Source organism: Streptomyces chilikensis (assembly GCF_001642695.1).
GTDB classification, from domain to species: domain Bacteria; phylum Actinomycetota; class Actinomycetes; order Streptomycetales; family Streptomycetaceae; genus Streptomyces; species Streptomyces chilikensis.
The window spans coordinates 1-48,321 of record NZ_LWCC02000152.1 but is presented as its reverse complement, the minus strand read 5'-3'; the positions used below and the strand labels follow the sequence as shown (position 1 = coordinate 48,321).

General features: G+C 72.0%; 47 protein-coding genes and 2 pseudogenes. 27 read left to right on the top strand and 22 right to left on the bottom strand.

The window, feature by feature from the left end; genetic code table 11:
* A partial coding sequence (locus tag A2U95_RS29560; RefSeq protein WP_166028651.1) for a dihydrolipoamide acetyltransferase family protein occupies positions 1-1,024 on the top strand: 1,024 nt, incomplete at its 5' end.
* 104 nt (positions 1,025-1,128) lie between these two features.
* Here A2U95_RS29560 and A2U95_RS29555 read toward each other — a convergent pair.
* The 3 genes from A2U95_RS29555 to A2U95_RS29545 form a co-directional block, all read right to left on the bottom strand.
* A complete protein-coding gene (locus tag A2U95_RS29555; protein ID WP_166028649.1) occupies positions 1,129-2,091 on the bottom strand; it encodes a D-alanyl-D-alanine carboxypeptidase family protein in 963 nt (320 codons plus the stop codon).
* A gap of 175 nt (positions 2,092-2,266) precedes the next feature.
* A complete protein-coding gene (locus tag A2U95_RS29550; RefSeq protein WP_166028647.1) occupies positions 2,267-3,598 on the bottom strand; it encodes an MFS transporter in 1,332 nt (443 codons plus the stop codon).
* Positions 3,595-4,245, bottom strand: a complete 651-nt coding sequence (locus A2U95_RS29545) for a GntR family transcriptional regulator (RefSeq protein ID WP_166028645.1) — start codon at positions 4,243-4,245, stop codon at positions 3,595-3,597. The genes A2U95_RS29550 and A2U95_RS29545 overlap by 4 nt, the downstream gene beginning before the upstream one ends.
* Positions 4,246-4,380: 135 nt before the next feature.
* Here A2U95_RS29545 and A2U95_RS29540 point away from each other — a divergent pair, with 135 nt between their 5' ends.
* Positions 4,381-5,322 carry a D-alanyl-D-alanine carboxypeptidase family protein gene (locus tag A2U95_RS29540; RefSeq protein WP_166028643.1) on the top strand — a complete coding sequence of 314 codons (942 nt, stop codon included), beginning with the start codon at positions 4,381-4,383 and terminating at the stop codon, positions 5,320-5,322.
* Here A2U95_RS29540 and A2U95_RS29535 read toward each other — a convergent pair.
* Complete coding sequence (locus A2U95_RS29535) at positions 5,312-6,136, bottom strand: maleylpyruvate isomerase family mycothiol-dependent enzyme (protein WP_166028642.1); 825 nt, start codon at positions 6,134-6,136, stop codon at positions 5,312-5,314. The two genes, A2U95_RS29540 and A2U95_RS29535, sit on opposite strands and share 11 nt — an antisense overlap.
* A 146-nt stretch (positions 6,137-6,282) precedes the next feature.
* Here A2U95_RS29535 and A2U95_RS29530 point away from each other — a divergent pair, with 146 nt between their 5' ends.
* Positions 6,283-7,089, top strand: a complete 807-nt coding sequence (locus A2U95_RS29530; RefSeq protein WP_166028640.1) for a carbon-nitrogen family hydrolase — start codon at positions 6,283-6,285, stop codon at positions 7,087-7,089.
* A gap of 93 nt (positions 7,090-7,182) precedes the next feature.
* On the opposite strand, the gene A2U95_RS29525 is transcribed toward A2U95_RS29530, so the two are convergent.
* The 3 genes from A2U95_RS29525 to A2U95_RS29515 form a co-directional block, all read right to left on the bottom strand.
* A complete protein-coding gene (locus A2U95_RS29525) occupies positions 7,183-9,327 on the bottom strand; it encodes a YncE family protein (RefSeq protein WP_166028577.1) in 2,145 nt (714 codons plus the stop codon).
* Between the two features lie 230 nt (positions 9,328-9,557).
* A complete protein-coding gene (locus A2U95_RS29520; protein WP_166028638.1) occupies positions 9,558-10,061 on the bottom strand; it encodes an LURP-one-related/scramblase family protein in 504 nt (167 codons plus the stop codon).
* Between the two features lie 56 nt (positions 10,062-10,117).
* The gene (locus tag A2U95_RS29515) at positions 10,118-10,396 is read right to left on the bottom strand and encodes a hypothetical protein (RefSeq protein WP_166028636.1); all 279 of its coding nucleotides are present in this window, start codon (positions 10,394-10,396) and stop codon (positions 10,118-10,120) included.
* Positions 10,397-10,520: 124 nt separating this feature from the next.
* Between A2U95_RS29515 and A2U95_RS29510 the strand changes: the two genes are divergently transcribed.
* The 10 genes and pseudogenes from A2U95_RS29510 (at position 10,521) to A2U95_RS29465 (ending at position 17,418) form a co-directional block, all read left to right on the top strand.
* A complete protein-coding gene (locus tag A2U95_RS29510) occupies positions 10,521-10,781 on the top strand; it encodes a GntR family transcriptional regulator (RefSeq protein WP_240958347.1) in 261 nt (86 codons plus the stop codon).
* A 71-nt stretch (positions 10,782-10,852) separates the two neighbouring features.
* Positions 10,853-10,990: pseudogene (locus tag A2U95_RS29505) on the top strand (thioredoxin-like domain-containing protein); the annotation flags it as partial.
* 32 nt (positions 10,991-11,022) lie between these two features.
* On the top strand, positions 11,023-12,546 hold the full coding sequence (locus A2U95_RS29500) for a recombinase family protein (RefSeq protein WP_166028634.1): 1,524 nt from the start codon (positions 11,023-11,025) through the stop codon (positions 12,544-12,546).
* A gap of 727 nt (positions 12,547-13,273) precedes the next feature.
* Positions 13,274-13,492 carry a hypothetical protein gene (locus A2U95_RS29495; RefSeq protein WP_166028632.1) on the top strand — a complete coding sequence of 73 codons (219 nt, stop codon included), beginning with the start codon at positions 13,274-13,276 and terminating at the stop codon, positions 13,490-13,492.
* 70 nt (positions 13,493-13,562) lie between these two features.
* Positions 13,563-14,528, top strand: coding sequence for a hypothetical protein (locus A2U95_RS29490; protein WP_166028630.1), 966 nt, complete (start codon positions 13,563-13,565; stop codon positions 14,526-14,528).
* Between the two features lie 149 nt (positions 14,529-14,677).
* Positions 14,678-14,977: a hypothetical protein gene (locus tag A2U95_RS29485; RefSeq protein ID WP_166028628.1), complete on the top strand. Its 300-nt coding sequence runs from the start codon at positions 14,678-14,680 to the stop codon at positions 14,975-14,977.
* Positions 14,974-15,384, top strand: coding sequence for a hypothetical protein (locus A2U95_RS29480; protein WP_166028626.1), 411 nt, complete (start codon positions 14,974-14,976; stop codon positions 15,382-15,384). The genes A2U95_RS29485 and A2U95_RS29480 overlap by 4 nt, the downstream gene beginning before the upstream one ends.
* Before the next feature lie 135 nt (positions 15,385-15,519).
* Positions 15,520-16,305 carry a hypothetical protein gene (locus A2U95_RS29475; protein ID WP_166028624.1) on the top strand — a complete coding sequence of 262 codons (786 nt, stop codon included), beginning with the start codon at positions 15,520-15,522 and terminating at the stop codon, positions 16,303-16,305.
* 25 nt (positions 16,306-16,330) lie between these two features.
* Entirely contained in the window at positions 16,331-16,534 is a 204-nt protein-coding gene (locus A2U95_RS29470) for a hypothetical protein (protein ID WP_166028622.1), read from the top strand.
* Between the two features lie 530 nt (positions 16,535-17,064).
* Positions 17,065-17,418, top strand: a complete 354-nt coding sequence (locus A2U95_RS29465) for a hypothetical protein (protein WP_240958345.1) — start codon at positions 17,065-17,067, stop codon at positions 17,416-17,418.
* 207 nt (positions 17,419-17,625) lie between these two features.
* On the opposite strand, the gene A2U95_RS29460 is transcribed toward A2U95_RS29465, so the two are convergent.
* Positions 17,626-18,447, bottom strand: coding sequence for a hypothetical protein (locus A2U95_RS29460; RefSeq protein WP_166028620.1), 822 nt, complete (start codon positions 18,445-18,447; stop codon positions 17,626-17,628).
* Positions 18,448-18,666: 219 nt separating this feature from the next.
* Between A2U95_RS29460 and A2U95_RS29455 the strand changes: the two genes are divergently transcribed.
* On the top strand, positions 18,667-18,960 hold the full coding sequence (locus A2U95_RS29455) for a ribbon-helix-helix domain-containing protein (RefSeq protein WP_166028618.1): 294 nt from the start codon (positions 18,667-18,669) through the stop codon (positions 18,958-18,960).
* A gap of 38 nt (positions 18,961-18,998) precedes the next feature.
* Here the strand turns inward: A2U95_RS29455 and A2U95_RS29450 are convergent, their stop codons facing one another.
* Positions 18,999-19,256 (bottom strand): GntR family transcriptional regulator, encoded by a 258-nt coding sequence (locus A2U95_RS29450; RefSeq protein WP_166028616.1) that lies wholly within the window; start codon positions 19,254-19,256, stop codon positions 18,999-19,001.
* Between the two features lie 157 nt (positions 19,257-19,413).
* Here A2U95_RS29450 and A2U95_RS29445 point away from each other — a divergent pair, with 157 nt between their 5' ends.
* The 4 genes from A2U95_RS29445 to A2U95_RS29430 all read left to right on the top strand — a co-directional run bounded on the left by A2U95_RS29445 (position 19,414) and on the right by A2U95_RS29430 (position 22,808).
* Positions 19,414-19,716, top strand: coding sequence for a hypothetical protein (locus A2U95_RS29445; protein WP_166028614.1), 303 nt, complete (start codon positions 19,414-19,416; stop codon positions 19,714-19,716).
* A complete protein-coding gene (locus A2U95_RS29440) occupies positions 19,713-19,967 on the top strand; it encodes a hypothetical protein (RefSeq protein ID WP_240958343.1) in 255 nt (84 codons plus the stop codon). The genes A2U95_RS29445 and A2U95_RS29440 overlap by 4 nt, the downstream gene beginning before the upstream one ends.
* 344 nt (positions 19,968-20,311) lie before the next feature.
* On the top strand, positions 20,312-20,884 hold the full coding sequence (locus A2U95_RS32215) for a hypothetical protein (RefSeq protein WP_206283116.1): 573 nt from the start codon (positions 20,312-20,314) through the stop codon (positions 20,882-20,884).
* Positions 20,885-20,996: 112 nt separating this feature from the next.
* A complete protein-coding gene (locus tag A2U95_RS29430) occupies positions 20,997-22,808 on the top strand; it encodes an NHL domain-containing thioredoxin family protein (protein WP_166028612.1) in 1,812 nt (603 codons plus the stop codon).
* A gap of 44 nt (positions 22,809-22,852) precedes the next feature.
* Here the strand turns inward: A2U95_RS29430 and A2U95_RS29425 are convergent, their stop codons facing one another.
* The 7 genes and pseudogenes from A2U95_RS29425 to A2U95_RS29395 form a co-directional block, all read right to left on the bottom strand.
* Positions 22,853-23,071 carry a DUF6458 family protein gene (locus A2U95_RS29425; protein WP_166028610.1) on the bottom strand — a complete coding sequence of 73 codons (219 nt, stop codon included), beginning with the start codon at positions 23,069-23,071 and terminating at the stop codon, positions 22,853-22,855.
* A gap of 196 nt (positions 23,072-23,267) precedes the next feature.
* A pseudogene (locus tag A2U95_RS29420) lies at positions 23,268-24,029 on the bottom strand (S8 family peptidase); the annotation flags it as partial.
* A gap of 39 nt (positions 24,030-24,068) precedes the next feature.
* Positions 24,069-24,296 (bottom strand): hypothetical protein, encoded by a 228-nt coding sequence (locus A2U95_RS29415; protein ID WP_166028573.1) that lies wholly within the window; start codon positions 24,294-24,296, stop codon positions 24,069-24,071.
* A gap of 46 nt (positions 24,297-24,342) precedes the next feature.
* Positions 24,343-25,284 (bottom strand): cyanobactin maturation protease PatG family protein, encoded by a 942-nt coding sequence (locus tag A2U95_RS29410; protein ID WP_166028608.1) that lies wholly within the window; start codon positions 25,282-25,284, stop codon positions 24,343-24,345.
* Between the two features lie 79 nt (positions 25,285-25,363).
* Positions 25,364-25,642, bottom strand: a complete 279-nt coding sequence (locus tag A2U95_RS29405) for a hypothetical protein (protein ID WP_166028571.1) — start codon at positions 25,640-25,642, stop codon at positions 25,364-25,366.
* 278 nt (positions 25,643-25,920) lie between these two features.
* On the bottom strand, positions 25,921-27,216 hold the full coding sequence (locus A2U95_RS29400) for a M18 family aminopeptidase (protein ID WP_166028606.1): 1,296 nt from the start codon (positions 27,214-27,216) through the stop codon (positions 25,921-25,923).
* Positions 27,217-27,331: 115 nt separating this feature from the next.
* Entirely contained in the window at positions 27,332-29,152 is a 1,821-nt protein-coding gene (locus A2U95_RS29395) for an acyl-CoA dehydrogenase (protein ID WP_166028604.1), read from the bottom strand.
* 193 nt (positions 29,153-29,345) lie between these two features.
* Between A2U95_RS29395 and A2U95_RS29390 the strand changes: the two genes are divergently transcribed.
* Complete coding sequence (locus A2U95_RS29390; RefSeq protein ID WP_166028602.1) at positions 29,346-29,708, top strand: ADP-ribosylation/crystallin J1; 363 nt, start codon at positions 29,346-29,348, stop codon at positions 29,706-29,708.
* 23 nt (positions 29,709-29,731) lie between these two features.
* On the top strand, positions 29,732-30,757 hold the full coding sequence (locus A2U95_RS29385) for an endonuclease/exonuclease/phosphatase family protein (protein WP_166028600.1): 1,026 nt from the start codon (positions 29,732-29,734) through the stop codon (positions 30,755-30,757).
* Between the two features lie 24 nt (positions 30,758-30,781).
* On the opposite strand, the gene A2U95_RS29380 is transcribed toward A2U95_RS29385, so the two are convergent.
* The gene (locus A2U95_RS29380; protein WP_166028598.1) at positions 30,782-32,851 is read right to left on the bottom strand and encodes a PhoX family protein; all 2,070 of its coding nucleotides are present in this window, start codon (positions 32,849-32,851) and stop codon (positions 30,782-30,784) included.
* Between the two features lie 281 nt (positions 32,852-33,132).
* Between A2U95_RS29380 and A2U95_RS29375 the strand changes: the two genes are divergently transcribed.
* The 6 genes from A2U95_RS29375 (at position 33,133) to A2U95_RS29350 (ending at position 40,423) form a co-directional block, all read left to right on the top strand.
* Complete coding sequence (locus A2U95_RS29375) at positions 33,133-35,184, top strand: VWA domain-containing protein (RefSeq protein WP_166028596.1); 2,052 nt, start codon at positions 33,133-33,135, stop codon at positions 35,182-35,184.
* A gap of 129 nt (positions 35,185-35,313) precedes the next feature.
* A complete protein-coding gene (metG, locus tag A2U95_RS29370; protein ID WP_166028594.1) occupies positions 35,314-37,023 on the top strand; it encodes a methionine--tRNA ligase in 1,710 nt (569 codons plus the stop codon).
* Between the two features lie 134 nt (positions 37,024-37,157).
* On the top strand, positions 37,158-37,523 hold the full coding sequence (locus A2U95_RS29365) for a PH domain-containing protein (protein WP_166028592.1): 366 nt from the start codon (positions 37,158-37,160) through the stop codon (positions 37,521-37,523).
* A 110-nt stretch (positions 37,524-37,633) separates the two neighbouring features.
* On the top strand, positions 37,634-38,101 hold the full coding sequence (locus tag A2U95_RS29360; RefSeq protein WP_166028591.1) for a hypothetical protein: 468 nt from the start codon (positions 37,634-37,636) through the stop codon (positions 38,099-38,101).
* 413 nt (positions 38,102-38,514) lie between these two features.
* Positions 38,515-39,390 carry a helix-turn-helix domain-containing protein gene (locus tag A2U95_RS29355; protein ID WP_166028589.1) on the top strand — a complete coding sequence of 292 codons (876 nt, stop codon included), beginning with the start codon at positions 38,515-38,517 and terminating at the stop codon, positions 39,388-39,390.
* Positions 39,391-39,580: 190 nt separating this feature from the next.
* On the top strand, positions 39,581-40,423 hold the full coding sequence (locus A2U95_RS29350; RefSeq protein ID WP_166028587.1) for a helix-turn-helix domain-containing protein: 843 nt from the start codon (positions 39,581-39,583) through the stop codon (positions 40,421-40,423).
* A 12-nt stretch (positions 40,424-40,435) separates the two neighbouring features.
* Here the strand turns inward: A2U95_RS29350 and A2U95_RS29345 are convergent, their stop codons facing one another.
* Positions 40,436-40,852 (bottom strand): hypothetical protein, encoded by a 417-nt coding sequence (locus A2U95_RS29345; protein ID WP_166028585.1) that lies wholly within the window; start codon positions 40,850-40,852, stop codon positions 40,436-40,438.
* A gap of 283 nt (positions 40,853-41,135) precedes the next feature.
* Positions 41,136-42,899 carry an aspartate--tRNA ligase gene (aspS, locus tag A2U95_RS29340; protein ID WP_166028583.1) on the bottom strand — a complete coding sequence of 588 codons (1,764 nt, stop codon included), beginning with the start codon at positions 42,897-42,899 and terminating at the stop codon, positions 41,136-41,138.
* Positions 42,900-43,220: 321 nt separating this feature from the next.
* On the opposite strand from aspS, the gene A2U95_RS29335 reads away from it, so the two are divergent.
* Positions 43,221-45,356, top strand: coding sequence for a SpoIIE family protein phosphatase (locus A2U95_RS29335; protein ID WP_166028581.1), 2,136 nt, complete (start codon positions 43,221-43,223; stop codon positions 45,354-45,356).
* Between the two features lie 43 nt (positions 45,357-45,399).
* Here the strand turns inward: A2U95_RS29335 and A2U95_RS29330 are convergent, their stop codons facing one another.
* The 3 genes from A2U95_RS29330 to A2U95_RS29320 all read right to left on the bottom strand — a co-directional run bounded on the left by A2U95_RS29330 (position 45,400) and on the right by A2U95_RS29320 (position 48,092).
* Positions 45,400-46,377 (bottom strand): pirin family protein, encoded by a 978-nt coding sequence (locus A2U95_RS29330; RefSeq protein WP_166028653.1) that lies wholly within the window; start codon positions 46,375-46,377, stop codon positions 45,400-45,402.
* Positions 46,378-46,549: 172 nt separating this feature from the next.
* The gene (locus A2U95_RS29325; RefSeq protein WP_166028579.1) at positions 46,550-47,050 is read right to left on the bottom strand and encodes an SseB family protein; all 501 of its coding nucleotides are present in this window, start codon (positions 47,048-47,050) and stop codon (positions 46,550-46,552) included.
* 10 nt (positions 47,051-47,060) lie between these two features.
* Entirely contained in the window at positions 47,061-48,092 is a 1,032-nt protein-coding gene (locus A2U95_RS29320; protein WP_206283115.1) for a hypothetical protein, read from the bottom strand.
* Between the last annotated feature and the right edge of the window lie 229 nt (positions 48,093-48,321).

Here is a 48,321-nt window from a genome sequence, read left to right as displayed (position 1 = left end):
CGCCGAGGCGCCCGCCGCCCCGGCGCCGGTCCCGGCCCCCGCGCCCGTCGCGGTCAACGGCCACGGCGCGGGCGTTCCCGGCGCGCCGGAGCGGCCGCTGGCGAAGCCGCCGGTGCGCAAGCTGGCCAAGGACCTCGGGGTCGACCTGTGGGCGGTCCGTCCGACCGGCCCCGACGGGATCATCACCCGGGCGGACGTCCAGGCCGCCGCTGCCGCCGCCGTGCCCGAGGTCCAGGCCCCGGCGCCGGCGGCCGAGGCCCCGCAGGCGGTCCGGGCCGCCGCGCCCGTCACCGCCGCGGCGTCCGCCGCGTCGCCGGACGGCGCGCGGGAGACCCGGATCCCGGTCAAGGGCGTCCGCAAGGCCACCGCGCAGGCGATGGTCGGCTCCGCCTTCACCGCCCCGCACGTCACCGAGTTCGTCACGGTCGACGTGACGCGGACGATGAAGCTGGTCCAGGAGCTCAAGCAGGACCCGGACATGGCCGGTCTGCGGGTCAACCCGCTGCTGCTGGTCGCCAAGGCCCTGCTGGTCGCGATCCGGCGGAACCCGGGGATCAACGCGTCCTGGGACGAGGCCAACCAGGAGATCGTCGAGAAGCACTACGTCAACCTGGGCATCGCGGCGGCCACGCCGCGCGGGCTGATCGTGCCGAACATCAAGGACGCGCACGCCAAGACGCTGCCGGAACTCGCGGCGTCACTGGGCGAGCTGGTGGCGACGGCCCGTGAGGGACGGACCGGCCCGGCCGACATGCAGGGCGGCACCGTCACCATCACCAACGTGGGCGTCTTCGGCGTCGACACCGGGACGCCGATCCTGAACCCGGGGGAGGCGGCGATCCTCGCCTTCGGGGCGGTCAAGCTCCAGCCGTGGGTCCACAAGGGCAAGGTCAGGCCCCGGCAGGTCACCACGCTTGCCCTCTCCTTCGACCACCGGCTGGTCGACGGCGAGCTCGGCTCCAAGGTGCTGGCCGACATCGCGGCGGTGCTGGAGCACCCGAAGCGGCTGATCACCTGGGCCTGACGGCCCTCCGGCCCGGTACGGCGGGGGCCCGCCACGCGAACGCGTGGCGGGCCCCCGTGCCGTTGCCGGCGGTGCCTTCGCCGGCGGTGCCTTCGCCGGCGGGCTCACCCCAGGCGGGCGAAGCCGTGGTTCAGCAGACGCGTGGCGTCGGTGGTGCGCTGCGCCGACGACGTCGAGGCCAGCACGGTGCCGATCACCGTCTTGCCGTTCCGGGTCGCCGAGAACACCAGGCAGTAGCCGGCGACCTGGCCCGAGCCGGTCTTCACGCCGGTCGCCCCGCTGTAGCTGCTGAGCAGCGGGTTGGTGTTCTTCCAGGTCGCCATGGTGCGGGTGGAGCCGCTCCTGGTGACGGTCTTCGCGGTGTACGACTTGGTCTTCACCACGGAGCGGAAGGTGGAGTTCTTCATCGCGTCGCGGGCCAGCTTGGTCAGGTCGCGCGGCGTCGAGTAGTTGGAGCCGTTGCTGATGCCGTCGAACGAGTCGAAGTGCGTGTTGGTCATGCCGAGGTTCTTCGCGGTGGTGTTCATCTTGCCGATGAACGACTTCACCCGCGCGTCCCGCGTCGTGCCGGTTCCGTACTTGTCGGCGAGCGCGTAGGCCGCGTCGCAGCCGGAGGGCAGCATCAGGCCGTGGAGGAGCTGGCGGACGGTCACCTTGTCGCCGACGACCAGGTTCGCCGAGGAGGCTCCCTTCCTGACCACGTAGTCCCTGTAGGCCTGCTGGATGGTCACCTTGGCGTCGAGATTCAGGTTCGGCTGGCTGAGCACCACCTTGGCCGTCATGATCTTGGTGGTGGAGCCGGTGGGCCGTCGGGTGTCGGCCGCCTTGCTGTAGGTGGTCCGGCCGTTCGCGCTCTCCATCACGAAGCCGCCCTTGGCGGCGATGCTGGGCGAGGTCACGCTCTTCAGCGGCGGCGGGGCCGCGGCGACGGCGCGTCCGGGCGAGCTGCTCACCGGAGCGGCGTGCGCGGGCGCCGCGGCGAGCGTCCCGCCGAGGACCATCGCGCCTCCGGTGACGAGGGAGACCGCTGCTCTGCGCAGGCGGCGGCTTCCGATGCCGGTCTTCACGTGGGGAACCCCCGGATGTGATGTGCCCCTGAACGCTCCCTGGGGCGGGGCGCCGCCGCGGGATACGGCGGTGCGTGATGTCCGACCGCCGCGGGGGCCCATAGGTTGCGCGGAGGCGGGGTGATTTTCCCCGCTTCCGGTTCCGGCTCCGGTGACGCGGGTGGCGGGGCGGGGGCTACGGCTTGTGGACCGCCGCGACGCGGCCCGCGGTCAGGTTGTCCCGTTCGCGGCGGGCCGCAGCCCGGCCCAGGCGGAGCATCTGGCAGACGCCGAGCGCCTGCACGGCGAAGACGACGCAGAAGGCGATCCGGTAGTCGTCGCCCGTGGCGTCCAGCAGGACGCCGATCGCCAGCAGCGTCGTCATCGAGGCGGTGAAGCCGCCGATGTTGGTGATGCCGGACGCCGTCCCCTGCCGTTCCGCCGGATTCGCCGGCCGCGAGAAGTCGAACCCGATCATCGAGGCGGGGCCGCACGCCCCCAGCACCAGGCACAGCACCGCGAGGAGCGCCAGCGGCGCCCGGCCGGGCCAGGCCAGCAGGATCGCCCACACCACCGCCGTGGATCCGATCGTGCCCAGCGCCAGCGGCAGCCTCGCCCCGTGCCGGCGGCCGATGACCTGGCCGTACACCATGCCGACGACCATGTGGGCCAGCACGATCACGGTGAGCAGCGTCCCCGCCCGGGTCCGGTCCATCCCCTGGTCCTCGACGAGGAACGGCATGCCCCACAGCAGCAGGAAGACCGTCCCCGGGAACTGCGTGGTGAAGTGGGTCCACATCCCCAGCCGGGTCCCCGGCTCCCGCCACGACGCGGCGATCTGCCGCCGCACGTAGGCGGCTCCGCGGTGCGGGACCCGCTCGGTGCCGTACCCGTCCGGGTGGTCCTTGAGGAAGAGCAGCGTCAGCACGAGCACCACCACGCCGCACAGCGCGCTGCCGACGAACGACGCCGTCCACCCGAACTCCGTCAGCGACCGGGAGAGCACCAGCGTGGAGACCACGTTGCCGCCCTGGCCTATCAGGCCCGCCAGCTGCCCGACCAGCGGCCCGCGCCGCGCCGGGAACCAGCGCGCGCCGAGCCGCAGCACGCTGAGGAAGGTGAGGGCGTCGCCGCAGCCCAGCAGCGCGCGGGAGAACAGCGCCATGCCGTACGACGGCGCCAGCGCGAAGCCGAGCTGGCCCAGCGTGAACAGCACGGCGCCCGCGACCAGCACCTTCTTGGTGCCGAACCGGTCCACCAGCAGGCCCACCGGGATCTGCATCGCCGCGTAGACCAGCAGCTGGAGCAGCGAGAACGTGGAGAGCGCGGAGGCGCTGACGTGGAAGCGCTCCACCGCGTCGAGGCCGGCGACGCCCAGCGAGGTGCGGAAGAGCACGGCGACGAAGTAGACGCAGACGCCCACCGTCCAGACGGCGACGGCGCGCGCCCCGCCCGGCGGGTCCATCGGCGGCACCGGGTTCCCGGCGCGCTCGGAGCCGGCCGCACGCGCGGCCGGTCCCTCGCTCATCGGGCCTCTCCGCGCGCCAGGTGGGAGAACCAGCTCACGTGCCCGTGCACGGCGGCGACCGCCCGGTCGGCGTCGCCGGCCCGCAGCGCCTCCAGGATCTCGCCGTGCTCGACCAGGGTCTTGGCGGCCCGGCCGGGGTGCGAGTGCATCACCGCGGCACCCATGCGCAGCTGCCGGTCGCGGAGCTGGTCGTACAGGTGGGAGAGGATCGCGTTCCCGCCGCTGCGGACGATCTCGGCGTGGAAGCAGCGGTCGGTGACCGCGGCGGCCACGTAGTCGCCGGCGGCGGCCTGTTCCCGCTGCCGCTCCAGCAGCTCCTCCAGACGGGCGATCAGCCGCGGCGAGGCGGGCACCGCCTTGCGGGCCGCGTGCTCCTCGACCAGCAGCCGGGTCTCCACCACGTCCGCGATCTCCTGCGCGGTGACCGGCAGGACCAGCGCGCCCTTCTTCGGGTAGAGCTTGATCAGCCCCTCCACCTCGAGCCGCAGCAGCGCCTCCCGCACCGGCGTGCGGGACACGCCCACCGCCTCCGCGAGCTCGCCCTCGGTCAGGAGGCTGCCTCCCTCGTACGTCCGGTCGAGAACTGCCTGCTTGACGTGGGTGTAGACCCGCTCGGCAGCGGGCGGTCGCTTCAACGGGACGGTCATGGCGACAGCTTAGATACAACACGGACGCACACCCAGTCCGTCTCACTGCCCGATACTCGTGCCACCGCCGGAAATCCGCACAAGGCGCACGTCGGCCGCATGCCGCGGTCATCGACCACCAACGGGGTTCATCGGATGACCATCAGCATGCCCGCCCGGCTCGCCGGACCGCTCGCCAGGACCCTCGTCGTGGCGACGGCCGCCGGAGCCCTGCTCGCCGCCGCGCCGGCGGCAGTGCCCGCGGCGCCCGCGGCCCCCGCGCCGCGGATCTCCGCGCCGGGCGGCTTCGTGATGGACGCGCGGGGAGGCGGGCGGCTCTTCGCCAAGGCCGCCGACGGCCGCCGGGCCACCGGGTCGACGGCGAAGATCATGACGGCGGTGGTGGTGCTGGAGGGCCGGCCGGACCTGGACCGGAAGGTGACGGTCCGGAAGGCGTACAGTGACTACATCGTGTCCCGGAACGCCTCCTCCGCCCGGCTGATCGTCGGCGACCGGGTGACGGTGCGGCAGCTGCTGTACGGGCTGATGCTGCCGTCCGGCTGCGACGCGGCGTACGCGCTGGCCGACACCTTCGGCAAGGGCTCCACCCGGGCCGCGCGGGTGCGGTCGTTCATCGGGCGGATGAACGCCACGGCCGGGCGGCTGGGGATGCGCGACAGCCGCTTCGACTCGTTCGACGGCATCAGCAACGGGTCCACCTGGTCCACGCCGCGGGACCTGGCGCGGCTGGGGGCGCACGCGCTGCGGAACCGGGTCTTCCGGACGGTGGTCGGCACCCGGACGTACACGGCCCGCACCGTCACCCGCGGCGGTGGGCAGCGCACGATGCCGCGGTGGACCAACACCAACCCCCTGCTGGGGTCCTACCGGGGCGCGCTGGGGATCAAGACGGGGTCGGGGGCCCACGCGAAGTACTGCCTGGTGTTCGCGGCGCGGCGGGGGGACCGCACGGTGGTGGGCGCGGTGCTGGCCGCCCCCTCGGCCGCCGCGCGGGCGGCGGACGCCAGGCGGCTCCTCGACCGCGCGTTCGGCCGGGCCGCCGCGGCCGCGCCGGCCCGCGGCGGGGCTACAGGGTGACGGCGAACTCCCGCAGGATGGCGGCGGTCAGGTCGAGGTCGCCCTCCTGCTTGACGCGGTCGGCGACCGCGGCGGGCTTCACCCGGCCGCAGGCCAGGAGGACGTAGGTCTCCCAGTCCAGGGTCAGGGTGGCCGCCGGGCCGAGGGCGGGGGCGGTCTCCACCGTGCCGCGGCCGCGGATGTCGACGCGGACCGTGCGCAGGAACTCCACCGGGCCGTGGACGTCCACGACCACGGCCGAACTGCGCGGCGCGCCCGCCCGCTCCGCGACCACCTCCGGCAGCGCGTCCAGCAGGACGTCACGGGCGACCAGCGCGCCCGGCGAGTCCCAGTTCCCCGGCACGCCGAGCGCGGCGCGCAGGTCCTGCTCGTGCACCCAGACGTCGAAGGCGTGGCGGCGCATCGACTCCTCCAGGGTGATCTCCCGCCCGAGGGGACCGCGCACCACGGCGTCCGGCTGCCGGGACTCGTTCCGCAGCTGCCGGTTGCGGCGGATCACCGTGTACTCCAGCTCGGAGGTCATCTCCGGCGCCGTGTGGTGCCGCCGGACGTCGACCTGCATCTCCATGTACCGCTGGTGCTCCGTCGTCACGTGGTACAGGTCGCGCGGCAGGGAGTGGATCGGGCGGGGGTCGCCGAGCATCTCGCAGTCCAGCCCGATCACGTGCGAGACGACGTCCCGGACGGACCAGCCGGGGCAGGGCGTCCGCCGGTTCCACTCGCCCTCGACGAGGTGCTGCACCAGCTCGGATATCGCCTCGATCGAGTGAGTCCAGGCGTCGGCGTAGGGCTGGAGGGCAGGATGCAGACTCACGGAACGGTACCCCTCGGGCGGTTGGTTCTCGGGCAGTGCCAGCGTCTTGGAGAGCTAAGTTACGCTGCGGGGAGGTACCCCGGCAGAGCTTTCGTGTGACGATCGTAGAGCGGGGTGGACGACTCGACGGCCAGGGCGGTGGTACGGTGCGCGCCTCTCTTCTCCAGATGCGTGTGGACGAGAGCGAATCGGTCCAGGAACGCCGTCTGCGGGCCTCCGCGCTGGTGCGCGAGCAGGCCGGCGCGGACCTGGTCGTCCTGCCGGAGCTGTGGACCACCGGGGCCTTCGCCTTCGAGGACTTCGACGCCTGTGCCGAGCCGCTGACGGGCCCCACCCACGACGCCATGTCCGCGGCGGCGCGGGACGCCGGCGTCTGGCTGCACGCCGGGTCGATCCCGGAACGGGCCGGTGACGGGACGCTGTTCAACACCGCCCTGGTCTTCGCGCCCTCCGGCGAACTGGCCGCCTCCTACCGCAAGATCCACCGCTTCGGTTTCGACAGGGGCGAGGCCGTGCTGATGGGTGCGGGCGGCGACCTGGTCACCGTCGAGCTGCCGGGGACCACGCTGGGGCTGGCCACCTGTTACGACCTCCGTTTCCCCGAGCTGTTCCGCGGGCTGGTCGACATGGGGGCGCAGACGCTGGTCGTCCCGGCCGGGTGGCCGGAACGGCGCCGCGCGCACTGGACGCTGCTGGCCCGGGCGCGGGCGGTGGAGAACCAGTGCTTCGTCCTCGCCTGTGGAACGGCGGGGACGCACGCGGGAGTTCCGCAGGCGGGTCACTCGATCGTGGTGGATCCGTGGGGCGAGGTCCTCGCCGAGGCCGGGGCCGGGGAGGAGGTCCTCACCGTCGACCTCGACCCGGCGCGCGTCGTGGCGGACACCCGCGAGAAGTTCCCCGCGCTCAAGGACCGCCGTCTGGGACTGGACACGCCCGTCCCGCCCGGCCCGTGACGGACGCCCGCCGGACGGCGCGACGCCGTGCCCCGAGGTCCGGTGCACGGCGTCGCGGTGCGTACGGGTCCGCGCGGGGCGGACCCGTACGCGTCAGTTGGTGAAGTACAGGTACTTCCAGGAGCCGTACGTCGTGGAGTTGACGTTGTCGCCGGACGAGCCGTTGATGTAGTTCGTCCGCACGCGGGCCTTGACCCCGGCCTCACCGGGGGACCCCAGGTTCACGGTGCGCTTGCCGCTGCCGTCGAGCTGGATGTACTCCGAGCCGCTGGAGTACCAGCTGCCGTTGTAGTAGATCTGCAGGTCGAGCCGCTCCGAGCGACCCGGGTAGTAGCTCATCGTGGTGCTGATGAGCGCGTCCTTGGTCTTGCGGAACCAGTAGTAGTTGTGCGAGCCGACGACGCCGGTCTTGTAGTGGCCGGAGACCGTGTTGGAGATCTTGACCTTGGCGTAGCCGACGGAGGTGACGGTCTTGGGCGCGTACTTGGCGTCACCCTTGAACACGGCGGTCACCGTGGTGTCCCGCTTCATGTCCACCACGGCGGAGATGTTGCCGCTGGAGTTGACGGTGCCCGACTTCACCAGCACGTTCGGCTTGTCCGAGCCGTAGGGGTTGGCCCAGATCTCGACCTTGCGGTTGGCGTAGGTCTTGCCGAGGTGGGCGGTGAACGTGACGTCCGCGCCGTACGAGTAGACCTTGCCGTTGTTGTTCAGGGTCAGCGACGTCGACGTGCGCGGGATGACCACGGTGTCGGACTTGACCACCGAGGTGTGCTTGGCGTCGCCCGAGTAGGTCACCCGGTAGACCACGTCACCGCCGGCCGCCGGCGTGTCCGTGAAGCTGAACGTGCCGTCCGCCTTGGCCGTCACCGTCGGGAGCGCCTTGCCGCTGGGGCTGGCCACGTCGATGCGGGCGACCTTCAGCTGCACCCCGGCCGGCAGCGGCACCGTGGCCGTGATCTTGCCGGTGACGGTGAGCTTCGTGCCGATGGTGCCCTTGGAGGGGGCGCTGACGGTCAGGGTCGGCACGTTGAGCTTGGGGCCGGTGAAGGCCTTCAGCGTGTAGGTCCCGTTCGAGCCGACCAGGGCGAAGAGCCGGGAGGCGTCCGGCGCCCACTCGACGTCGGCCGTGTCGCCGCCGGCGGAGAGGGTGCGCAGCGGCTTGGTGCCGTTGGGCGCGTAGACGGAGATGGCGTCGCCGAGGAAGCCGGCGACGGTGCCGTCACCGCTGATGTCGCCGTTGTAGCTGCCGGTCGGGTACGTGCCGGCGTCGGCGAACGCGCCGTTCGCGTACGACAGCCGCTTGTTGCCGTTGACGAGCACCTGGGAGGCGCCCGGCACCAGGTCGACGTCGTTGACGCCGTAGGTCAGCGAGTAGTCGCCGTTGTGGTGGGCGACCAGCTCCGGCGTGCCGGAGGAGACGTCCAGGACCGAGACGGAACCGGTGCTGATGCCGGCCTCGCCCATGGCCAGCAGGCCCGGGGACGAGGGGTCGGTGTCCAGGACGGCCGGGTCGTACCACAGCGAGGAGTGCGGGGAGAGCCCCATCCTCACCTGGCCGTCCTCCTCGGAGGCCGCGGAGAACTCACCGGCCGGTGCCGCCGCGGTCGGCTCGACCGGCGGCTCGGCGGGCTCCGCGGGCGGTTCGGTCGGCTCGACCGGCGGCTCCGTGGGCTCCACGGGCGGCTCCGTGGGCTCCACGGGCGGTTCGGTCGGCTCGACCGGCGGCTCCGTGGGCTCCACGGGAGGCTCCGTGGGCTCGACCGGCGGCTCCGGCGCGGTCCAGTCCGGGTCGATGGACCCGAGGTTGCCGTCCCACTGGTCGCCGTAGCTGAACCAGACCTTGCCGGCGGTGAAGGCGATGCCCCTGGGACCCTCGGTGGTGTCGATGGTCCAGCGGTTCTTGACCGCGAGCGTTCCCGCGTCGAGGGCCACGACCTCGTGGCTGCCCTCGGCCGCGGCGTACAGGGTGGAACCGTCGTCGGAGAGCACCAGACCGGTGACGCCCGGAACGCCGGAGACCCGCTTGATCAGACCGCCGGACCAGTCGGCGGCGGTGATGGTGCCGCCGCTCCGGTCGGCGACGAAGACGCGCTGGAGGCCCGCGTGGGCCACCATGCCGCCGGGTGCGGCGACGGAGGCCGCGGCCGAGGCGGTGCCGGCCGCGGTGACGGTCAGTGCCGCCGAGCTGAAGAGGACGGCGAGAGCCGTCGCAGTGGAGATGCTGCGCCTGCGCACAGGTGGTGTACCCCCCAAGGGACCCGGTGATCGCCGGGCACGAGGATCGCGCGACAACACACACGTGACACCGCCATCGAGTGGCGCGTGATGCACGCGGGGCGCGACTGCCGGGGGCAGCATATGACGTGGCTGTGACAAGCGCACAGTGGGTTTGCCCTCAGGATCTCCACAGCCTCGACCGATCCTCCTCCCGTCCCGTGGCCGGCGGGGCGGCGCCGGCCCCCGCCCTACTCGTCGCCGCCCGCGCCCTCCTTCTCCGACAGCTGGACCACGCAGATGGTCACCGCGGCCAGCAGCGCGGTGTCGGCGTCCTCGCGGACGATGTCGATGCCGTAGGTGTCCCTCACGGTCAGCCAGCGGCGGGAGATCACCGCGAGCACCTCGCCCCGGTGCTCCACGACGAACTCGCGGTCGGCGATCCTGCCGCTGACGTCCATCTCCGTGCCGTCGGCCATGGTGACCTTGTAGTGGTTCCGCAGCAGCGACAGCGACTTGCGGCGGACGGTGGCCAGCGCCTCGCCCTCGCGCTCGATCGTCATCGTCCCGCGGAGGGCGACCACCTTCTTGCGGATGACGAGGAGCACCTTGTCCGTACGGCCGTGCTTCAGTTCGAAGGTCGCCCGCAGCCGCATGGCCTTCCCGTCGACCAGATAGATCTTGTTGCCGTGCTCGTCCTCGATCCAGTAGTCGTCGCCCACGGCGACCAGGCGTTCGCGCACCACGAGTCTCATGGGGGTGGAGTTCCCCGCGGAGCGGCCCGGGACGCGGCGAATACACCGAACGGCCGTCAGAGGCCGAGCCGGGTGCCGCGGGAATCGACGACGTCCAGGGCGTCCCGCAGGCACTCCGTGAGGCGGCGGCTGACCCAGGTGGCCTCCAGCAACGTCATCCGTCCGGAGGCGAGCATCTCGCCGGCCAGCGCCAGCACGACGGCGGCGGTCTCGAGCTGCTGGGCCTCCACGGCGTCCGCGAGGCGTGAGACGGGCCCACCGTCCCCGGACAGGTACGCCGGCCTCCCGTCCTCCGTCCACGGCAGCCGCCGCAGCGGTGCGTCCTTCTCCGTCACCGGGGCTCCTCTCGTCGGTCCCACCGTGACAACGACAGGGAGAGAGGTAGGTAGTGGTGGGTAGTGGTGGTGGGTAGTGGTGGTGGGTAATGTGTAGTGGTGCACGGTCGCATACAGTCACCGCGTGGACAAGATCAATCCGGACTCGCCCCAGTACGTCTACGAGCAACTGGCCTCGATACTCGAGGCGAAGATCACGTCGGGCGAGTATCCGCCGGGAACCCGGCTGCCGGGCGAGCTGGCGATGACGCACCACTACGGCGTCGGACCGGGGACCGTCCGCCGCGCCCTGGCGATCCTGCGGGACGCGGGCCTGGTGGTCACCCGGCCCGCCCGCGGGAGCTTCGTCGCCGACGAGCCGCCGGGGGAGCGCCCCAGCCCGTAGCGCCCCCTCGCGGACGGGCGAGGTGGACGGGGCCCGGCAGGCCCCGGACACCCCCGTGGCACTCTTGAAGGATGAACGACTCCGCGCCCCGTCGCGCCCGCGTTCGCGCCCCCGAGCTGATCGGCAAGGGTGGATGGCTGAACACGGGCGGTAAGCAGTACAGCCTCGCCGACCTGCGAGGACGTATCGTCGTCCTCGACTTCTGGACGTCCACAACGGAGTAACGAAATAGGATGTCCGAATGCACCATCACACGCTGGCCGACCTGTACCTGCGTCTCTCGCTAGATCGGGACGGGAAGACGGCGATCGAGCGGCAGGAGGCCGACTGCCGCGCGTGGGCCGAACGGAACGGACTCGAAGTCCGCAAGGTTCACGTCGACCGGGGACGGTCCGGTTACAAGAAGGTCGACCGGCAGGGGTTCACAGCCGCTCTCGCGGCGGTCACGTCCGGCGTGGTCGGGACGCTTATCGTCTGGAAACTCGACCGGCTCAGCCGCAAGGGCATGGGCGAGGTCGGCAACGCCCTCGACGACATCCGTGACGCCGGCGGGCGGCTCGTTTCGGTCATGGACGGGCTCGACACCTCGAACGGGTCGGCCCGCATCGTCATCGCGACGCTCGCGGAGGTTGCGCTGGCGGAGTCCGAGAACCTCGGAACCCGAGTCGGTAACGCAAAGCGGTACCTGCGCTCTCGTGGGCAGTGGATCGGCGGACAGCCGCCGTACGGCCTCGCTGTCGACCCCGCCACGAAGAAGCTCACGTACGACCCGGAGACATCGGTCTACGCCCGGCTCATCGCCGACGAAGCGCTGGACGGTAAGGCCATGGCGAAGATCGCTCGGCTTCTGAACGAGTACGACATCCTGTCCCCGCGCGGGGGTCAATGGAACGCCGCGACGGTGATGCACCTCCTTCGCTCGCCGGCGTTCGCCGGGCTCATGCCCGAGACGGTGAAGAACAAGGACACCGGCCGCTACACGTCCAAGGTCGTCCCCTATCGCCACCCGGACACGGGCGACGTGGTCGAGGTCGGCGAAGGCATCATCACGGTTGCCGAGCGGGAAAAGATCATCGCGCAGCTTGAGTCCCGTACGTTCCATCACGCGGGCAAGCGGCACCCGAAGCCCATCGGCACTGCCCTGCTGACGTCCATCGCCCGGTGCGCGCACGATGACTGCGGCAAGGCCATGATCCTCTCGGGGAACTCCTACCGGTGTCTTGGTGCGGTGCAGGGCAATACCTGTCCGGGCGCGTCGGCGATGGCTGCGCGGGTGGACGACTACGTGACGTTCATGTTCCTTGCCCGGCTGCCGCAACTCACCCCTGGCGACCCGCTATTGGACGCGATCGCGGACCGGTGGATACATAAGTCGGACCCAGGGCTGTTTGCCAAGCGAGACGCGATCACGGCGGAACTCGCCGACGCCCAAGCGCGCATGGCCGACCTGGAAGACGCGCGGTATGTGCGCGGCGAGTTCGCTGGCGCTGAAGCCATCGAGCGGTACGGCCGACTGGCGAACCGTCTCCACGACCGCATCGACGGCCTGCGCCACGACTTGGCGAAGCTTCCGACACCCGAAGCGGACATCTCGCCGCTGTTGGACGGCGAGCTACTGCGTGAATCCTGGGAAGCGGCTGAGGTGCAGGAGCGGCGCGAGTTGCTGAGACTGGCTATCGACCGCGTCGAGGTCACCAAGGGCAGCCGCGGCGCACGGTTCATTGCCGAAGACCGCGTACGCATCGTGTGGGCGGGAGCGGAGTAGCGGTACCGCTGACGGCAGCAACGGGCACCCTCGGGCAACTGGTCTGGGCGGTGCCCGTTCGGCGTTTGTCGCCCGCCAGCCGCCACCGGCGCCGACGGCCGACGTGGGTACGCAGCCACGACGCAGCAACGGTGGAACATATCGGAGTCGCACTCATCGAGGTTGGGGAAGGTGATTCCAGCGGCTCTGCGCGTGCACTGGCGGACGCCTGACGGCAACGTGTAAACGCCCTCGCCCAATGACCGGCGCGGGGGCATACGCGCGTCCTGGGGCGCACTACGGGGCGCGAGGGCAGCGTGCATGGTGGCGCGGTAAGTGCGCCGACGAGGGGCGCGCCTCCGGGGTGTGTCTGCTTTTGCGCGGACGGGACGGAACTACCGTCACTACTCATTGAATCTTGCAGCAACAACAACAACATCAACTACTACTACTAAGCGAGAGTGACGAACTTCCGTCCTGTCCGCACGGAAACAGACACGCCCCAAGCGTCGCTCCAAGTCGCGCCCCGCCGCTGCACCACGTCGACACCCGCCCCGCTCAAATGTGAGCAGGCTCACAGCTGTCAGGGCACCAAAAGCCGCCCCAGAGCCGAACTCGTGGCCCACTTACATATCGGGAAGGGATAGCCCTGGGCTCCTATCCTCTCTCGCCTTCCGCTCCCGGTCGCCGTCCGCGCCGGGAGCTTTTCATTTGCCCATCATCCGGCACTGCCCGAAGGGAGAGCGGCATGGATCGGCTATGCCGTAACCCGCGCTGCGCCGCGTGGCTGCCCAGTACAAAGCGGGCCGACGCCAAGTGGTGCTCGCACCGCTGCAAGGTGGCCGCCGCCCGCGACCGCCGCCGACAGGCGGAACAGCTCCTCATCGCTCAACACAAAGCCGTGACCGCCGGCGACCAGGCCGAACTGGAGCGCATCCAGTGTGAAGCGGCCCGCTTGTTCGGCTGAACCATGAACGCCAGTCCCGGCGCTGGCCCACTCCCGGTATGACCCACCACGACGCACCCAGGAGGTACCCGTGGCCGATGCGCCGCGACCACCAATCGAGGCGGCCCATGCGGTCGCCACCCTCGCCCGTCTTGCTGAGGGCCGACACAACAACCACAGCGAACGCGGACGCCGCCCGTATCGCCTGAAGCTCGACACCGGGCTTTCCCTAGAACTGCCTGGCCCCGTGTTGCTCGCCGAGATCGTATTCCCCGTGCTCAACGCCGGCCGCGACCTCCGCGCGGACGGCAGCGCGCTGGTCGACCTCGCCACCGGCGAGCCGGTCGGACTCCTTGGCCACGCCGACGCCGTGCGTGCGTTCGTCGCCGCGTTGCCCGATGACCGTGCGGCGGGTCGCCCGTACAGCGACCTTCGCCTGTTCGTCGCCGAAGCCCAGCCCGGCCACGTCGCCAAGTACATGGCCGATGTCGCCCGCGCCGTGCGCCGTGTCGCGCCGCCCGCCCCAGTGCCGGAACGCGTCCCACACGAGCGGACGAAGCAATCCCCCGAGGAGCGCCGCCGGGCGAAAACCGAGTGGGACCGCGCCGCCCGCGCCGAAGGCCGCGAGCTGGAACGCGACGACCAGGCGGCCGCTGCCGCGTACCTGTTCTTGTTGCAGGAGCGCACCGGTCCCGGCGTTGTGTTCGCGCCGAAGGACCTTCGTAAGCGCTACTCCGACGCGGTAGCCACGTCGGCCAGGGCCGAGGAGATCGGTCGGAACAAGTTCTTCCAGGTCGCGAATGCCGTTGTCGGCCCGCGCACCCGCCGCCGCATCGACGGCAAGCCACAGCCCGCATACGTCACCAGGGAGGTCCCAGCCATGACTCGCAATGAGCGCAAAGACCTTGCCCGGCTTGTCGTCCAGCAGATCGCCGACAAGTGGGAGGTCGAGGCGCGAGCCGGGCTGTCCGACCTGCTCGCCGACCTCGCGTCGCCGTCGACCGCCGTAGCCGACGAACTGCCCGCGAACGTCGTTCCGCTCCGTCGGGTGGCGTGACCGTTCCGCGCGACGACCGCGCCCCACCATCCGCATAACGCCACTGCTTCCCCCTCAGCGCCCCGAGACCAGCCCGCCCGGCCGGTCGTCGGGGCGTTGCTGTTTCCGCCCGCTGAGCGGCCAGCAGTGGCATTCCGAGAGGACCGCCCATGTCGGCAGCCCCGACCACCTTGATTACGACCGCTGAGCTTCGGCAGCTGCTGATAGGCCCGCACTCGACATACAAGCTCCGCCGTACCTGGCGCGTGCTTCAGCTCCTCGCGGAGCGGCACGCACGAGCGAAGGCGCTCGGCAGCTTCGACGAGGAAGACGAGACCTTCCGCGCATCTCAGGGAGCCATGGCGGCCCTTGATCACGAACTCCGATCCATAGCCGAACTCACCCCTGGCGTGCTCCCCGCGATCGATGCCGCCATAGCCGCCGACCACACCGCCCCGGAGGCCCAGTGACCCACATTCCGCATCCCGAACGGCTTCGTCCCGGCGACGCTGCCCATGTCGATGAGGTCGCCAAGCTTGCGGCTGCCGTCATGGCTCCCGCTCCGCGACACGCCTTGGTTTCCTATCTCGACGCGTACGGCGTCATCCTCGAAGCACTGCTTGCAGCCGGGCGGCCGAAGCTGAGTCCCGGCGTTGTAGAGCGCTGCATCAAGGCGCTCGGATACTCCGTGCATCGCCGTCGGGCAGGCTCGCGACGCGAGCGAGTAGTGAACGGTGTCCGCTTCCGCGATCCGGCGTTCGTCGCCCAGGTGCTCGCCTACCGACAGCAACGGTTCCGGGACGCCGACCTGACCACCCGCATCCGTCGCGAAGCCGGTCACCGCCCCGCCTCCCAGCCCGGCAGCCGTCGGCGCTGACCTGACGCCCATCGCTGGCCAAAGCCGCGGCCTCGCCGCCTGGCACACGCGGCTTCTCAATCCCGCCGGCGCCGCCCATTCGGTCAGCCCAGCTGGCCCACCTCGTTTACACGCCCTCCCAGAAGGAGCCCATCCATGGCTGACATCTACGCCGACGCCACCCGCTTTCCCGACTCGAAGTACTTCTCCCCCGCCACGCGAAAGCTGATCAAGGCACGGGACGAAGCCCACTCTCGCTTCGTGGACTTCGAGTCCGACAACTACGGCGTCCTCCGCGACGACTACCGCCGCGTCGCCGAGGCCGCCGACGAGCGAGCCGCCCGCGAAGCGATCAAGGACGGCCGGGACCCGCTCGCCGGGGAGCCGCAGGTCGACCGCGTCGACCGGCTCCGCCCGCGTGTCCTCGGCGCTGCCCGCGAACTCGTCACCGAAGTGAAGCGCGCCGACGTCGCAGCCGTGCGCGCCGTAAAGGGCGAGGCCGTGAACGTCCTGGCCGCCGCCGAGGCGGAGTCGACCGCCGCCGGTGAGCGGTACATCGCTGCGTGGAACGCGATGCAGGCCGCCCGCGAGGAGTACGGGCGAGCGCTCAACCTGCGCACATGGGCTCTCGCATGGACGATCCCCGGCGTGTCCCCCGACTTCGCCGGGCAGGTGGACATGCCCCACACCGCGTTTGGTCGGCGCGCCCAGGACATCGACGGTCGCGACGTGTGGGGCGCTGCCGAGGTCGCCAAGATCGAGGAGTCGTTCGCCCAGGCGGCCGAGCCGCTTCCTGACCCGATGGTGGAGGTTCGGCGCACCGATGGTTCGCCGGTCGGCCGCATGAAGGCTTCCCACGCCGCCCACTTCATCAGCCGGGACGAGGCCGAACTGGTGCACCCGGAGGAGATGCCCGACTACCTCATGCGGTCCGCCACCTGACCAACACCACCGAAAGGAAGCCACCATGGCTAACACCCGCGCATCCGTCGACCGCGACCTCGTCGCCATCGAGAACGCGTTCGCCGACCGGCTCACCGTCGGCACGATCACGATGGATGAGCTACTGCGCCGCGTCCTCGTCGCTGCCGCTTCCATCGAAGGCGGCTCCCACGGTCCGACCCGCGTGAGCCGAGCAATCGCTGCCGTAGCCGCCGGGCGCTATGCCTGACGACCGCCCCGCGGCCTGCCACTCATGCGAGCCGCCGAACTCGAACGGCCGGGCGTTGTCCGTGTGCACCACGTCCGGCTGTTCGTGCCTGGTGGCGTCGGGCAAGTGCCACGGCTGCCGACGCACCAACGACAGCCAGCGCCGGAAGCGCAACCGCGCGCATTACGCCGCGTATGGCCGGAAGGACTGGCAACGCACCCGCGCGGCTTTCCTCCGTGAGCACCCGTACTGCGAGTGCGACGAGTGCCTACAGCTCCCCGCCATCCTCCGCCCGGCTGCCACGGTCGTTGACCACATCGACGGCCTCGGACCGCTCGGCCCTCGTGGTCACGACTGGTCCAACCTCCGAGCGATGACCAAGGCACATCACGACCGACGCACCATGCGTGATCAGGTCAACGGCCTAGACGCTGCGTGAGCCCTCCCCCTCCCGGGTGCCCCCTAACCCCTAGGGGGCGTCGAACGCAGGGGAGGGCCTGCGGAGGCGCGCCCAATCTTCAACCCAAAGCCGACCACAAGGAGTCACCGATATGCCCGTACCGCTCGGCACCTCGCTCGGCAGGTACGCCCGGCGAGCCGGTTCCGCCGGCGACAAGACCGTGCTGCCGACCGCTTGCGACCTTCCCGCGCCGACGATCCCGGCCGGGCGGGAGTGGTCCGACCACGAACACGCCCGCTGGGCTCAGCTGTGGTCGTCGCCACAGGCGAACATGTGGGACGAGTCGTGCGTGGGCATGGTCGCCGCGCTTGTCGTGTACGAGTCGCTGATCATGGCCGACCGCGCTTCGGCATGGACTGCCGCCGAAGCCCGACATGCATACGAACAGCTCGGCCTCACTCCGCGCGCCATGGTGGCGCTTGGTTGGGTGATCGGCGATGAGTGAACGCCGACGAGCCCGGCAGCACCGAGCGTCCCACCGCCCCAGCGACCAGCCCGCCCAGCCGCCCTACGGTCCTTGGAATGAACTGGACGCCACCGGGTGGACGATTTGCGAGCGGCACGAGCGCGGCGTCATGCCGGGCAGCACCTGCCTTCAATGCCGATTGGACGCAATGCCCGGCTGACCGACGGACTGTTCAGCATCGGTTACTCATTCCGCAGCTCGCCGAGGCGACGGCAGCAGGGAGCGAAGGCCGAGGGCATCTGAGGCCCGACCACTGCCGATCCATTTGCCCGTTGCGCCGACCAACTTGGTCGTGGCTGCGATCAGGGCCTGCCGATGCGCTTCGTACTCCTGCTCTTGCTTCGTCCGCGCCGCGAGCCGTTCGGCCCTCGTCCGCTCGTGCTCGTCCCGCAGCCGGTCACGCACAGCCTTGGAACCGGTCAGCATGTCGATCGTCCGCTGGTCTTCCTGGGCGTACTGCATGGCCTTCCGCGCTTCGGTCGGGTCCGGCTCGGGTCCACCTTCTTCGGCAGCCTTCGCCTGCGCCGCGTGCAGCTTGTCCAGCTCGCCGATCGCCCAGATGGCTTCGGGATGGTTGTAGATCTGTCCGTTGTCCTCGTCGTACTCCTCCCAATCGGCTTCGGCGCGAAGGTTGGCGAGCTTCTGGTCCGCCCACCAGGGGTCATCAGCTTCATCACGGCCCATAGGGACACGGTCGCAAAGCTCGACCACTTCAAGGGCGACCGCACGGGCGAGCTCCAGAATGTGCTTCGGGACGCCGGCCATCCGAACTCGCAGCCACTTGCCCTTAACAGCGCGCGCCACTGACACCGTGTCCAGGTCTCTGGGCTGGGAGTCGGTCACCTCCTCGGCAATGTCCAAGAGGTCCCCCAACACCTCGGACTGCCTGGCTATCTGCTCCCGACTCCACGCGGAGCGAGAGCTGTGCACTGCGACCCATACAGCGACGAACGCGGTTACAGACGAGGTGACCACGGTCGCCAGCGGCATCAAGTAAGAAAGCTGCATGAGGCGGACGATGCCCAAGCCGGGGAGCCGGTTATGCCGTTTTGAGCAAGAACAGAGCTTCGACCGCATAGGCCCTGAACACGCCGCCCACGACTGGCCCACTCAACGACCGCCGGGACTGATCCCCCGGCGCGCCTCCCTCGCCTGATGCCCCCGGCACTCCGCTGGTGCCGGGGCGTTGGCGTGCGTAGGGCGCAAGCCGAACGAGGAGGGCACCCCATGACCGCGCCGACACAGCGACGCCTTACCGTCCGCCTGGACAACGCCCTGTCCGACACCATCGCCGAGCTGACCGCCGGCGGCGACGTCACCGCTACGGACGTCGTCCGCCACGCGCTCCGCGTGTACGCCGACCTTGTCCGACGTGCTTGGTCCGTCCGCAATGAAAGCCCGGCTGCGCCGTCCGCCGTGGTGGGCTTCCGCGTCTGCCTGTCCGACACCGGCTCCGTCTCGCTGAGCCCGGCCACCCTTCGAGCGACGCCCCGTCCGCCGACCGCGTCGGACACCCGCTGACCGCGTTTACACGCCCCGCCCCTGGTTCCCCCGTGGAGCTAGGCGCGGGGCGTTTTTGCGTCTTCCGGAGCCTGCACAAACGACCCGCGCCCGGCCACGGTGTAGATCAAGCCCCGCTCGCGGAGGACGGACAGCGCCCGCTGCACGGTCGACGCACCAGCCGAGTACTCCTTGCGGAGCTCCAGCTCCGACGGCACCCGGCCGGTCAGCTCGCCGGACGCGATGTCGTCCGCGATGTGGTCGGCGATCTGCTGGTACGGGTGGCGCGGGTCGTCCGGATTGATAGTGCGAGCCATGGGCCAATGGTGCGCCTACCTGCACAACCGTGCGATCTGATGCGACCTGGTGCGGGGTGGTGCGCACGGGTGTACCGTCGTTCCGTCAGAAACGAATGCGCCCCGGCGGTGCGGCGAACACCCCGGGGCCGGCCATCGCTACCTGGGGAGCGACGACATGCGAACCATACTGGCTGCACTCCTTGCCCTGTTCATGCCGGGTCACGGCAAGCGCCGATCGACCCCAGCCGGTCCGCCGTTCCCCGCGACACCGCCCCGGACCGCCCCGCGCCCTCGACTGGAAGTGGTCCCGCACTGGGCGGACGACGAACCGGAAGAGTCATTCGAGCGCATGTACGTACGCGGCTATGTCCTCGCGGCCGAGCGCAGCCGCATAGCCCGGCTGCAACGGGAACGCCGCCGCGCCGCTGTTCTCGCGTCGCTCGGACAGGACTACGTACCCCTGGGGGTGGCGCTGTGATCTATGGCGATGACGAACCGCGCTACGCGGGCGAATGCGGCGGGAAGGCCGTCTACGTGATCGCGGCCCCCGGCGGGACGCTGGAAGCGCTGGCGGACGCTCGCGACCTGGAGAGTGCCCGCGCGCTGGCCTCCGTTGTTCGGGCCGTGGTCGGCGGAAAGGCGACCGCCGAGGAACTGGCCGCGTTCGTGCCGCTCCTGGCGGACGCCCTTGACCGTGTGATCAACGTGGCTACGAGGGGCGTCGAATGAGCGAGGCGGAAGAGGCCCCGCCGCCCGAGGCATACCGCGACAGCGAAGAGGCCTGGTGGACGCGCTACGGCGGGTACCGCGACCCGGTGTCCAACGTGCTGCAGTTCCCCCGGAACGCGCTTCCCTGTCTCGTGAAGGGGTGCGATCACTCCACCCACAAGCCGCGCCCGCCGCGTCAGCCCTAGCGGCCATTCAACCCGGCCCCGTCCGCGCGTGTTCCGCGACGCGTGGGCGGGGCCTTCGTATTTGTGGCGTCAGCCACTTCCCGCCGATCGGCTCCTCCCAGGGGCGTGACCAGCGTCTTTGCATGAAGTCGTCACCACGACAACGACACGGAGGACGACATGACGAACGGCACGATCGGCGCGGGCAAAGCGGTTCACCTGATCATTGACGGCAAGCCGGGGTGCGGCCGTGCCGGCGCGATCACCGCGACGGACGCAGCGGCTACCTGCAAGACCTGCATCCGGGTCGCCCCCGCCGAGCCGGTCGCGGAGGCCGCGCCGGTGACGAGCCCGGCAAAGCCGAAGGCGAAGAAGGCCGCGCCCAAGAAGGCCGCTCCGAAGAAGACCACGACCAAGAAGGCCGCCGCTCGGAAGCCCCGGAAGACCAAGCCGCGCGGAGAGACCAAGGTGTTCGCCTCCGGCAAGACCGCCGACCTCGCGGCCGGTATCCCCGGCGTCCGCTGGGCGGGCATCGCTCGGCAGACGGGCACGCTCACGGCGTCCGTGAAGCTCGCCGATTTCCTCGGCAAGGTGGTGACCGGCTTCCAGTGGGCCGCCGCTTGCATCGACCACGACGAGTACATGTCGTGCCAGACGCACCGTGCCGCCTGGATCGCCCGCCGCAGCCCGGCTGAGTGGTGCAAGGGCTGCGCCTCCGCCCTTGCCGACACGGAGGCCAAGGCCGCCGAGTGACCAGCCCGCGCCCGTAGTGGGCGCTGGTGGCACCACTGGCCACCGACCGCCCCCGCCCTCGATGGGTGGGGGCACTTTTTGCGTTTACGCGTCAGTGGGCGACCCTGTATGGATGACGAAGCGAGCACGTGTCCGCGCCCCTGAGCTGGTCGGTAAGGGCGGATGGATCAATACCGGCGGGAAGAACCTCACCCTGGCGGACCTGCGAGGTCGTCTAGTGGTGGTAGATTTTTGGACCTTCTGCTGTGTGAACTGCCTGCACGTCCTCGACGAGCTGAGGGAGCTGGAGGAGAAACACCGCGACACGCTGGCGATCATCGGCGTGCACTCGCCCAAGTTCGTCCACGAGGCGGAGCACCAGGCCGTGGTCGACGCCGTCGAGCGGTACGGGGTGGAGCACCCGGTGCTGGACGACCCGGAGCTGGCCACCTGGAAGCAGTACGCGGTCCGCGCCTGGCCCACGCTGGTCGTCGTCGACCCGGAGGGCTACATCGTCGCCCAGCACGCCGGCGAGGGCCACGCGCACGCCATCGAGAAGCTGGTGGAGGAGCTGGAGGCCGAGCACGAGGCCAAGGGCACCCTGCGCCGCGGCGACGGCCCCTACGTGCCGCCGGAGCCGCAGCCGACCACCCTCCGCTTCCCCGGCAAGGCGCTGCTGCTGCCGGGCGGGAACCTCCTCGTCAGCGACACCACCCGGCACCAGCTGGTGGAGCTGGAGGCGGACGGCGAGACGGTGGTGCGCCGCATCGGCGCCGGCGGGCGCGGCCTGGCCGACGGCGACGCCGCCACCGCGCGGTTCAGCGAGCCGCAGGGCCTCGCGCTGCTGGACGACACCACCGTGGTCGTCGCGGACACCGTCAACCACGCGCTGCGCCGCCTGGACCTGTCCACCGGCGAGGTCACCACGGTGGCCGGCACCGGCCGGCAGTGGATGCAGGGCGAGCCCACCGCGGGCGCCGCCGACCGGGTCAGCCTCTCCTCGCCGTGGGACGTCGCCCACTGGCAGGGCAAGGTGTGGATCGCCATGGCCGGCGTCCACCAGCTCTGGGCGTGGGACCCGGCGTCCGGCACGGTCGAGGTGACGGCCGGCACCACCAACGAGGGCCTGGTCGACGGCCCCGGCGGCGAGGCGTGGTTCGCGCAGCCCTCGGGTCTCGCGGTCTCCGCCGACGGGGAGCGGCTGTGGCTCGCGGACTCCGAGACCAGCGCCCTGCGCTGGGTGGAGAAGGACGGCTCCGTGCACACCGCGGTCGGCACCGGGCTCTTCGACTTCGGCCACCGCGACGGAGAGGCCGCGCAGGCGCTCCTCCAGCACCCGCTGGGCGTCACCCCGCTGCCCGACGGCTCGGTCGCGGTCAGCGACACCTACAACCACGCGCTGCGCCGCTTCGACCCCGCCACCGGCGAGGTCACCACGCTCGCCACCGACCTGCGCGAGCCCAGCGACGCCGTGCTGGTCGGCGAGGACATCGTGGTCGTCGAGTCGGCGCGGCACCGGCTGACCCGGCTGCGGCTGCCGGAGGAGGCGGTGCGGGTGGAGTCGGTCGCGCACCGCACGCAGCGCGCGGCGACCGAGGTGGCTCCGGGACGGCTGGAGCTCGACGTCATCTTCCAGGCGCCCGCGGGCCAGAAGCTGGACACCCGCTACGGGCCGTCGACCCGTCTGCTGGTCTCCTCGACCCCGCCGGAACTGCTGCTGGCGGGCGGGGGCGCGGACACCGACCTCGCCCGGGTGCTGGAGCTGGACCCGGACGTGCCGGAGGGCGTGCTCCACGTCTCCGCGATGGCCGCCTCCTGCGACGACGACCCGGAGAACGAGTACCCCGCCTGCCACGTGCACCAGCAGGACTGGGGCGTCCCGGTCCGTATCACGGCCGGCGGGGCGACCCGCCTGCCGCTGGTGCTGGCCGGGCTGGACGCGTGACGGCCTGAGCCGTTCCGCGCGGAAGCGAGGTGAGAGGGGCCCCGTCAGTAGCGACGGGGCTCCTCCTCGACGACCGGGGTCGTCGGAGGCATGACCACGCGACGGCGCCGGGCGATGCTGGTGAAGGTCGCCACGCCGATGAGGCCGACCAGCATCAGGATGATGCCGACCAGGTCGACGTTGACGCCGCTCATCTCCCAGTCGGTGGCGAAGGTGAGAATCGCTCCCACCGCTATCAGGACGATGCAGCCACCCAGTCCCATGACGGAACCCCTTTTCCGGAGCGAGAGTTCGGATCGATGTGGTCCCCTCCGGATACCCGGCGAGGCTCCCGGCATACGTGGGGCCGCGGGTGGGGCGGGCCGGTAAGGGGCGGTCGGCGCGCAGCGCCCGGTACGCGTCCCAGGCGTTCAGCAGAGGCGGTACGACCGACGTGCGCCGGGCGCCCGCACCCCGGGTGATCGCGTGGCGTACCGCTTCCGGCGGGATCCCCGGAAACTCCGAGAGCAACAGCGCCACGGCCCCCGTGACGAACGGGGCGGCCGCGCTGGTGCCGGTGAGGCGCCGCGGGCGGCCGTCGGTGCCGAGGCCTGCCACGTCCTGGCCGGGGGCGCCGACGCCGCGCCCGCCGATGGCCCTGCCCAGGTTCGACAGGCTCAGCGGCCGTCCGTCCCGGCCGCAGGCGACCACCGGAACGGTCCAGGGGTGGCGGGTGACGACGGAGGTGCCGAGCGTGCCCTGGTTGCCCGCCGCGACCACGACGATCACGCCCCGGCGCGTTGCGTGATCCAGCGCCTCGTCCAGAGCGGGGTTCGGGGTGGAGGACGGATCGGCCTGGGCCAGGCTGAGGTTGAGCACGTGCGCGCCCGCGTCCACGGCGTCGACGACGGCCGCCGCCAGTTCCTCGGGCCGGACGCCCGCCAGGCATCCGGCGGGGCCGGAGCCGCCGGACGGGAAGACCGGACGCGACAGCAGGGTGCAGTGCGGGCAGATGCCCGGCGTGGCGGACCCGCGCCGGGCGCCGAGGATCCCGGCGACGAACGTGCCGTGCGCGCAGCACGCGTCGTCGGGACCGCAACCGCGTCCGCGGGGCGCCGGTCCTTCCCCGGTACGCGGGCCCGTCGTCCGTACGGGGTGTCCGCGCAGGTCGGGGTGGTCGGACGAGACGCTTCCGTCGACGACGGCGACGACGACACCGGGCCGGCCGGCCGTCCGCCTCATCAGGGGACGAAGGCCGGCCAGGTCCAGAGGGTGCACGGGTCAGAACCCTTCCCCGTCCGAGCACAGTGCCTGCAGGCAGTTGGCCACGCAGCGCTGGGGATCGGGGGAGCGCCGGCACTGCATGCGGCAGACCGGACGCAGTTCGATCTCGCAGAGCCCCTGCGGCACGATCCGGTCGGGACCGGCGCGGTACGGGGCCTCGGGCGACGGGTACGCACCTCCTGTTCTGTGGAGCGCCGATTCGGCGGTGAATCCGGGAATCCTCATGGGACTCTCCTCCTCGGACGGTGATGGCGGGGGTCAGGACTGCGGGTCACCGGTCGTAGTAGGCCGTCCAGTTGCTCCGCAGGAAGGGGAACATCTCGGTGACGTCGATCCGCACGAAGTACTTCTCGGTGACGTCGGCCTCGCGATGGGTGAAGGAGAACACGACGTCGAGGATCCTCCGGGTGCCGCTGAGCCGGGAGGGGGAGACGTCCACGGCGCTCAGCCGGAATCCGTGTGCGCTGAGCTGCACGGTCTTCCGGTAGATCCTGTCGTTGCGGACGGCCGCGTAGTTGACGGCACGGTGCTCGTCGGCGGCGCCGGAGTTGTCGCCGAGCTGGAGGAGCCGTGCCAGGAGGTCCGCGGCGGCGTCGCGGAATTCCTTGGCCGGGATGTCCTCGGGAGGGTCGACCGCCTTGATCAGGTCCTTGCTGTGGAAGGAGTAGATCTGTTCGAAGGCCACCACCGGCACGGTGAGGCCGTTGCACAGCTCCGGCGGGGCGACGGGCCCGCGTCTGCCGATGACCACGTCCAGGTCGAGCGGGCTGGGAACGGGCCGGACCGCGGCGATCAGCTGGTCGTAGCCCGAGGGATCGCTCGGCCGCAGGATGTAGGTGTCGATCTCCCGGATGGACAGGACGAAGCACAACTGTCGCACCAGGTAACGGTTCTCGGGGTCCGAGAGCACGGCGTGCAGCAGTTCCTGGTCGGTCAGCCCCGCCGGTTTCTGCCGGGCGACGACCTGGGCGAACTCCTTCTCCACCCCGAGGCTGGGGAACTGTACGCGCACCCTCCCCAGGGCGTAGACGAAGCCGTGGCCCGCCGCGCGCGGGGGGCCGCCCGCTTCGGGCTCCGGGGGGTACGCGTCTTCGGTGCACCCGCAGCCGGCCTGGGTGAGTGACGCGTTCCCGGCGGGGGCCGGCGGCTCGGGCGCCTCGTCGGGCCGTGCCGGCCGCGGGCCGGCGGGGACGTCGATTCGTTCAGGATCCATGGACGGCTCCTGGCTCCTCGTGTGGACGGCTCGCGCACGACGAGCCGCGATGGGTTGCCGGACGCCGGCCGTCCGGGGGTCAGCCGCGGCCGTGCCGGCCGGAGAAGGCCACCCACCGGTTCAGGGCGGCGGCCCTTCGTCCGCATCCGCCGCACGGAGGGATTCCCGCCGCGGACGTCATCCTCTTGACGACGTCGCCGAGGCCGACCTCCTCGTCACCGGCGACGAACCCGGGAAGCCGCACGCGCGCTCCCCGTGGTCCGGGTTCGCGGCGGTGGGGTCCGGGCCCGGTGGCCCCGTCCGCCTCACCGGCTTCGTCGTGGCCGAGGACGGGGAACTCGTCCTTGTCCATCGTCATCACTTCCGGTGCTGCCGGGGCACGGCGAGGCACGGCGGACGTACGACGGTCGTGTCCGGGGCCGTGGGGCTCCACGGAGGCCGTGCTTCGCGGATCTGGTCCACATTCCATGTTTCTCCCGTCGCTCCCTGATCGCAATCGCGGGAACGGCTGGGCCCGCCCAGGTGGGAACACCGGGGCGGGCCGGGAGGGCCGAGGGGGCGGGGAGCCGGGGGAGCGGGATGCCGGCGGCCGTCCGCGCGGGGACGCCGGAGGAGCTTCCCGGAGGCGGGCCGGGGTTACCCCCGCAGGAACGCGGCCAGCGCGTTGGCGAGGAGGAACGGGTCGTCGGCGGCGCAGAGTTCGCGGGCGCTGTGCATCGACAGGATGGCCACGCCGATGTCGACGGTGCGGATGCCGTGCCGGGCCGCGGTGATCGGGCCGATGGTGGTGCCGCAGGGCATCGAGTTGTTGGACACGAAGGACTGGAACGGCACGCCGGCCTTCTCGCAGGCGTCCACGAACACCGCCCGGCCCGAACCGTCGGTGGCGTAGCGGTTGTTGACGTTCACCTTGAGGATCGGTCCGCCGCCCGCGCGCGGGTGGTGCGTCGGGTCGTGCCGCTCGGCGTAGTTGGGGTGCACCGCGTGGCCGGTGTCGGAGGAGAGGCAGACGGTGCCGGCGAGGGCGCGCGCCCGGTCCTCCAGGGTGCCGCCGCGGGAGAGCACGGAGCGCTCCAGCACGGTGCCGAGCAGCGGGCCGTCGGCGCCGGTGTCGGACTGCGAGCCGGTCTCCTCGTGGTCGAAGGCGGCCAGCACGGGGATGTACGGCAGGTCGTCCAGGCCGGCCACGGCGGCCAGGGCGGCGGTGCCGGCGTGCACCGAGAGCAGGTTGTCCATCCGCGGGCCCGCCACCAGTTCACGGTCGCGGCCCAGGTAGGCGGGCGCCTCCACGGAGTGCACCATCAGGTCCCAGCCGACGGCCGAGCCGCGCTCGAGACCGGCCTCGTCCTCCAGGAAGGCGATCAGGTCGCCCTCGGCGACGTCGTCGCCCAGGCCCCAGACCGGCTGCATGTGGCGCTGCTGGTCGAGCTTGAGGCCGTCGGCGTGGATCGAGCGGTCCATGTGGATGGCGAGCTGCGGCACGCGCAGCAGCGGGCGGTTCACGTCGACCAGCCTGGCGGAGCCGTCGCGCAGCGTCAGCCGGCCGGCCAGGCCCAGGTCGCGGTCGAGCCAGGAGTTGAGCAGCGGGCCGCCGTAGATCTCGACCGCGACCTGCCGCCAGCCGTGGGCGCCGCTGTCCGGGAGCGGCTTGACCCGCAGGTTGGGCGAGTCGGTGTGGGCGCCGACGATGCGGAAGGGGGTGTGCGGGGCGGCGCCCCCGGGGACGTACCAGGCGATCAGCGCGCCACCGCGGATCACGTACCGCCCGCCGGCCTCGGCGTCCCAGGAGTCCGTCTCCGACAACGGCCGGAAGCCCGCCTGCCGCAGCTTCTCGGCGGCGTTGGCCACCGCGTGGTACGGCGACGGGGAGGCCGCCAGGTAGGACATGAGGTCGTCGGTGTGGCCGCGGTCGAAGCGGGTTGGTGCGCTCATGGGAGCCAGCCTAGATCCAGCTGAGGAACGCCGGACGGCAGGGCGGGGCGGCGCCGGAGCGCCACCCCGCCCTGCCGCATCCCGAACCGCTCGGGGGACCTGGGGGAGACCGGGATCAGAACGCCTCTTCGGGCAGCTCCATGATCTCCAGGTCGACGTTCTGGGCGACCTTGCGGGCGAAGGTGACGCCCGGCAGGACGGTCTTGGCGAAGAACTTGGCCGCCGCGATCTTGCCGGTGTAGAACGCCACGTCCTTGCCGGTGGCGGTCTGCAGCTTCTCGACGGCCACGGCCGCGCCCTTGAGCAGCAGGTAGCCGACGATCACGTCACCGGCGGCCATCAGCAGGCCGGTGGTGTTGAGGCCGACCTTGTAGATGTTCTTGACGTCCTCCTGGGAGGCCATCAGGTCGTTGAGCATCTGGCCGACGATCGCCTCGAGCTCGCCGGCCGCGCGGCCGAGCTGCTCGCGGGCGGCGGACAGGTCCTCGCCGCCGATGTTCTGGCCGATGAAGGACTTGATCTCCTCGGCGATCGCGGTCAGCGGGGCGCCGCCGGTGCGGACGATCTTCCGGAAGAAGAAGTCCTGGCCCTGGATCGCCGTGGTGCCCTCGTAGAGGGTGTCGATCTTGGAGTCCCGGATGTACTGCTCGATCGGGTACTCCTGCAGGAAGCCGGAGCCGCCGAAGGTCTGCAGCGACTGGGCGAGCTGCTCGTAGCCCTTCTCGGAGCCGTAGCCCTTGACGATCGGGAGCAGCAGGTCGTTGAGGGCGTGCTCGGCGGTGGCGTCCTCGCCGTTCGCCTCCTTGGCCTGGATGGCGTCCTGGACGGAGGCGGTGTACATCACCAGGGCGCGCATGCCCTCGGCGTACGCCTTCTGCGTCAGCAGCGAACGGCGCACGTCGGGGTGGTGGGTGATGGTGACCTTCGGGGAGCCCTTGCCGCCGGCCAGGTCGTTGCCCTGGACGCGCTCCTTGGCGTACTCCAGCGCGTTGAGGTAGCCGGTGGAGAGGGTGGAGATCGCCTTCGTGCCGACCATCATGCGGGCGAACTCGATGATGAGGAACATCTGGCGGATGCCGTCGTGCTTGTCGCCGATCAGCCAGCCCTTGGCGGGGTGCTTGTCGCCGAAGGTCATCTCGCAGGTGTTGGAGGCCTTGAGGCCCATCTTGTGCTCGACGTTGGTGGCGTAGACGCCGTTGCGCTCGCCCAGCTCGCCCGTCTCGAAGTCGAAGAGGTACTTCGGCACGAGGAAGAGGGACAGGCCCTTGGTGCCGGGGCCGGCGCCCTCGGGACGCGCGAGCACGTAGTGGAGGATGTTCTCCGACATGTCGTGCTCACCGGACGTGATGAAGCGCTTCACGCCCTCGATGTGCCAGGAGCCGTCCTCCTGCTGGACCGCCTTGGTGCGGCCGGCGCCGACGTCCGAGCCGGCGTCGGGCTCGGTGAGCACCATGGTCGAGCCCCACCGGCGCTCGACGGCGATCTCCGCGATCTTCTTCTGGACGTCGTTGCCCTCGTCGAAGAGGACGCCGGCGAAGGCCGGGCCGGAGGCGTACATCCAGATGGCCGGGTTGGAGCCGAGCAGGAGCTCCGCGTAGGACCAGATCAGGGAGCGCGGCGCGGGGGTGCCGCCGATCTCCTCGGGCAGGCCGAGGCGCCAGTACTCGGAGTCCATGAAGGCCTGGTAGCTCTTCTTGAAGGACGCCGGGACGGGCGCGGTGTTGGTGGCGGGGTCGAACACCGGGGGGTTGCGGTCCGCGTCGGCGAAGGACTCGGCCAGCTCGTTCTCGGAGAGGCGGGCGATCTCCTCGAGGATGCTGCGGGCGGTGTCGACGTCCATCTCCGCGAACGGGCCGGTGCCGTACAGCTTGTCGCGTCCGAGGACCTCGAAGAGGTTGAACTCGATGTCGCGGAGGTTCGGCTTGTAGTGCCCCATCGACGGCTCCGTAAGGGATCGGGTAGCGGATTCCGGCGGTCTACCGGCAAGTAACAACGATGATGCTACCCATCGGTAATAAGCCGCAACCCCGCCTGCGCATCTGTGACCGAATACTCCCGAACCGCGTTCCACGCTTCCGGGGAAAGGAAAACCCGTCGCCCCTGCGGCCCGTGCTGCCTACCGTCGCTTCATGAGCACAACACAGCGGACCACCACCCTCTGGCGCCCCACCGGGCCGGTGGAGCTCGCCCTGGTCGCGGACTCCGGGTACCGGGCGTGGCCGCCCCGCCTGCCCGAGCAGCCGATCTTCTACCCGGTGCTCAACGAGGACTACGCGGTCCGCATCGCCCGTGACTGGAACGTTCCGGCCTCCGGGTCCGGCTACGTGACCCGGTTCGAGGTGGAGGCCGGCTTCCTGGCCCGCTATCCGGTCCGCCGGGCCGGCGGCGAGACCATCCTGGAGCTGTGGGTGCCGGCCGAGGAGCTGGAGGAGTTCAACCGGCACATCGTCGGGCGCATCGAGGTGGTGCGGGAGTTCCACGCCCCCGCCTGACCTCCGTGCGGCACGATGAGGGCGTGGCCACCACCGAGCAGGACCAGGCGCCCGTCGCGGCGCCCCGGCGTCGCGGCGCCGCCCGCACCGTCGCCACCTGGGGCTCCGCCGCGCTCCTGACCGGCACCGGCGCGGTGACCGCCTTCCGCGTCGCCGACGCCGACGGCCCCACCCCGGTGCCCCAGCTGCTCGCCTTCCTGCCCTGGCTGCTGGTCCCGGCCGGACTGGGACTGCTCGGCGCGCTGACCGCCCGCCGCCCCGTCCTCGCGGCCTGGGGCGCGGGCCTGGCCGCGCTCCTCACCTGGTACACCGTCCCGCCCGGCGGGGACCGTCCCGCCGGGGGCCCTGAGGTCGCCGGGCTGCGCGTGCTGACCGCGAACCTGCAGTTCGGCCGGGCCGCCGACGCCCTGGTGGAGACGGTCCGCCGGGAGCGCCCGGACCTGGTCTTCGTCCAGGAGTGCGACCCGGCCTGCCTGGACGCGCTGACCTCCGCCCTCGCCGCCACCCACCCGCACCTGCGTGCGGTGCCGGGCGACGGCCCGGCCGGCTCGGCGATCGTCTCCCGGCTGCCGCTGGCCCCGGCCGACCCGGTGCCCGCCGGGATGGGCCAGCCCGGGGCCGTCGCCGAGGTGGACGGCCACCGGGTGCGCCTCCAGCTCGCCCACCCCGCGCCGCCCACGCCGGGCCGGCTCGGCGCGTGGCGGAAGGAACTGGAGGAGCTGCGCCGCTGGGCGCGGGCCCACCGCCCGGCCGGTGACCACGGGGCCGCCGGTGAGGGCACCCCCGTGATCCTGGCCGGCGACTTCAACGCCTCCCGCGACCACGCCGCCTTCCGCCGCCTGCTGGACGACGGGCGGCTGGCCGACGCGGCCGCCCTGGCCGGAGCCGCCCGGACGGCCAGCTGGCCGGTGACCGGCAGGCCGGTGCCGGGGGTGCAGATCGACCACGTGCTGGTCTCGCCCCGCTTCACCGCCCGCGACGCGCGGTTCCTCACGATGGAGGGCTCGGACCACCGGGCCGTGCTGGTGACCCTCGCCCTCCACCGCTGAACCCTCCCGGTCCGGCGGGGGCCGTCAGACCCCGATGTCGCCGCCGTCCTGACGCCACACCGCGACCACGGCCGGCCGGACGTAGGTGCCCGGACCGTCGGGCCACTGGGAGGCGGGCTCGGCCACGCTCGCCCCGTCGACCTCGCCCGGGTGCTGCACGGCCACCAGGACCCGGCGGTCCTGGATGACCGGACCGCAGGTCTCCGCGCCCTTCGGCACCGTCAGGAACTGCTTCAGCTCACCGCGCCGCTCGCCCGTCACCGCGACGCCGAACAGGCCGTCGTGATTGCCCAGCGCGTTGCCGTCGGTGGAGATCCACAGGTTGCCGTGCGGGTCGAAGGCCACGTTGTCCGGGCAGGAGATGGGGCTGACCTTCTCCTTGGGGAAGCCGGCGAAGTAGGTGGCCGGGTCGTTCGGGTCGCCCGCGACCAGGAACAGCGACCAGGCGAAGGTCAGGGCATCGGGCCTGGAGTGCTTCTCGGTGAGCTCCAGGACCTGGCCGTGCTTGTTCTGGTTGCGCGGGTTGGCCTCGTCCGCGGCCGGGTAGTTCGTCCTGCCGCGGTTGCTGTTGTTGGTCAGGGCGACGTACACCTTGCCGGTGCGGGGGTTCGGCTCGACGTCCTCGGGGCGGTCCATCTTGGTCGCCTGGCGCTTGTCACCGGCCAGGCGCGTGAAGACGAAGACCTCCTCGGCCGTCATGCCCGGCACGTGCGAGACCGCGCCGTCGGCGGTGGCGGTGGCCAGCGGGATCCACTCGCCGCTGCCGTCGAACCCGCCGTCCGAGGGCAGCTTGCCGGTGCCGTCGATCTCGGCGGCGGGGGAGTCGCCGGTGAACCGGGCGACGTAGAGGGTGCCCTCGTCGAGCAGCGTGAGGTTGTGCTCCCGGGCCGCGCGGGAGTTGCCCCTCGCCATCCGCTTGGAGCCGACGAACTTGTAGACGTAGTCGAAGCGCTCGTCGTCGCCGGAGTAGATGACCGGACGGCCGTCGGCGGTGAGGCTGACGGTCGCGGCCTCGTGCTTGAAGCGTCCCAGCGCGGTGCGCTTGCGCGGGGTGGAGTCCGGGTCGGACGGGTCGAACTCGACGACCCAGCCGAAGCGGTGCACCTCGTTCGGCTCCTGGGCGATGTCGAAGCGCTTGTCGAAACGCTCCCACTTGCGCTCGGTGGCGCCGGTGCCGATGCCGTAGCGGGTGTCGGTGGTGCGGCTGCCGTTGGCGAAGTACTGGTTGAAGTTCTCCTCGCCGTGCAGCGTGGTGCCCCACGGGGTGACGCCGCCCGCGCAGTTGTTGAGCGTGCCGAGCACCTTGGTGCCGGTCGGGTCGGCGGAGGTCTTCAGCAGGTCGGAGCCGGCCGCGGGGCCGGTGAGGCGGAACTCGGTGGTCGCGGTGACCCGGCGGTTGAGGCGGTGGCGGCGGACGGGGCGCAGCGCGCCGGTCCGGCGGTCCTCCTCGACCACGACCGCGGACAGGCCGTGCGCCGCCCAGGCGATCTCGACCTGCTCGCGGGTCGGGGCGGCCGCGTCGTAGTCGCGGAACATCAGGAGCTCGTCGGTGTACTCGTGGTTGGCGACGAGGATCTGGCGGTGCGGCTCGCCCTTCAGCGGCAGCAGCGCCAGGAAGTCGTTGTTGTAGCCGAACTGACCGGCCTGGGCGGCGGCGGTCTGGTTCTCCGGGTCGAACTCCGGGGCGCCGCGCAGGATCGGTTCGCCCCAGCGGATCACCACGTTCTGCCCGTAGCCGGCCGGCACGGTGACCTGGTCGGCGGTGTTGGGCGCGACCGGCGTGAAGCGCAGGCCGCGGGCGCCCCCCGGCTTCGCGGGACGTCCGTGGCGGGCCTCGGCGGCCTGGGCGGGCCGCGCGCCGCCGACCGCCGTGGCCGAGCCGGCCGCGGTGGCGACCGTCACCACCGCGGCGGCGCGCATCACCGAACGGCGGCTGACGGCACCGGCCACGATGTCGCCGATGTACTCGTTGTCGCTGGTGTTCGGCGCCTCGTGGAAGCAGGCGTCGCCGCAGCGGAAACGACAGGTCAGCGCGGACCGGCCGCCGGGGTGCGCTTGGGACGGTGTTCCGATGAGCGGCAGCAGTTTGCGCACGTTCGATTCTCCCCTTGTGCCCTAGGTGTGGGCGTGACGCTAGGGAGGAAGACGTGCGGGAACGGATCGTCCGCGTGAATGCGGGGTGAACCGGGAGCAGCGAAACGGCTTTCAAACCCGCGCGCGGCACGGGTGCACCCGAGAGGATGCATCCGGTCGGGTGCGGCCACGGGCCCGGGGCGTGCGCCCCTTACCTGGCGGCCCTGAGGGGGCCGCTAACCTTACGTGTCCGTCCAGGCCAGGGTTCGACGGGCTTCAGCTCCTCCGAAGGGTAGCGACACATGGGCATCTTCTCTCTCCTGCGGAACGCGTTCGGAAAGGCGCGCAAGGAACGTGCCGCCGATCCGGAGCCCACGGTCCCGCCCCAGGGCGGCGCGCCGGACGAGACCTCCGCCAAGGTGCCGGCGCAGGCCTCCGCCCCGGACTCCGCCGACGCCCCTGCTCCTTCCTCCGCCGGGGTTCCCCAGCAGCCGACCGGCGAGACGGAGCACGAACTGGTGGCCGCCGCGTTCGACGGCGTCGCCGTCCCGCGCCCCGCCGCGCCGGGGGACGACGCCCCGGCGGCCACGGAGCCGGCCCCGGCCGCCGCGGACGAGGCGCGGGCCGACGCCGCCCCGGAGACGGTGGCGGACCCGGAGGAGGTGGCCGAGGCGGAGGCCAAGGTCGCGGAGAGGATCGAGGAGGCGAAGTCCACCGGGTCCGCGGACGAGCCGGAGCCCGCCGCGGTGGACGCCGGCGACGAGCGCGCCGCCTCCCGGACCAGAGACGCCGCCGCCGACGACGCGGTCGCCGAACCGCAGGCGGAGCCGGAGCCCGCCGCCGAGCCCGAGCCCGCCGCCGAGGCGGAGCCGGCGGCCGAGGAGAAGTCGGCCGAGGAGCCCGCCGCCGAGGCTGAGCCTGTCGAGGAAGCCGCTGCTCAGGAGGAGCCCGCGGCTGAGGCGGAGCCGTCCGAGGAGTCTGCTGCCGAGGCAGAGTCGGTGAAGGAAGCCGCTGCCGAGGCAGAGCCGGCCGAGGAAACCGCTGCTCAGGACGAGCCCGCCGATGAGGCTGAGCCGGTGGCGGAAGCCGCCGCTGAGGCCGAGCCGACTGGGAAGGCCGCCGCCCAGGATGAGGCTGAGCCGGCCGAGGAGTCTGCTGCCGAGGCGGAGCCCGCCGCCGAGGCGGAGCCGGCGGCCGAGGAGAAGTCGGCCGAGGAGCCCGCTGCCGAGGCTGAGCCTGTCGAGGAAGCCGCTGCTCAGGAAGAGACCGCCGCCGAGGCGGAGCCGGCGGCTGAGGCAGAGTCGGCCGAGGAAACCGCTGCTCAGGATGAGCCTGAGGCTGAGGCTGAGCCGGCCGAGGAGCCTGCTGTCGAGGCAGAGCCGGTGAAGGAAGCTGCTGCCGAGGCTGAGCCTGTCGAGGAAGCCGCTGCTCAGGAAGAGACCGCCGCCGAGGCGGAGCCGGCGGCCGAGGCTGAGCCGGCCGAGGAAACCGCTGCTCAGGATGAGCCTGCGGCTGAGGCCGAGCCCGCTGCCGAGGCGGAGCCGGTGGAGGAGCCCGCTGCCGAGGCCGAGCCGGTTGAGGAAGCCGCTGCCGAGGAGGAGCCGGCGGCCGAGGCCGAGCAGGCCGATGAGCCCGCGGCGGAGGAGGAGCCCGCGGAGGAGGGTGACGGTGACGTGAAGGCCGCGCCCGTCGCCGTGCCCGCCCCGCTCGTCCCCGCCCACGCCGCCGCGACCGCCGCCCTGGAGGCGCGCGGGCTCGCGGGGGCGAAGGCCCGCGTGTACCTCGTCCTCGACCGGTCCGCGTCGATGCGGCCCTACTACAAGGACGGCTCCGCCCAGGCGCTCGGTGAGCAGGCCCTCGCCCTGGCCGTGCACCTGTCGCCGGAGAGCGCGGAGAGGACCGCGCTCCCCGTCGTCTTCTTCTCCACCGAGATCGACGGGACCGGTGAGCTGACCCTCGCCGAGTTCGAGAACAAGGTCGACGACCTGCACGCCGGCCTCGGCCGGATGGGCCGCACCAGCTACCACGCCGCCGTCGCCGAGGTCCTCCGTCTCCACGACGCCTCGCAGGACCCGAAGGCCCCCGCCCTGGTGATCTTCCAGACGGACGGCGCGCCCGACGCCAAGACCCCGGCCACCCAGGCGTTCACCGACGCCGAGGCCTCGCACCCCGGCGTGTTCTTCTCCCTGGTGGCGTTCGGCGAGCACGACAACAAGGCGTTCGACTACGCCCGCAAGCTGAAGACCGGCAACACCGCGTTCTTCCACGCCGGCCCGACCCCGCTGGAGCTCACCGACCGCGAGCTCTACGACGGCGTCCTGGCCGCCTGGCAGCCGGGGGCCCGGCAGGCCTGAGCCGGCCGGAACGACACGGCAGGAACAACGGTGCCGCCCCCTCCCCCCAAGCAAAACGGGAGGCGGGCGGCACCCCCGCGTCGGCTACGATTTCACGGTTCGAAGACATTGCGACCTGGGAGCAGCCCCGTGGCTCGACACCTCATCACCAGCGCCCTTCCGTACATCAACGGGATCAAGCACCTGGGCAACATGGTGGGGTCCATGCTCCCGGCCGACGTGTACTCCCGTTACCTGCGCCAGCGCGGTCACGACGTCCTGTACATCTGCGCCACCGACGAGCACGGCACCCCCGCGGAGCTCGCCGCGAAGGAGAAGGGCCTCCCGGTCGCCGAGTTCTGCGCGCAGGCGCACGACGCCCAGAAGGCGGTCTACGACGGCTTCGCCCTCGCCTTCGACCACTTCGGCCGCAGCTCCTCGCAGGAGAACGTCGAGATCACCCAGCACTTCGCCCGGAAGCTGAACGAGAACGGCTTCATCGAGGAGCGGGCGATCCGCCAGGTCTACTCCCCGACCGACGGCCGGTTCCTCCCGGACCGCTACGTCGAGGGCACCTGCCCGCACTGCGGCTACGACAAGGCCCGCGGCGACCAGTGCGAGAACTGCACCCGCGTCCTGGACCCGACCGACCTGGTGAACCCGCGCTCGGCGATCTCCGGCTCCACCGACCTGGAGGTCCGCGAGACCAAGCACCTCTTCCTGCTGCAGTCCAAGCTCCAGCACGAGGTCGAGCAGTGGGTGGCGGCCCACGAGGAGCAGTGGCCGCACCTGTCGTCCTCCATCGCCCGCAAGTGGCTGACCGAGGGCCTGCACGACCGCGCGATCACCCGCGACCTGGACTGGGGCGTCCCGGTGCCCGCCGACACCTGGCCGGAGCTGGCCGCCGAGGGCAAGGTCTTCTACGTCTGGTTCGACGCCCCGGTCGAGTACCTGGGCGCCACCAAGGAGTGGGCGGACGTCGACCCGTCGGACCGGGACTGGAAGTCCTGGTGGTACGAGGCCGACGAGACGGTCCGCTACACCCAGTTCATGGCCAAGGACAACGTCCCCTTCCACACGGTGATGTTCCCGGCCACCCAGCTGGGCGTGCGCGAGCCGTGGAAGAAGGTCGACGTCGTCAAGGCGTTCAACTGGCTGACGTACTACGGCGGCAAGTTCTCCACCTCGCAGAGGCGCGGCGTCTTCACCGACCAGGCGCTGGAGATCCTGCCGGCCGACTACTGGCGCTACTTCCTGATCGCCAACGCCCCGGAGTCCGACGACTCGTCGTTCACCTGGGAGCACTTCACGGCCACGGTCAACAAGGACCTGGCGGACACCCTCGGCAACTTCGTCAACCGGGTGCTGTCCTTCTCGAAGAAGCGCTTCGGCGAGGAGGTCCCGGCGGGCGGCGAGGCGGGCGAGGCCGAGGCGAGGCTGGGCGAGCAGATCGCCGCGCTGCTGGCCGAGTACGAGACCCAGATGGAGGCCCTCCAGTTCCGCAAGGCCGCGGCCGCGCTGCGCGCGCTGTGGTCGGCGGGCAACTCCTACCTGGAGGAGAAGGCCCCCTGGCTGGAGATCAAGACCGACAAGGACGGCGCCGCGCTCACCCTGCGCACGGCGATGAACCTGATCCACCTGTACGCGATCGTCTCCGAGCCGTTCATCCCGGCCAGCTCCCGGGCGATGCGCGAGGCGTTCCGGCTCGACGGCGACACCGCCGCGTGGGTGTCGGCCGAGGAGGCCCGCGCGCTGGCCTTCCTGCCCGTGGGCACGCCGTTCACCGTCCCGCCGGTGCTCTTCGCGAAGCTGACCGAGGACGACCTGGAGGCCTACAAGGAGCGCTTCGGCGGCGAGTGACCCCCCCCTCCGCCGGCAGTGACGCCCGGCGCGGCCGCGGCCCGGGAACGCAACCGTTCCCGGGCCGCGCGCGTCTCACCGGACACACCGGTCGCGCCTCTGACCGGTGGAAACACCACACGTGGGGGGACCACATGGCACTCTTCGGCAACGCGCACCCGATCGACCCGGCCCAGGCGAGCCAGGACTACGCCCGCCTCCTCGGCCAGGGCGAGCAGGTGCGGGCCGCCTACCTGCTGATCCGCGACGTCATCATGCTGACGGACCGCCGTCTGATCCTGGTCGACAAGCAGGGCATCACCGGCAAGAAGACCGAGTACCACTCGATCCCGTACCGCTCCATCACCCACTTCGCGGTGGAGACGGCCGGCACCTTCGACCTGGACGCCGAGCTGAAGATCTGGGTGTCCGGCTCCCCGATGCCGATCCAGAAGACCTTCACCAAGGGCGTCGACATCTACGAGGTGCAGGCGATCCTCACCCAGTACGTCGCCCACTGACCCCGGCCACCGGGCGGAACCCCGGCCACCGGGCGGAGAAATCGCGTCATGCCGGACGTAGTGACCGCCCGGCTTCGCAACTCCGTCCGGTGGGCCTAGGGTTGCCGCTCATGGCAATCCCCCAGGTCATCCCGATCGCCCATGAGCCGGACGGCCGTACGGCCACCATCGGCCGCTACGCCGACGGCCAGTTCCTGGCATCGGTGACGTACGCCTACCCCGTCGGGTACCGCCCCGACGACGGGTGGGAGCAGCGGCGGCGGCTCTACGCCGTCCTGCACACCTTCGACGCGGACGGCGTCCACCGCGACACCGAGGTCTGGTTCGGCGGCACCTGGGCCGACCAGCGGCGCGACCCGGCGGTCCTCGGCCAGGCCGAGGCCCACCTGACCAAGCTCCTGGAGACCCTCCCGTCGCGCTGTTACGGCGACATCGCGGTCCGTCCCTTCCGCCGCACCGTCGACGGCGTCCTCTTCGGCCTCCTCGTCGAGTCCGAGGACGAGGGCGACGAGTGGACCGAACTCCATCCCGACCGTCTCGGCTTCGGGCCCCCGTGGGACGGCGGGTACGAGGCCTGACGGCCGCGGCGGAGGGCGACGGGTCCGCGGCCGGGGCCTGCGGCTGGGCAGGCGCGGGAGAGACGGCCGGAGGGGCCCTGGGCCGGGGTGATCCGGCCGCGCAAGGGGAAGGGGGCGGAATCGAACTGGATTTCCCCCGCCGGAAGTCACCGGAACCTGGAACCTCGATCCCCGGTGGCCCCTGCGCTCCCCCTGTACCTACCCACCGGGGAGAAAGCACCCAGCCAAACCCCTCCCCTCCCTCCCGCGGCGGCCGCTCACTCGGCCGGGTGAATATGCCCGGCTGGGCTGGATTTGGGCCCGGTCGCCTGCCTTACGCTCAGCGCAACACAACCGCAGACATGTGAAAGGCCCCCGCCGGGACTGGCATCCCGTCGCGAGGGCCCGACCACCAGGAAGTCAGGACCTTCCCGATGGATACCCGAAACCCTAGCGCGCCCTCGCGCGCCCAGGCCCGTAACCGCGGGGAAAACCACCCCGCCGGGCGGCCTTTCGCCGGCGTCGTGCACGAGCACGTCCGTCACACCGAGAACTTCACCGTGATCGGCAACGACCTGGCCCAGCACCGGGAGTTGTCCCTGCTGGCCATCGGACTCGGCTGCTACATCCAGTCGGTCCGCCCGGGGACCGCCGTCGACATCAAGACGCTCGCCGCCCGCTTCCCCGAGGGCCCCACCCGCATCGCCGCCGCCCTGCGGGAGCTCGAAACGCACGGCTACCTGCGCCGCACCCACGAGCGGACCGCGACCGGCCGGATCGTCACGCGCACGGTCTCCTGCAACAAGCCCGGCCACCGCGCCGCCGCGCGGGAGACGGCCGCCCGCCGGTCCGCACGGCGCACGGGCCCCGACGAGCCGCCGGCGCAACGGCGCAAGAGCCTCCCCGCCGTACCCCGGCCCTCGTTCCCCGCCCCGGACCTCCTGCGGACAGCCGTCGAGGTCCTGGCCGGCCTGCGCCGCCACGACCCGCGCCTCCTCCTGTCGGCCACCGACGCCGAACACCTCGCACCGGTTGTCGCCGCCTGGCTGGAACGCGACGTCGCCCCCGGCGCCGTCCGCCGTGCGCTGACCGAGAACCTGCCGGACGAGCCCCTGATCCGTCCGGCGGCCCTCCTCGCCCACCGCCTGGCCGCACAGCTCCCGCCCCTGCCGCCCGTCCGGCCCCCGGCCGCGCCGGCACCGGACCCCAGGCACCCCCTCCAGACCTGCGACCACTGCGACCGCGCCTTCCGCGCTCCGGAGCCCGGCCGCTGCCGCGACTGCCGCGCCGAGCACGGGGAGGCCGCGTGAGCGCGCGGACCCTCCGCCCGCCCGCGGCGGACACCCCGGCAGCCGTACGCCACGGACTCCACCCACGCGGGCGGTGCCGGGGGCCGCGCGGCGCGTCCGTCCGGGACGTGCCCGGCGGCCGGGCGCCGTGGCGGTCCGGCCGGCGCCGCGCCCTTCCTCCCGCGCGGCGGGGCCGCGATACGGTCGTCACATGACGACTGCCTCCCTCGACACGGGCGTGGGACCTCTGTTGCGCGGCTGGCGCGAGCGGCGTCGGCTCAGCCAGCTGGAGTTGGCGCTGCGCGCCGACTCCTCGGCCCGTCACATCAGCTTCATCGAGACCGGGCGCTCCCGCCCGAGCGAACCGATGATCCTCAAGCTCGCCGAGCACCTGGAGATACCCGTACGGGACCGCAACGCGCTGCTCCTGGCGGCCGGTTACGCGCCGCACTACTCGGAGACGTCCCTGGGGGACCCGGCGATGGGGGCGCTGCGGGAGGGCATCGAGCGGCTGCTGCGCGGCTACGAGCCCTATCCGGCGGTCGTCGTCGACGGCTGTTACAACGTGCTGGCCGCCAACGAGGGAATCCTGATGCTGCTGGAGGGCCTGCCGGAGCATCTGCTCACGCCCCCGCTGAACGCCATGCGGCTCACCCTGCACCCGCAGGGCATGGCTCCCAGGATCCGGAACCTGGCGGAGTGGCGCGGGCACCTGCTGGTCCAGATGGAACGCCAGATCGCGCACCTGCGCTCGGAATCCCTCCGCGCCCTGTACGAGGAGGTGGCCGCCTATCCGGTGGCCTCGGCGGTCCCGGAGGACCGGGCGGCCCCGGCGGCCGGGAACGGCGCCGGGCGGCCGCCGGAGGACGGACCGGACCACCCGTACTTCGCGCTGCCCCTGCAGATCGAGCACGACGGGCGGGTGCTGTCCTTCGTCTCCTCCATCAGCACCTTCAACACGCCGATGGACGTGACCGTCTCCGAGCTGGCCATCGAGACGTTCCTCCCGGCCGACGCGGAGACGGTCGCCTACCTGGGCCGCCGCGGTCGCTGACGGCGCGGCCCCTCAGTCCTCGGCGGCGCGCAGCGCCATGTGCTGGAGCGCGGCGAACCCGGCGACGGTGAGGGCCTGTGCCGGGATCCACACGGCCCCGGCGGCGGTGGCGTCGAACCAGGCGAACAGCGCGACGAGGCTCGCCACCGCCCAGACGAGGTTGGCCTCGACGACCCCCTTCACGGCGAGGACCGGGGGCAGCCTCCGGGTCCCCAGGAAGCCCACTCCGGCTCCGAACAGCACCAGGAACGCCCCGAGCCCGAGCAGCAGCCCGGAGTCGACCCCGAGCAGCCTCCCGAGGGGGCCGGACGCGGCGAGGTAGGCCACGCCGTTGGCGGTGGTGACGACGGCGTCGAGGGCGAGGAAGCGGCGCAGCAGGGTGACGGGCTCGTTGCTGCGGCCGAGGGTGGTGATGAAGGTCGCGGACATGGCTGATCGTCCTCCGGCGTGGTGGTGTGCGCGCTGAAGTGCGCTGGTCGGGGTGCGGGTCCCGGCCGGCGTGCGCCGGTCGGGGCCTGACACCACCACCGTGCCAGGAGGCGCGGAACGGGTCGATTACCCCTCAGGTAATCGGCTCTCCGCGCGCCGGCGGACGGCCCGGAGGGAGGGGGGACGAGGGCGCCGTCGCACCGCGCCCGGACGGAAACGAGGGGGGCCCGGCACCGGAGATGGTCTCCGGTGCCGGGCCCCCGTGCCGTGGGCGCCGCAGCGGCTACTTCGGCTGCGGCTTGCGCACCGAGATGTGCAGCTCGCGCAGGCGGGCCTCGTCCAGCTCGGTGGGCGCGCCCATCATCAGGTCCTGGGCGTTGCCGTTGAGCGGGAAGGCGATGGTCTCGCGGATGTTGGGCTCGTCGGCCAGCAGCATCACGATGCGGTCCACGCCCGGGGCGATGCCACCGTGCGGCGGGGCGCCGAAGCGCAGCGCGCGCAGCATGCCGGCGAACTCGCGCTCGACCGTCTCGGCGTCGTAGCCGGCGATCTCGAACGCCTTCAGCATGATCTCGGGCTCGTGGTTGCGGATCGCGCCGGAGGACAGCTCCACGCCGTTGCAGACGATGTCGTACTGCCAGGCCAGGATGTCCAGCGGGTCCTGCTTCTCCAGCGCGTCCATGCCGCCCTGCGGCATGGAGAACGGGTTGTGGGAGAAGTCGATCCGGCCGGTCTCCTCGTCCTTCTCGTACATCGGGAAGTCGACGATCCAGCAGAACCGGAAGACGCCCTCCTCGAAGTGGCCGGCCCGCTTGGCGGCCTCGACGCGGACCGCGCCCATGATCTTGGAGACCTCGTCGAAGTCGCCGGCGCCGAAGAAGACGGCGTGGCCGGCGGCCAGGCCGAGGCGCTTGGTCAGCTCGGCGACGTTCTCCTCGGTGAGGAACTTGGCGATCGGGCCGGTCAGCGAGCCGTCCTCGGCGACGCGGACCCAGGCCAGGCCCTGCGCGCCCAGCTCGACGGCGAACTGGCCGAGCTGGTCGAAGAACTTGCGCGGCTGGGCGGCGACGTCCGGCACCGGCAGGGCGCGGACGTGCTTGCCGGCGAACGCCTTGAACGCGGAGCCCTCGAAGACGTCGGTGATGTCGACGAGCTCCAGCTTGGCGCGCAGGTCCGGCTTGTCGGAGCCGTACTTGAGCATCGACTCGCGGAACGGGATCCGCGGGAACGGCGAGGTGACCTCACGGCCGTTGCCGAACTCGGTGAAGAGCTCGGTCATCAGCTTCTCGATCGGCTGGAAGACGTCCTCCTGCTCGACGAAGCTCATCTCGACGTCGAGCTGGTAGAACTCGCCCGGCGAGCGGTCGGCGCGGGCGTCCTCGTCGCGGAAGCAGGGCGCGATCTGGAAGTAGCGGTCGAAGCCGGAGATCATCAGCAGCTGCTTGAACTGCTGCGGCGCCTGCGGCAGCGCGTAGAACCGGCCCGGGTTCAGGCGCGACGGCACGACGAAGTCGCGGGCGCCCTCGGGGGAGGTGGCGGTGAGGATCGGCGTCGCCATCTCGTTGAAGCCGAGCGCGGTCATCTTGTGCCGGATGGCGGAGATGACGGCCGTGCGCAGCATGATGTTGCGGTGCATGCGCTCGCGGCGCAGGTCGAGGAAGCGGTACTCCAGGCGGCGCTCCTCGTTCACGCCGTCCTCGGCGTTGATGGTGAACGGCAGCGGGGCGGCCGCGCCGAGCAGCTCGACCTCGGACACCTCGACCTCGACCTCGCCGGTCGGCAGGTCGGCGTTCACGTTCTCCGCGCCGCGGGAGACGACCTTGCCGTCCACCCGGACGGTCGACTCCTTGGACATCTTGTCCAGGGCCTCGTACCCGGCGGTGCCGGGGCGGGCGACCAGCTGGGTGATGCCGTGGTGGTCGCGCAGATCGATGAAGAGGATGCCGCCCAGGTCGCGCCGATTGTGCAGCCAGCCGCTCAGCCGGACGTCGGTGCCGACGTCAGAGGCGCGGAGCTCGCCGCAGGTGTGGGACCTGTACCGATGCATCGTCGTTCATCCAGTCTTCGTGGAAGCGGGGTCTCCCGGCATGGCTCGGCCGGGCCTTCCCAGGGTACCGGTCGCGCTGTCACGGCTTCCCCTTGGTTTCCCGGGGCCCGGGAGGCCGCCGCCCGCCCCGTCCGGCCCCACGCCCGCCCGGAGGAACCGCCGGGGCCCGTCCGGGACACCGGCCCGGCCCGTTTCCCGCGAGCCGCGCCCGCCCTGCGCGGCCGCGGCCGCCCGAGGTCCACCCGGACGGCGTACGGCGCGCGCGGCGGACGCCTCCGCTTCGGATGGCAGCCTCGCGAACCGTCTTCCTACAGTGGAGCAATGCGCCACCACGATCCCCCGCCGGCCGAGAGGGTCCCGGAGGTCCTGTCGATTCTCTCGATCGGCCTCTGGCAGTGGGACACGGCCGACGACAGGGTCACCGTCGACGCCGAGGCCGCCCGCCAGCTGGGCTTCCCCGCCGAGCCGGTGGTGCTGCGGGAGGCCCAGATCCGCTCCCGGATCCATCCCGAGGACTGGAACGAGATGCTGGCCGTCGTCCAGCTGGCGCTGGCCGAGCACACGCTCGCCGAGGCGCGGATCCGGGTGATGGACGGCGGCAACCGGGTGCTGCGCACCCTGCGGTCGCGCTGCCGTCCGTCCTACAACGCGCGGCGGGGCTCCTACGAGGTCGTCGGCGTCCTCCAGGAGGTCGGCGACCCCGTGCCGGGGGCCGCCCGGCAGGGCCCCGTGATCGGCGACTGGCGGCGCAACCGCGAGGCGTTCCTGCTGGACGCGGGCCGGGCGCTGGCCGAGGCGGGCTCCACCCACGAGGTGCTGCGGGTCGCCGCGGGCCTGTCCATGCCGGGGTTCTCCCCCGACGGCCTGGCGGTCTTCGGCGTCGAGGGGAACCGGCTGAGGGTCGTCGGCCACCACGGGCAGCCCCAGCAGGACGCCTTTCCGTTCACCCAGATGTCGGTGGACACGGACTACCCCGCCGCGGAGGTGATCCGCACCGGCCGGGCCGTCTACATCCGCTCGCCCGAGGAGTACCGCTCCCGCTACCCCGGCGGCTGGCCGCTGGCCGCGCAGTTCCACCGGAAGTCCTGGGCGTTCCTGCCGCTGGTGGTGGGCGGCCGCACCCTGGGCGCCTGGATGGCGGGCTTCGCGCATCCGGTGAAGTTCACGCCCGACGAACGCTCCGTCCTCACCACGGTGGCCCGGATGCTGGCCCAGGCCCTGGCCCGGGCGGGCACCGCCGAGACCGAACGCGAGCTGACCCAGGGCCTCCAGGACTCGATGATGCCGCGCCTGGGGCCCAAGGTCCCGGGCATGGAGATCAGCGGCCGCTACGTGCCCACCGGCGGCGGCCTCCAGGTGGGCGGCGACTGGTTCGACATGATCCCGCTGCCCGGCGTCACCGCGGCCCCCGGCCAGGGGGGCCGGTTCGCCCTGGTCATCGGCGACGTCCAGGGACACGACGTGCAGGCGGCGGGCCTGATGGGGCATCTGCGCATCGCGCTGCGCGCCTACGCCTCCGAGGGGCACCCGCCGGACGCGGTGCTCTCCCGCGCCTCCCGGTTCCTGCACGGCATCAACGAATCCGAGAGGACGGACGACACCCGGTTCGCCACCTGCCTCTACGTGGAGGTCGACCCGGACAGCGGCGCGCTCACCATGGCCCGGGCCGGACACCTCGACCCGGTGATCCGGCTCACCGACGGCACCGTCCTGCTGCGGCCGACCGCGGGCGGGCTCCCGCTGGGCATCTGGCCGGACCCGGACTACCCCGTCACCGAGTTCGTGCTCGAGCCCGGCGAGACGCTGCTGCTGTGCACGGACGGGCTCGCCGAGACCGGGGGCCACGACCTGCTCAGCGGCTGGGAGCGCGTCCGCGACATCCTGGAGGGCTCCTCCGACGGCGACGACATGGAGGAGCTCGCCGACACGCTGGTCTCCAGCGTGCTGGGGCCCTCCTCGCACCACCACGCCGGGCCGTTGCCGGACCGCCGCGAGGACGACATCGCGTTCGTCCTGCTCCACCGGCCCACGGAGGAGTCGCGTGGGAAGGAGGGCGCGGCGTGGTGGCCGGTCCGCCAGATCGCGGCGACGATCGCCCAGGACGAGCCCGACCGCATCCGTGACGCCCGCGCGGAACTGCGGCAGCTGCTGCACGACTGGCGGGACCTCGACCAGGTCGACTCCGCGGTGCTGCTGACCTCCGAGATGCTCGCGAACGTCCTGATGCACACCGACGCCGACGCGACGCTGCTCGCCCGGATCAGCGGCGGGAAGGGGCCGCGCCGGCTCCGGGTGGAGGTCACCGACTCCGGTGAGTCGCTGCCGCACAAGCGGGACCCGGGGGAACTGGCCTCCTCGGGCCGCGGCCTGTTCCTCATCGAGCAGCTGGCCTCGACCTGGGGCGTCGATCCGCGCGGCGAGGGCAAGACCATCTGGTTCGAACTGGGCGAATCCTGATGCCGGACGGCCCCCGCGCGGGGCGGGGGCCGTCCCGCCGGGGTCAGGCCCCCGGGCCCTCCGCGGTCATCCCGTGCGCCGCCGGGATCCGCCCGAACCGGCCCTTCTGGAAGTCCTCGAAGGCCTGCGCCAGCTCCTCGCGGGTGTTCATCACGAACGGCCCGTACTGCTGCATCGGCTCCCGGATCGGCTCACCGCCGAGCAGCACGATCTCCAGGCCGGGGGTGTGCCCGTCCTGCCGCTCGTCGGCCCGGAAGGTCAGCGAGGAGCCCTTGCCGTACACGGCCGCCTGCCCCATGTGGACGGGCCGCCGCTCCGCGCCCACCGATCCGCGCCCGGCGAGCACGTAGGCGAGGGCGTTGAAGTCCTCCCGCCACGGCAGGGTGACCTCGGCGCCCGGCGCGACGGTCGCGTGGATCATCGTGATGGGGGTGTGGGTGATGCCCGGCCCCTGGTGGCCGTCGAGCTCACCGGCGATCACGCGGATCAGCGCGCCGCCGTCGGGGGAGGTCAGCAGCTTGACCGTGCCCCCGCGGATGTCCTGGTAGCGCGGGGCCATCATCTTGTCCTTGGCCGGCAGGTTGACCCACAGCTGGAGGCCGTGGAAGAGGCCGCCGGACATCACCAGCTGCTCCGGCGGCGCCTCGATGTGGAGCAGGCCGCTGCCGGCGGTCATCCACTGGGTGTCGCCGTTGGTGATCGAGCCGCCGCCGCCGTGGCTGTCCTGGTGGTCGAAGGCGCCGTCGATGATGTAGGTGACGGTCTCGAAGCCGCGGTGCGGGTGCCAGGGCGTGCCCTTCGGCTCGCCGGGCGCGTACTCCACCTCGCCCATCTGGTCCATCAGGATGAACGGGTCCAGGTGCCGGTGGGCGATCCCGGCGAAGGCCCTGCGCACGGGGAACCCCTCGCCCTCGAACCCGGTGGGCGCGGTGGTGACGGTGAGGACGGGGCGGGCGGCGGCCTCGGCCGGGGCGGTGACGCGCGGCAGGGCCAGGGTGTTCTCTACGGTCACGGCGGGCATGGCGGTGGGTACCTCCTGTGCGGCGGCCTCCTGGGTGGTGGCCTCCTCGGGCACCAGATTAGTTGATTGTTGAACTTTCTGCCAGGCGTGCGAAAGGCCCGGGGACGGGGACGTCCTCCGGGCCTGGGCGCGGGCGGCGGGAAGGGGCCGGACCAGCTGTCCGTGCGCCGCGTCAGCTGTACATGCGCCGCATCGCGTAGTCGACCATCTGCTCGACGGCCTGGGCGTCGAACACCATGCGGTGGTCGCCCTCCATGTCGAGCACGAAGCCGTATCCCGAGGGGAGCAGGTCCAGCACCTCGGAACCGGTGATCACGAAGTACTTGGACTCCTTGCCCGCGTACCGCCGCAGCTCCTTGAGCGAGGTGAACATCGGGATCACCGGCTGCTGGGTGTTGTGCAGCGCCAGGAAGCCGGGGTTGTCGCCGCGCGGGCAGTAGACCTTGGACGTCGCGAAGACCTGGTGGAAGTCCTCCGCCGTCAGGGTCCCGGTGGTGAAGGCGCGTACCGCGTCCACCAGGGTGGGGGGCGCCGGAGCGGACGGCTCGGGGTACAGCGGCTGCTGCTGCTGACCGTACCCGCCGTTCATGCCGCCCATCGGCTGCTGCTGGTGCTGCTGCGGCGGCGGGGCGTACTGCTGCTGGGCGCCGGCGTTCGGGTCGTAGCCGTACATGCCGCAAAGACTAGTCAACGACCCGCCGTGGAAGCGACGGGTTCGCCGGGCGGGCCCCGGACGGCGGGGGCGCGGTGGAGGCGGAGGGCGTGGTGGCGGAGGGCACGGGGGGAGGCGCGGCGGGGGACGCGGAGGGGGAGCCGGCCGGTGGGGCGGGTGCGCCGGTGGGCGGGGCGGGCCGGCGGGCGGTGAGGCGGGCGACGGTACGGCGGCGGGTGAGCCAGGTGACGGCGGCGACCAGGAGGCCGAGGGCGAACAGGCCCCAGGCGACGTGGCGCAGGGTGGTGGTGAGGGCGTCGTAGACGGCCGCCACGGCGGGGCGGGAGACGCCCGGGGGCAGGTCGGCGAGGACGGTCGCCCGCCCCACCAGCAGCGCGACGCCCAGCAGCGCGCCGCCGACGGCCGTGCCGAGGGCGGTCGCCGTGACCGCCCGGCGGCGGCGCACCGCGACGGCGATGCCGGCCCCCGCCAGCACCCCGGCCGACACCGGCAGCCACACCCCGGCGACCTCCAGCGTGCGGAACCCCACCCGCAGCGGCCGCAGTTCGTCCGGCTCCAGCACCGCCAGCCTGGCGTGCCGCACCGGGATGCTCCCGGCCAGCGGGACGTCCCCGTCGGCCAGCTCGTGCCGGACCTGGGCGGTGATCGGCGCGAGGTCCACGGTGACGGGGCCTTCGCGCCGCTCGCGCAGCGCCTTCAGCACGGCCTCGTGGGAGGCCCGGTTGCCGGCGTCCCAGACGGCACGGAACGTCTCGGTCCGCGTGAACGAGCGCACCGCGCTGTGCACGTACGGCGCGGCGGACGGCGGCAGGCCGCGCCGCTGCGCCAGCTCGTGCATGATGCCCGCGCCCACCGTGTCCGCCACCGCTCCGCGCACCGCGGGGTCGGAGGAGAGCGGCGCCATGGCGGTGACGTAGCGCCCGGTGTCGGCGATCCCGTACGCCGCCCAGGCGGCGAGCGCGCCGAACGGCAGCAGGAGGCACGCCGCGACGGTCAGGGCCGCCGACAGCACGTCGCGGAGACGGCTCGTGCGGGGAGTCACCCTCCCAGGGAACGCCGCCTCCCCGGCCGCGGCGAGCGACGCGCGTCCGGCCGGGTGAGGCGGCGTTGCCGCAGGACGGGCGTCAGCGCCGGCGGCCCGTCGAGCGGGCCGTCCTGATCGTCCGCACCAGGTGGCGTGCCCTGCCGCCGCGCCGCCGGCGCCGGAGGGTGCCGTGCCGCACCGGCGTGGCGGGAGCGGTGGGGGCGGCGGGCTCCGCGGTGGCGGCGCT

Coding starts and splice junctions, on each gene's coding strand:
- A2U95_RS29410 (WP_166028608.1), bottom strand. CDS start 25,284: ATGGATCCTGAACGAATCGACGTCCCCGCCGGCCCGCGGCCGGCACGG.
- A2U95_RS29475 (WP_166028624.1), top strand. CDS start 15,520: ATGGCTGACATCTACGCCGACGCCACCCGCTTTCCCGACTCGAAGTAC.
- A2U95_RS29325 (WP_166028579.1), bottom strand. CDS start 47,050: ATGTACGGCTACGACCCGAACGCCGGCGCCCAGCAGCAGTACGCCCCG.
- A2U95_RS29360 (WP_166028591.1), top strand. CDS start 37,634: ATGGCAATCCCCCAGGTCATCCCGATCGCCCATGAGCCGGACGGCCGT.
- A2U95_RS32215 (WP_206283116.1), top strand. CDS start 20,312: ATGACGAACGGCACGATCGGCGCGGGCAAAGCGGTTCACCTGATCATT.
- A2U95_RS29550 (WP_166028647.1), bottom strand. CDS start 3,598: ATGAGCGAGGGACCGGCCGCGCGTGCGGCCGGCTCCGAGCGCGCCGGG.
- A2U95_RS29520 (WP_166028638.1), bottom strand. CDS start 10,061: ATGAGACTCGTGGTGCGCGAACGCCTGGTCGCCGTGGGCGACGACTAC.
- A2U95_RS29395 (WP_166028604.1), bottom strand. CDS start 29,152: ATGGGGCACTACAAGCCGAACCTCCGCGACATCGAGTTCAACCTCTTC.
- A2U95_RS29450 (WP_166028616.1), bottom strand. CDS start 19,256: ATGGCTCGCACTATCAATCCGGACGACCCGCGCCACCCGTACCAGCAG.
- A2U95_RS29430 (WP_166028612.1), top strand. CDS start 20,997: ATGACGAAGCGAGCACGTGTCCGCGCCCCTGAGCTGGTCGGTAAGGGC.
- A2U95_RS29485 (WP_166028628.1), top strand. CDS start 14,678: ATGTCGGCAGCCCCGACCACCTTGATTACGACCGCTGAGCTTCGGCAG.
- A2U95_RS29445 (WP_166028614.1), top strand. CDS start 19,414: ATGCGAACCATACTGGCTGCACTCCTTGCCCTGTTCATGCCGGGTCAC.
- A2U95_RS29455 (WP_166028618.1), top strand. CDS start 18,667: ATGACCGCGCCGACACAGCGACGCCTTACCGTCCGCCTGGACAACGCC.
- A2U95_RS29425 (WP_166028610.1), bottom strand. CDS start 23,071: ATGGGACTGGGTGGCTGCATCGTCCTGATAGCGGTGGGAGCGATTCTC.
- A2U95_RS29350 (WP_166028587.1), top strand. CDS start 39,581: ATGACGACTGCCTCCCTCGACACGGGCGTGGGACCTCTGTTGCGCGGC.
- A2U95_RS29465 (WP_240958345.1), top strand. CDS start 17,065: ATGCCCGTACCGCTCGGCACCTCGCTCGGCAGGTACGCCCGGCGAGCC.
- A2U95_RS29470 (WP_166028622.1), top strand. CDS start 16,331: ATGGCTAACACCCGCGCATCCGTCGACCGCGACCTCGTCGCCATCGAG.
- A2U95_RS29500 (WP_166028634.1), top strand. CDS start 11,023: ATGCACCATCACACGCTGGCCGACCTGTACCTGCGTCTCTCGCTAGAT.
- A2U95_RS29335 (WP_166028581.1), top strand. CDS start 43,221: ATGCGCCACCACGATCCCCCGCCGGCCGAGAGGGTCCCGGAGGTCCTG.
- A2U95_RS29545 (WP_166028645.1), bottom strand. CDS start 4,245: ATGACCGTCCCGTTGAAGCGACCGCCCGCTGCCGAGCGGGTCTACACC.
- A2U95_RS29460 (WP_166028620.1), bottom strand. CDS start 18,447: ATGCAGCTTTCTTACTTGATGCCGCTGGCGACCGTGGTCACCTCGTCT.
- A2U95_RS29390 (WP_166028602.1), top strand. CDS start 29,346: ATGAGCACAACACAGCGGACCACCACCCTCTGGCGCCCCACCGGGCCG.
- A2U95_RS29415 (WP_166028573.1), bottom strand. CDS start 24,296: ATGAGGATTCCCGGATTCACCGCCGAATCGGCGCTCCACAGAACAGGA.
- A2U95_RS29405 (WP_166028571.1), bottom strand. CDS start 25,642: ATGACGATGGACAAGGACGAGTTCCCCGTCCTCGGCCACGACGAAGCC.
- A2U95_RS29375 (WP_166028596.1), top strand. CDS start 33,133: ATGGGCATCTTCTCTCTCCTGCGGAACGCGTTCGGAAAGGCGCGCAAG.
- aspS (WP_166028583.1), bottom strand. CDS start 42,899: ATGCATCGGTACAGGTCCCACACCTGCGGCGAGCTCCGCGCCTCTGAC.
- A2U95_RS29345 (WP_166028585.1), bottom strand. CDS start 40,852: ATGTCCGCGACCTTCATCACCACCCTCGGCCGCAGCAACGAGCCCGTC.
- A2U95_RS29330 (WP_166028653.1), bottom strand. CDS start 46,377: ATGCCCGCCGTGACCGTAGAGAACACCCTGGCCCTGCCGCGCGTCACC.
- A2U95_RS29400 (WP_166028606.1), bottom strand. CDS start 27,216: ATGAGCGCACCAACCCGCTTCGACCGCGGCCACACCGACGACCTCATG.
- A2U95_RS29355 (WP_166028589.1), top strand. CDS start 38,515: ATGGATACCCGAAACCCTAGCGCGCCCTCGCGCGCCCAGGCCCGTAAC.
- A2U95_RS29540 (WP_166028643.1), top strand. CDS start 4,381: ATGACCATCAGCATGCCCGCCCGGCTCGCCGGACCGCTCGCCAGGACC.
- A2U95_RS29495 (WP_166028632.1), top strand. CDS start 13,274: ATGGATCGGCTATGCCGTAACCCGCGCTGCGCCGCGTGGCTGCCCAGT.
- A2U95_RS29365 (WP_166028592.1), top strand. CDS start 37,158: ATGGCACTCTTCGGCAACGCGCACCCGATCGACCCGGCCCAGGCGAGC.